At 59.8% G+C, this 56,355-nt stretch carries 56 protein-coding genes (2 of these 56 running past the window's edge); 18 read left to right on the top strand and 38 right to left on the bottom strand.

Translation table 11 applies throughout. The annotated features are described in order from the left end of the window. The 11 genes from ACQZ5N_RS01960 to ACQZ5N_RS01910 all read right to left on the bottom strand — a co-directional run. Window positions 1-1,235, bottom strand: the 5' portion of a protein-coding gene (locus tag ACQZ5N_RS01960) for a pyruvate dehydrogenase complex E1 component subunit beta (RefSeq protein WP_269830876.1). It extends 178 nt beyond the left edge of the window; 1,235 of the gene's 1,413 nt are visible here — the first part of the coding sequence; its start codon is at window positions 1,233-1,235; its stop codon lies off the left edge, out of view. 17 nt (window positions 1,236-1,252) lie between these two features. Beyond that, entirely contained in the window at window positions 1,253-2,296 is a 1,044-nt protein-coding gene (gene pdhA / locus ACQZ5N_RS01955; protein WP_003521366.1) for a pyruvate dehydrogenase (acetyl-transferring) E1 component subunit alpha, read from the bottom strand. Between the two features lie 153 nt (window positions 2,297-2,449). Next, window positions 2,450-2,767: an FtsB family cell division protein gene (locus ACQZ5N_RS01950; protein ID WP_448731913.1), complete on the bottom strand. Its 318-nt coding sequence runs from the start codon at window positions 2,765-2,767 to the stop codon at window positions 2,450-2,452. A 317-nt stretch (window positions 2,768-3,084) separates the two neighbouring features. Next, on the bottom strand, window positions 3,085-4,359 hold the full coding sequence (gene eno / locus ACQZ5N_RS01945) for a phosphopyruvate hydratase (RefSeq protein ID WP_003521367.1): 1,275 nt from the start codon (window positions 4,357-4,359) through the stop codon (window positions 3,085-3,087). A gap of 151 nt (window positions 4,360-4,510) precedes the next feature. Further along, window positions 4,511-5,356, bottom strand: coding sequence for a 3-deoxy-8-phosphooctulonate synthase (kdsA, locus tag ACQZ5N_RS01940; protein ID WP_304982544.1), 846 nt, complete (start codon window positions 5,354-5,356; stop codon window positions 4,511-4,513). Beyond that, window positions 5,356-6,225 carry a VOC family protein gene (locus ACQZ5N_RS01935; protein ID WP_448731912.1) on the bottom strand — a complete coding sequence of 290 codons (870 nt, stop codon included), beginning with the start codon at window positions 6,223-6,225 and terminating at the stop codon, window positions 5,356-5,358. Before ACQZ5N_RS01935 ends, kdsA begins: the two co-directional genes overlap by 1 nt. Before the next feature lie 126 nt (window positions 6,226-6,351). Next, window positions 6,352-6,789 (bottom strand): D-erythrulose-4-phosphate isomerase, encoded by a 438-nt coding sequence (gene derI, locus ACQZ5N_RS01930; protein WP_003521371.1) that lies wholly within the window; start codon window positions 6,787-6,789, stop codon window positions 6,352-6,354. A 61-nt stretch (window positions 6,790-6,850) separates the two neighbouring features. Beyond that, window positions 6,851-7,495, bottom strand: a complete 645-nt coding sequence (gene dhaL / locus ACQZ5N_RS01925; protein WP_448731911.1) for a dihydroxyacetone kinase subunit DhaL — start codon at window positions 7,493-7,495, stop codon at window positions 6,851-6,853. An 11-nt stretch (window positions 7,496-7,506) separates the two neighbouring features. Beyond that, window positions 7,507-8,499: a dihydroxyacetone kinase subunit DhaK gene (locus ACQZ5N_RS01920; RefSeq protein ID WP_448731910.1), complete on the bottom strand. Its 993-nt coding sequence runs from the start codon at window positions 8,497-8,499 to the stop codon at window positions 7,507-7,509. 55 nt (window positions 8,500-8,554) lie between these two features. Further along, a complete protein-coding gene (locus ACQZ5N_RS01915; RefSeq protein ID WP_448731909.1) occupies window positions 8,555-9,430 on the bottom strand; it encodes a sugar phosphate isomerase/epimerase family protein in 876 nt (291 codons plus the stop codon). Between the two features lie 151 nt (window positions 9,431-9,581). Next, window positions 9,582-10,469 (bottom strand): LysR substrate-binding domain-containing protein, encoded by an 888-nt coding sequence (locus tag ACQZ5N_RS01910; protein ID WP_196377773.1) that lies wholly within the window; start codon window positions 10,467-10,469, stop codon window positions 9,582-9,584. Between the two features lie 167 nt (window positions 10,470-10,636). Between ACQZ5N_RS01910 and ACQZ5N_RS01905 the strand changes: the two genes are divergently transcribed. From ACQZ5N_RS01905 to ACQZ5N_RS01870, 8 genes are all read left to right on the top strand, one after another. After that, the gene (locus tag ACQZ5N_RS01905; RefSeq protein WP_035262426.1) at window positions 10,637-11,398 is read left to right on the top strand and encodes an SDR family NAD(P)-dependent oxidoreductase; all 762 of its coding nucleotides are present in this window, start codon (window positions 10,637-10,639) and stop codon (window positions 11,396-11,398) included. 59 nt (window positions 11,399-11,457) lie between these two features. Next, a complete protein-coding gene (locus tag ACQZ5N_RS01900) occupies window positions 11,458-12,330 on the top strand; it encodes a transketolase (RefSeq protein ID WP_448731908.1) in 873 nt (290 codons plus the stop codon). Beyond that, window positions 12,327-13,358, top strand: a complete 1,032-nt coding sequence (locus ACQZ5N_RS01895) for a transketolase family protein (RefSeq protein ID WP_448731907.1) — start codon at window positions 12,327-12,329, stop codon at window positions 13,356-13,358. Before ACQZ5N_RS01900 ends, ACQZ5N_RS01895 begins: the two co-directional genes overlap by 4 nt. Before the next feature lie 121 nt (window positions 13,359-13,479). Next, window positions 13,480-14,487, top strand: a complete 1,008-nt coding sequence (locus tag ACQZ5N_RS01890) for a TRAP transporter substrate-binding protein (protein ID WP_448731906.1) — start codon at window positions 13,480-13,482, stop codon at window positions 14,485-14,487. Window positions 14,488-14,607: 120 nt separating this feature from the next. Beyond that, window positions 14,608-15,141: a TRAP transporter small permease gene (locus tag ACQZ5N_RS01885; RefSeq protein WP_035261735.1), complete on the top strand. Its 534-nt coding sequence runs from the start codon at window positions 14,608-14,610 to the stop codon at window positions 15,139-15,141. Further along, entirely contained in the window at window positions 15,138-16,397 is a 1,260-nt protein-coding gene (locus tag ACQZ5N_RS01880; RefSeq protein WP_448731905.1) for a TRAP transporter large permease subunit, read from the top strand. Before ACQZ5N_RS01885 ends, ACQZ5N_RS01880 begins: the two co-directional genes overlap by 4 nt. A gap of 247 nt (window positions 16,398-16,644) precedes the next feature. Next, complete coding sequence (gene lexA, locus ACQZ5N_RS01875; protein ID WP_035261730.1) at window positions 16,645-17,367, top strand: transcriptional repressor LexA; 723 nt, start codon at window positions 16,645-16,647, stop codon at window positions 17,365-17,367. A gap of 278 nt (window positions 17,368-17,645) precedes the next feature. After that, a complete protein-coding gene (locus ACQZ5N_RS01870; protein WP_448731904.1) occupies window positions 17,646-18,323 on the top strand; it encodes a glutathione S-transferase family protein in 678 nt (225 codons plus the stop codon). Between the two features lie 20 nt (window positions 18,324-18,343). Here ACQZ5N_RS01870 and ACQZ5N_RS01865 read toward each other — a convergent pair whose 3' ends face one another. Beyond that, a complete protein-coding gene (locus tag ACQZ5N_RS01865; protein WP_448732099.1) occupies window positions 18,344-20,773 on the bottom strand; it encodes a ComEC/Rec2 family competence protein in 2,430 nt (809 codons plus the stop codon). Between the two features lie 307 nt (window positions 20,774-21,080). On the opposite strand from ACQZ5N_RS01865, the gene gltA reads away from it, so the two are divergent. Further along, window positions 21,081-22,370 carry a citrate synthase gene (gltA, locus tag ACQZ5N_RS01860; RefSeq protein ID WP_003502585.1) on the top strand — a complete coding sequence of 430 codons (1,290 nt, stop codon included), beginning with the start codon at window positions 21,081-21,083 and terminating at the stop codon, window positions 22,368-22,370. Window positions 22,371-22,443: 73 nt separating this feature from the next. Here the strand turns inward: gltA and ACQZ5N_RS01855 are convergent, their stop codons facing one another. The 19 genes from ACQZ5N_RS01855 to ACQZ5N_RS01765 all read right to left on the bottom strand — a co-directional run bounded on the left by ACQZ5N_RS01855 (window position 22,444) and on the right by ACQZ5N_RS01765 (window position 40,538). After that, a complete protein-coding gene (locus ACQZ5N_RS01855) occupies window positions 22,444-23,178 on the bottom strand; it encodes an amino acid ABC transporter ATP-binding protein (protein ID WP_035217484.1) in 735 nt (244 codons plus the stop codon). Then, complete coding sequence (locus tag ACQZ5N_RS01850; protein ID WP_269830867.1) at window positions 23,156-23,815, bottom strand: amino acid ABC transporter permease; 660 nt, start codon at window positions 23,813-23,815, stop codon at window positions 23,156-23,158. The genes ACQZ5N_RS01855 and ACQZ5N_RS01850 overlap by 23 nt, the downstream gene beginning before the upstream one ends. After that, complete coding sequence (locus ACQZ5N_RS01845; RefSeq protein ID WP_448731903.1) at window positions 23,812-24,483, bottom strand: amino acid ABC transporter permease; 672 nt, start codon at window positions 24,481-24,483, stop codon at window positions 23,812-23,814. The genes ACQZ5N_RS01850 and ACQZ5N_RS01845 overlap by 4 nt, the downstream gene beginning before the upstream one ends. An 82-nt stretch (window positions 24,484-24,565) precedes the next feature. Further along, window positions 24,566-25,351: a transporter substrate-binding domain-containing protein gene (locus ACQZ5N_RS01840; protein WP_448731902.1), complete on the bottom strand. Its 786-nt coding sequence runs from the start codon at window positions 25,349-25,351 to the stop codon at window positions 24,566-24,568. A 6-nt stretch (window positions 25,352-25,357) separates the two neighbouring features. After that, complete coding sequence (locus ACQZ5N_RS01835) at window positions 25,358-26,068, bottom strand: GntR family transcriptional regulator (RefSeq protein ID WP_448731901.1); 711 nt, start codon at window positions 26,066-26,068, stop codon at window positions 25,358-25,360. 164 nt (window positions 26,069-26,232) lie between these two features. Then, window positions 26,233-27,417, bottom strand: coding sequence for a lipid-A-disaccharide synthase (gene lpxB, locus ACQZ5N_RS01830; protein ID WP_448731900.1), 1,185 nt, complete (start codon window positions 27,415-27,417; stop codon window positions 26,233-26,235). Then, window positions 27,414-28,280 carry an LpxI family protein gene (locus ACQZ5N_RS01825; RefSeq protein ID WP_448731899.1) on the bottom strand — a complete coding sequence of 289 codons (867 nt, stop codon included), beginning with the start codon at window positions 28,278-28,280 and terminating at the stop codon, window positions 27,414-27,416. Before ACQZ5N_RS01825 ends, lpxB begins: the two co-directional genes overlap by 4 nt. Before the next feature lie 3 nt (window positions 28,281-28,283). Next, on the bottom strand, window positions 28,284-29,099 hold the full coding sequence (lpxA, locus tag ACQZ5N_RS01820; RefSeq protein WP_059752796.1) for an acyl-ACP--UDP-N-acetylglucosamine O-acyltransferase: 816 nt from the start codon (window positions 29,097-29,099) through the stop codon (window positions 28,284-28,286). Beyond that, window positions 29,096-29,563: a 3-hydroxyacyl-ACP dehydratase FabZ gene (gene fabZ, locus ACQZ5N_RS01815; protein WP_003521400.1), complete on the bottom strand. Its 468-nt coding sequence runs from the start codon at window positions 29,561-29,563 to the stop codon at window positions 29,096-29,098. The genes lpxA and fabZ overlap by 4 nt, the downstream gene beginning before the upstream one ends. Next, window positions 29,556-30,623 carry a UDP-3-O-(3-hydroxymyristoyl)glucosamine N-acyltransferase gene (gene lpxD / locus ACQZ5N_RS01810; RefSeq protein WP_003521402.1) on the bottom strand — a complete coding sequence of 356 codons (1,068 nt, stop codon included), beginning with the start codon at window positions 30,621-30,623 and terminating at the stop codon, window positions 29,556-29,558. The genes fabZ and lpxD overlap by 8 nt, the downstream gene beginning before the upstream one ends. Before the next feature lie 49 nt (window positions 30,624-30,672). Next, complete coding sequence (gene bamA / locus ACQZ5N_RS01805; RefSeq protein ID WP_448731898.1) at window positions 30,673-32,997, bottom strand: outer membrane protein assembly factor BamA; 2,325 nt, start codon at window positions 32,995-32,997, stop codon at window positions 30,673-30,675. Between the two features lie 199 nt (window positions 32,998-33,196). After that, window positions 33,197-34,318, bottom strand: a complete 1,122-nt coding sequence (rseP, locus tag ACQZ5N_RS01800; RefSeq protein ID WP_003521404.1) for an RIP metalloprotease RseP — start codon at window positions 34,316-34,318, stop codon at window positions 33,197-33,199. A 49-nt stretch (window positions 34,319-34,367) separates the two neighbouring features. Beyond that, on the bottom strand, window positions 34,368-35,201 hold the full coding sequence (locus tag ACQZ5N_RS01795) for a phosphatidate cytidylyltransferase (RefSeq protein WP_003521405.1): 834 nt from the start codon (window positions 35,199-35,201) through the stop codon (window positions 34,368-34,370). After that, a complete protein-coding gene (locus ACQZ5N_RS01790) occupies window positions 35,201-35,944 on the bottom strand; it encodes an isoprenyl transferase (RefSeq protein WP_448731897.1) in 744 nt (247 codons plus the stop codon). The genes ACQZ5N_RS01795 and ACQZ5N_RS01790 overlap by 1 nt, the downstream gene beginning before the upstream one ends. A gap of 65 nt (window positions 35,945-36,009) precedes the next feature. Then, complete coding sequence (gene frr / locus ACQZ5N_RS01785) at window positions 36,010-36,567, bottom strand: ribosome recycling factor (RefSeq protein ID WP_003521407.1); 558 nt, start codon at window positions 36,565-36,567, stop codon at window positions 36,010-36,012. Window positions 36,568-36,630: 63 nt separating this feature from the next. Beyond that, window positions 36,631-37,353 carry a UMP kinase gene (gene pyrH, locus ACQZ5N_RS01780; RefSeq protein ID WP_003502561.1) on the bottom strand — a complete coding sequence of 241 codons (723 nt, stop codon included), beginning with the start codon at window positions 37,351-37,353 and terminating at the stop codon, window positions 36,631-36,633. 97 nt (window positions 37,354-37,450) lie between these two features. Then, window positions 37,451-38,377, bottom strand: a complete 927-nt coding sequence (gene tsf, locus ACQZ5N_RS01775) for a translation elongation factor Ts (protein ID WP_003521408.1) — start codon at window positions 38,375-38,377, stop codon at window positions 37,451-37,453. Window positions 38,378-38,735: 358 nt separating this feature from the next. Beyond that, a complete protein-coding gene (gene rpsB, locus ACQZ5N_RS01770) occupies window positions 38,736-39,503 on the bottom strand; it encodes a 30S ribosomal protein S2 (protein ID WP_003496241.1) in 768 nt (255 codons plus the stop codon). A gap of 192 nt (window positions 39,504-39,695) precedes the next feature. Continuing rightward, window positions 39,696-40,538 carry a cell envelope integrity EipB family protein gene (locus tag ACQZ5N_RS01765; RefSeq protein ID WP_125146970.1) on the bottom strand — a complete coding sequence of 281 codons (843 nt, stop codon included), beginning with the start codon at window positions 40,536-40,538 and terminating at the stop codon, window positions 39,696-39,698. A gap of 116 nt (window positions 40,539-40,654) precedes the next feature. On the opposite strand from ACQZ5N_RS01765, the gene ACQZ5N_RS01760 reads away from it, so the two are divergent. From ACQZ5N_RS01760 to ACQZ5N_RS01745, 4 genes are read left to right on the top strand one after another with little or no spacing between them, the layout of a single operon-like run. Beyond that, window positions 40,655-41,125 carry a RidA family protein gene (locus ACQZ5N_RS01760; RefSeq protein WP_080817123.1) on the top strand — a complete coding sequence of 157 codons (471 nt, stop codon included), beginning with the start codon at window positions 40,655-40,657 and terminating at the stop codon, window positions 41,123-41,125. After that, the gene (locus tag ACQZ5N_RS01755) at window positions 41,122-41,862 is read left to right on the top strand and encodes a glycerophosphodiester phosphodiesterase (protein ID WP_448731896.1); all 741 of its coding nucleotides are present in this window, start codon (window positions 41,122-41,124) and stop codon (window positions 41,860-41,862) included. The genes ACQZ5N_RS01760 and ACQZ5N_RS01755 overlap by 4 nt, the downstream gene beginning before the upstream one ends. Continuing rightward, window positions 41,859-43,052, top strand: a complete 1,194-nt coding sequence (locus ACQZ5N_RS01750; RefSeq protein ID WP_448731895.1) for a GNAT family N-acetyltransferase — start codon at window positions 41,859-41,861, stop codon at window positions 43,050-43,052. The genes ACQZ5N_RS01755 and ACQZ5N_RS01750 overlap by 4 nt, the downstream gene beginning before the upstream one ends. A 22-nt stretch (window positions 43,053-43,074) precedes the next feature. Next, window positions 43,075-43,506, top strand: coding sequence for an HIT family protein (locus tag ACQZ5N_RS01745; protein WP_003496252.1), 432 nt, complete (start codon window positions 43,075-43,077; stop codon window positions 43,504-43,506). Between the two features lie 125 nt (window positions 43,507-43,631). Here the strand turns inward: ACQZ5N_RS01745 and ACQZ5N_RS01740 are convergent, their stop codons facing one another. Beyond that, the gene (locus tag ACQZ5N_RS01740) at window positions 43,632-44,483 is read right to left on the bottom strand and encodes an urea carboxylase-associated family protein (protein ID WP_448731894.1); all 852 of its coding nucleotides are present in this window, start codon (window positions 44,481-44,483) and stop codon (window positions 43,632-43,634) included. 110 nt (window positions 44,484-44,593) lie between these two features. On the opposite strand from ACQZ5N_RS01740, the gene ACQZ5N_RS01735 reads away from it, so the two are divergent. Then, window positions 44,594-45,457, top strand: coding sequence for a LysR substrate-binding domain-containing protein (locus tag ACQZ5N_RS01735; protein WP_448731893.1), 864 nt, complete (start codon window positions 44,594-44,596; stop codon window positions 45,455-45,457). A gap of 12 nt (window positions 45,458-45,469) precedes the next feature. On the opposite strand, the gene ACQZ5N_RS01730 is transcribed toward ACQZ5N_RS01735, so the two are convergent. The 5 genes from ACQZ5N_RS01730 to cckA form a co-directional block, all read right to left on the bottom strand. Further along, window positions 45,470-45,814 carry an AzlD domain-containing protein gene (locus ACQZ5N_RS01730; protein WP_020810566.1) on the bottom strand — a complete coding sequence of 115 codons (345 nt, stop codon included), beginning with the start codon at window positions 45,812-45,814 and terminating at the stop codon, window positions 45,470-45,472. After that, window positions 45,811-46,563, bottom strand: coding sequence for an AzlC family ABC transporter permease (locus ACQZ5N_RS01725; RefSeq protein WP_448731892.1), 753 nt, complete (start codon window positions 46,561-46,563; stop codon window positions 45,811-45,813). The genes ACQZ5N_RS01730 and ACQZ5N_RS01725 overlap by 4 nt, the downstream gene beginning before the upstream one ends. A gap of 170 nt (window positions 46,564-46,733) precedes the next feature. Then, window positions 46,734-49,247 carry an ATP-dependent Clp protease ATP-binding subunit ClpA gene (clpA, locus tag ACQZ5N_RS01720; protein ID WP_003521419.1) on the bottom strand — a complete coding sequence of 838 codons (2,514 nt, stop codon included), beginning with the start codon at window positions 49,245-49,247 and terminating at the stop codon, window positions 46,734-46,736. Between the two features lie 10 nt (window positions 49,248-49,257). Then, complete coding sequence (gene clpS / locus ACQZ5N_RS01715) at window positions 49,258-49,614, bottom strand: ATP-dependent Clp protease adapter ClpS (RefSeq protein ID WP_003521420.1); 357 nt, start codon at window positions 49,612-49,614, stop codon at window positions 49,258-49,260. A 283-nt stretch (window positions 49,615-49,897) separates the two neighbouring features. After that, window positions 49,898-52,483, bottom strand: a complete 2,586-nt coding sequence (gene cckA / locus ACQZ5N_RS01710) for a cell cycle histidine kinase CckA (protein ID WP_448731891.1) — start codon at window positions 52,481-52,483, stop codon at window positions 49,898-49,900. 214 nt (window positions 52,484-52,697) lie between these two features. Between cckA and ACQZ5N_RS01705 the strand changes: the two genes are divergently transcribed. Further along, window positions 52,698-52,991 (top strand): hypothetical protein, encoded by a 294-nt coding sequence (locus ACQZ5N_RS01705; RefSeq protein WP_448731890.1) that lies wholly within the window; start codon window positions 52,698-52,700, stop codon window positions 52,989-52,991. Window positions 52,992-53,171: 180 nt separating this feature from the next. Continuing rightward, window positions 53,172-54,419 carry a flagellar biosynthetic protein FliO gene (locus ACQZ5N_RS01700; RefSeq protein ID WP_448731889.1) on the top strand — a complete coding sequence of 416 codons (1,248 nt, stop codon included), beginning with the start codon at window positions 53,172-53,174 and terminating at the stop codon, window positions 54,417-54,419. A gap of 109 nt (window positions 54,420-54,528) precedes the next feature. On the opposite strand, the gene dksA is transcribed toward ACQZ5N_RS01700, so the two are convergent. Next, complete coding sequence (gene dksA, locus ACQZ5N_RS01695; RefSeq protein WP_003496274.1) at window positions 54,529-54,948, bottom strand: RNA polymerase-binding protein DksA; 420 nt, start codon at window positions 54,946-54,948, stop codon at window positions 54,529-54,531. Between the two features lie 302 nt (window positions 54,949-55,250). Between dksA and ACQZ5N_RS01690 the strand changes: the two genes are divergently transcribed. Together ACQZ5N_RS01690 and ACQZ5N_RS01685 are read left to right on the top strand one after the other, a co-directional pair. Further along, complete coding sequence (locus tag ACQZ5N_RS01690) at window positions 55,251-55,727, top strand: SixA phosphatase family protein (RefSeq protein ID WP_059753198.1); 477 nt, start codon at window positions 55,251-55,253, stop codon at window positions 55,725-55,727. Between the two features lie 129 nt (window positions 55,728-55,856). After that, on the top strand, window positions 55,857-56,355 hold the 5' portion of the coding sequence (locus ACQZ5N_RS01685) for a YcjX family protein (protein WP_448731888.1). 980 nt of this gene lie beyond the right edge of the window; the window shows 499 of its 1,479 coding nt (coding positions 1-499); it begins with the start codon at window positions 55,857-55,859; its stop codon lies beyond the right edge, outside the window.

Below are 56,355 nucleotides of genomic sequence, written 5' to 3'. Positions count from 1 at the left end.
GATGACTGCGGGAAACCTTCCTCGACCGTAACCAGACGACCGGTCTTCTTGACCGATTCGATGACGGTGGGCAGATCCATCGGGCGGATGGTGCGCAGATCGATCAGTTCGACGTCGATGCCGAGCTTTTCGAGTTCCGCAACGGCCTTGATCGCGTAGGTCATGCCGATGCCGAAGGAAACGATGGTCGCATCCTTGCCCTTGCGGTGAATGCGTGCCTTGCCGATCGGCAGCACGAAATCATCGAGCTTCGGCACTTCGAAGCTCTGGCCGTAGAGAATTTCATTCTCGAGGAAGATGACCGGGTTCGGATCGCGGATGGCGGCCTTGAGCAGACCCTTGGCGTCAGCTGCCGTGTAAGGCATGACGACCTTGAGGCCTGGAATATGGCTGTACCATGCGGCGTAACATTGCGAATGCTGTGCACCGACGCGGGCAGCCGCACCGGACGGACCACGGAACACCATCGGAGCGCCCATCTGGCCACCCGACATGTAAAGCGTCTTCGCCGCCGAGTTGACGATCTGGTCGATCGCCTGCATGGCGAAGTTGAAGGTCATGAACTCGACGATAGGCCGCAGGCCCGTCATCGCTGCACCGACGCCGATACCGGCAAAGCCGTGCTCGGTGATCGGGGTATCGATGACGCGACGCTCACCGAATTCCTGCAACAGGCCCTGGGTGATCTTGTAAGCGCCCTGATATTCGGCGACTTCCTCACCCATGACGAAGACTTTTTCGTCGGCGCGCATTTCTTCGGCCATGGCGTCGCGCAGCGCTTCACGCACCGTCGTCATCACCATTTCCGTGCCTGCCGGAATATCCGGATCGGCAGCAACTTCGATCTTGGGTGCTGCCGGAACCTTGGCGGCTTCCTTGGCAGCGCTCGGCTCCTCGGTCGCTTCGCGGGTCTTGCCGCCAGCCGCATCCGAATCGGAATTTGCGGCTTCAGCCTTCGGCGCGGGAGCGGACGCGACGTCGTCGGCGCTTTCACCTTCCTGGAGGAGGACTGCGATCGGCGTGTTGACCTTGACGCCTTCGGTGCCGGCATCGATCAGCAGCTTGCCGATGATGCCCTCGTCCACGGCTTCCACTTCCATGGTCGCCTTGTCGGTCTCGATCTCGGCGATCACGTCGCCGGAGGTGACCTTGTCGCCTTCCTTTTTAAGCCATTTGGAAAGCGTGCCTTCCTCCATGGTCGGGGAAAGGGCGGGCATAAGAATTTCTACTGGCATGGGTTTCCCTTTCCCGATCAGAGCAGAATGTCGGTGTAGAGCTCGGATACATCCGGCTCTGGGTCGTTCTGGGCGAAGTCGGCGCTGTCGGCGACGATATCACGGACATCCTTGTCGATGGCCTTGAGTTCGTCTTCGCTTGCCCAGCCCTGCTCCAGAAGCCGTGCCTTGACCTGCTCGATCGGGTCATGTTCGGAGCGCATCTTCTGCACTTCGTCTTTCGAACGGTATTTCGCCGGGTCGGACATGGAGTGACCACGATAACGGTAGGTCAGCATTTCCAAAATGATCGGACCCTTGCCGGAACGGCAATGTTCCAGCGCCTGATCGGCGGCGGCCTTGACGGCGCGCACGTCCATGCCATCCACCTGGATGCCGGGAATGCCGAAGGACTGGCCGCGCAGCGAGTAGTTCGACTGAGCGGTGGCGCGGGCGGTGGAGGTGCCCATGGCGTAACGGTTGTTCTCGACGATATAGATGATCGGCAGCTTCCAGAGAGCGGCCATGTTGAAGCTCTCGTAGACCTGGCCCTGGTTGGCGGCGCCGTCACCGAAATAGGTCACGGAGACATTGTCGTTGCCGCGATAGCGGTTGGCGAAAGCGAGACCGGTTCCGAGCGAAACCTGCGCACCGACGATGCCGTGGCCGCCGTAGAAATGTTTCTCCTTGGAGAACATGTGCATCGAGCCGCCCTTGCCCTTCGACAGGCCGCCCCTGCGGCCGGTCAACTCGGCCATGACGCCACGCGCGCTCATGCCGAGCGCCAGCATGTGGCCGTGGTCACGGTAAGCGGTGATAACCTGATCGCCTTCCTTCTGCGACATCTGCATGCCGACGACGACAGCTTCCTGACCGATGTAGAGGTGACAGAAACCACCGATGAAGCCCATGCCGTAGAGCTGGCCGGCCTTTTCCTCGAAACGGCGGATGAGCAACATTTCACGATAAGCGTGAAGCTCTTCTTCCTTCGAGAAGTCCGGGCTGTTCTTGCCGGTGAATTCGGTTGCGGCCTTTGCCGTGGTCTTGCGGCCGGATACGGTCGCTGGTTTTCGCGGCGCCATTCATCCCTCCCTGAGTTGCCGTTTGAATGGATAGAGTGGCGCGTACCATATGCAAGAAAATGCCATGCAGCAATGCTTTAAACGCATGGCACATATTCACGCTAAGATGCTGTGAATAAATCAGAAATGTTAAATTAACTCGATTTCGGTTAATTAGAAATATGTGTTCATGATGACGATTTCGTCCGTGCGGGACATATTCAACTGGTAACGGGAAATCTCGTCGATCATGTCCCGCTCCAGCGAGCCATCGCTCATCAATTCCACCTGCCGTTCCAGCGCCACACGCGCCTGCGTCAGCTTGGCAAGCTCCGCAGTGCGGGTGATACGCTGCCGCTCCAGCCGCTCCGTCGCCTGCAGGCCGAAGTCGCCATGAATGCAATGATAGCCGAAATAGGAAAGAAAAGCGATCGTGATGGCCGGAACGATCAAACGGCCGAATCGTCTCTTTTTATGATGTCTGGTCCACATGCCGGAGAGAAGCCTTAAAACGCATAACGTGAGTCTCGAGACTAAGGCTGATTGTTTAACTATCCGTTGACCTTAAATTCCAATCGGCAGATGGACGCAAAAAAGCCCGCCGGAGTGCGGGCTCAAACTGCTGACGAAGTCCGTCAATCTCTCCTCCGTCATGCTCGGGCCTGTCCCGAGCATCTGCAACGTCTCAAGTTGGTGGGACATTGGCAGATCCTCGGCACAAGGCCGAGGATGACGTCGAATGTGTTGCCAGACCTGTTGTCAACCTCGGTCAGCCGGTCAGCGGGGCTCTACCGCCCCGCGAACACACGTTACCCGCGCAGGATCGAGCGGCCGGCGTAAGCAGCCTGCGGACCCAGCATTTCCTCGATGCGGATCAGCTGGTTGTACTTTGCGAGCCGGTCGGAACGGGCGAGCGAGCCGGTCTTGATCTGACCGCAGTTCGTAGCGACCGCGAGATCGGCGATGGTGGAATCTTCGGTTTCGCCTGAACGGTGCGACATGACGGCGGTGTAACCGGCCTTGTGCGCTGTCTCGACCGCATCCAGCGTCTCGGAGAGCGAACCGATCTGGTTGACCTTGACGAGGATGGAGTTTGCAACGCCCATCTTGATGCCGTCGCGAAGACGCGCGGAGTTGGTGACGAAGAGATCGTCGCCGACGAGCTGGCACTTGTTGCCGATGAGATCGGTCAGCGTCTTCCAGCCTTCCCAGTCGTCTTCGGCCATGCCGTCTTCGATGGAAATGATCGGGTATTTGGCGACGAGTTCCGCCAGATATTCCGCCATTGCGCCCGATTCCAGCGTGCGGCCTTCGCCTTCGAGAACGTATTTTCCGTCCTTGAAGAATTCGGTCGAGGCACAGTCGAGACCGACGAACATGTCGTCGCCCGGACGATAACCGGCCTTTTCAATCGACTTCATGATGAAATCGAGCGCGGCCGGTGCGCTTTCGAGACCCGGTGCGAAACCGCCCTCGTCGCCGACATTGGTGTTGTGGCCCTGTGCCGCCAGTTCTTTCTTCAGCGTATGGAACACTTCAGAACCCATGCGCACGGCTTCGCGGATGTTTTCCGCGCCGACCGGCAGGATCATGAATTCCTGGAAGTCGATGGGGTTATCGGCATGCGCACCGCCATTGATGATGTTCATCATCGGAACCGGCAGAAGATGCGCGTTCGGGCCGCCGACATAACGGTAAAGCGGCAGGCCGGAAGCTTCGGCGGCAGCCTTGGCGACGGCAAGCGATACGCCGAGGATAGCGTTGGCGCCGATGCGCGACTTGTTCGGCGTGCCGTCGAGCACGATCATCGTCTGGTCGATCTGAATCTGGTTCTCGGCGTCGAAACCGCCGATGGCGTCGAAGATTTCCGTATTGACGGCTTCAACCGCCTTTTCCACGCCCTTGCCGAGATAACGCTTGCCGCCATCGCGCAGCTCAACCGCCTCATGCGCGCCGGTGGAGGCGCCCGAAGGAACGGCGGCGCGGCCCATGGAGCCGTCTTCGAGGTAAACATCGACTTCAACGGTCGGGTTGCCGCGGCTGTCGAGGATTTCGCGCGCGATGATATCGGTAATGGCAGTCATGGTCTCTCCCTTGGGAATGGAACAGATATTTTCCGTCGCCTGTCTTAGACGATGGCGAAGAAATTACAATGACGACGGGCGGCAGAAACGGCCCGCCCGCCATTAAAATCGATTGGCACAGACAGTGCCCGCCGTAACGCCCCGCCGCCCCTTAGGCTTTGGTGATGGCGTCGAAAGCGAGCAGCTTTTCCAGCAGTTTCGGCATGTCCTTCAGATGAACCATGTTGGGACCGTCGGACGGTGCATTGTCCGGATCCTCATGCGTCTCGATGAAGAGGCCTGCGACACCGACCGCAACCGCCGCCCGCGCCAGAGTCTCGACGAATTCGCGCTGGCCGCCCGTGGAACCGCCCTGCCCGCCCGGCTGCTGCACCGAATGGGTGGCGTCAAAGACAACAGGCGCGCCGAGCGAAGCCATGATCGGCAGCGAGCGCATGTCGGAAACAAGCGTGTTGTAACCGAAGGAGGCGCCGCGCTCACACAGAAGCACATTCGGATTGCCGCTCTCATTCAGCTTGGCCAGCACGTTCTTCATGTCCCAGGGGGCGAGGAACTGGCCCTTCTTGACATTGATGACGCGGCCGGTTTTCGCGGCGGCGACGAGAAGATCGGTCTGGCGGCTGAGAAAGGCCGGAATCTGCAGCACATCCACCACTTCGGACACGATGGCGCATTGTTCTTCGGTGTGAATGTCGGTCAAAACAGGAAAGCCGAATTCCTTCTTGAGATCGGCGAAAACCTGCATGGCGCTCTCAAGGCCGATGCCGCGCTTGCCGGAAAGCGAAGTACGGTTCGCCTTGTCGAAGGATGACTTATAAACGAGGCCGATCCCCAGCTTGTCGCAAAGCTCCTTCAGGACGCCCGCCACCATGAAGGCGTGCTCCCGGCTTTCCATCTGGCACGGGCCGGCGATCAGGGAAAATCGCTCTGTATTGGAAAAAGAAACCGAATTGGCGCCGTCGCCGGCGGTGACTTTGAGATTGTTCGTAACGCTCATCATTTTTCCTCGAAGGCGAATGCAACGCCCTGACCGGGCGCGGCGGACACCACCAGACGGCCGCCCGCTTCTGCGCTGGAGACGCCATTAGCAGCAAGCACCGCTTCTGTCACGGCAAGATCGTCAACGGAAAAGACGATGCCTGCGCCGTGCAGTCCATTGGGAGGATTGGGCAGGCTTTCGCTGAAGGCCGGTTTTTGGTTCAGCCTGATGTGCGCATTGCCGGTTGCAAAAATAATATCTCCATCTGGAGACATCTCCTCCTCACAGGCAAATACCGTTTCGATCAGACGGACCGCGTTCGGATCGCCGCCGGAAAACAGAACGATCTCGCTGAGACCGGAAGCACCATTGGCGTGGCGCTCCAGCGCCGCCCGGTCGTTCGGCAAAGCCAGCAATCGCTGGCAACTGAACAGAAAGAAATCCGAAGCCGCGCCGCTCGCTGCGAAAGCCAGCCGGAATGCCGCCTCACTCTGTGAGCCGTCCGGCATCCGCACGGGCCGTGAAAATTCAAAGATATCGCCTGCCGAGAAGCCGGACGCGGAAAACCTGTCATGATCGGCAATGGCGCTTTCGCTTCTTGCCACCAGGGCCGAAAAACCGTCCTCGCCATGACGCTGCCGAAAGGCTCGATCCCTACCGGTGAACACGTCGCCCCTGTTCACCGAGTCATTATATTTAGCCGGATCAGCAATGGCGAGCGGTTCCAGATAGGTGCCGTCCGTGAAGAAAACGCAGGCATTCTGCGTGCCGAAGGGATGGAGGGCCTCCGGAGCGACGGTGAAGCCGAGAAGCTCAAGGCGGTCTTTCGCCACGGCAAGAGACTGTACCGGCAAAACGAGATGATCGACACTATTTCGGTTCGCCATTTTCGAGCCCCTGTGCTGCGCGGCAGGGCGTCAAGCCGAGCCGGTTTGTGCGTGACCAAAGCACAGATGACGCCAGCAATGCAAACGATCAGCTTCGCCGGGCCGGCCTAGCCACGCACCTATGGCTTACCGGCAGGCGTCGAGACGGTTGATGGCCTCCACGTTTTTCGCCGAAGACCCTTTCGGATCGAAATCCGATGCCAGCCAGGTGTCGACGATGGCTTTCGCCAGTTCCGGGCCGATCACGCGAGCGCCCATGGTGATGATCTGGGCGTTGTTGGATTTCGCCGCGCGTTCGGCGGAATAGGTGTCATGGGTCAAGGCGGCGCGGATGCCGGGCACCTTGTTGGCGGAAATGCAGACGCCGATGCCGGTTCCGCAAAACAAGAGGCCGCGATCGAATTCGCCGGCGATGATGCTGCCGGCCACGGCTTCGGCCAGATCGGCATAAAATCCGTCCTGGCTTCGATCCACGACCGTCAGCCCTTGCCTGCCTGAGAGATGGGCGAGCACCGCATCCAGCAGGGGTTTTCCGGCGCTGTCGGCGCCCGCGACAATTCTCATTTCCAAATCTCCCGTTAGTCGCGCGTAAGCCCCGACGGGCTGTAGCCGCTATCTTCTGTTTTCACGATCGCAATCTGGCCTGTGCGCCTTCGGCAAGGCTGCGCAGGATGAGCGCGCAGGAGGTGGCGCCCGCATCGAGAACACCGAGCGAGCGCTCGCCGAGACGGCTGGCTCGGCCGATCTTCGCCACGAGATTGATGGTCGAATCCCTGCCGGTTTCGGCGGCAGCGACAAGGGCTGCGGCGGCATCGTGGAATGATGCGCCCGAGGAGGTGGCGGTGTCGAATGCCGTAACGGCCGGCACCAGCGTATCCAGCAGCGTCTTGTCGCCCACCTTGGCCGAGCCGATGGAACTGACGCCTTCGAGGCCGGCATGCAGCATTCTGCTGAAGGACAGTGCATCAATAACGTCGGCATTTTCGATTTTCTCGGCGAATTCCGTAAACATCACCCCATAAAGAGGCCCCATGGAGCCGCCGATTTCCGTCATCAGGATCGTGCCGAGCGTATCGAGCGCCTTGGCAAGCGAGGCGTCCTGCCCTCTCAGCCGGTCTGCGGCCATGCCGAATCCCTTGGCCATGTTCACGCCATGGTCGCCATCGCCGATCTTGCCGTCGATCTCGCTGAGATAGCCGCGGTTTTCGATGATCCTTTCGGCCATGGAGAGAACGATATCGCCGGCCTTGGCGTTCTGAAAAGACTGCATGAATTTTCTCCTCACAGCATAACGGTGCAAAGCGCCTCGGCATCGAGCAGCGGTTTCAGCTCGTCATCCAGCGCCATCACGGTCAAAGTCGCGCCCACCATCTCAAGCGACGTGAAATAGTTGCCGATATAGGTTTTGTGGATTTTCAGGCCACGCGCCGAAATCTCGGATTCTATCGTGTCGTTGAGGATGTAGAGTTCGTTGACGGGCGTCGCACCAAGCCCGGAGACCAGCACCGCCACCTCGCTGCCAGCCGGCAGGTTGTGATCGTCGAGCACGATCTTGCACATGTCCTTCGCCACCTCAGCAGCGGATTTCAGCTTCTCGACGCGAACGCCGGGTTCGCCATGGTGGCCTATGCCCACTTCCATCGTGCCCGGTTCGATCTGAAAGTTGGGATGGCCGACCGCCGGCAGGGTGCAGGGGCCGAGACCGACGCCGATGGAGCGGCAATTGTCGATGGCCTTCTGGGCGGTTGCCCGCACCTCCTCCAGCGAAGCGCCGCTTGCCGCCTTGGCGCCGCCGATCTTCCACATGAAGATTTCGCCGGCGACACCGCGGCGTTTCTCACGCTCGTCCGGGGCCGCGGAACACACATCGTCATTGGCGACGACGGTTGCGATCTCGATGCCGTCTTTGGCGGCGAGCTTTGTCGCCATCTTCACATTCATATTGTCGCCGGCATAATTGCCGTAGAGCAAGATCACGCCCCTGCCGCCATTAGCCTCGCGGATGGCGTCGTGAAAGCTCTTGGCCGTGGGTGATGAAAACAATTCGCCGACGGCGACGGCATCCAGCATGTTGCGGCCAGTGTAACCGATAAAGGCCGGCTCGTGGCCCGAGCCGCCGCCCGTGACCACGCCGACCTTGCCGGCGACCGGCGCGCCCCTGGCAACGACGACACGCGGATTTTCCGCAAGGCGCACGATGTCGCGATGGGCCTTGACGAAGCCTTTCACCGTATCCTCGACCACCTCGTCGGGGTTATTCACAAATCTCTGCATTCTTCTCCTCCTTTATGCCGTCTACGCCAGCCCCTACCGCTTCTCGGGCCGCCTCTCAGGCGACAGCGGCCGAGCTTTCGGCTCCGCTCCCGGCCAATCCTCTTTTGACCGCGTCAAGCGAAACCGTCAGAGCCTGCTCTATTTCCCGAAGCGATGCGGGGCTGATACGCCTTACCGGCTGGGCATCCGCGCGACGGTGAAGGCGCGCTGGAAACTCGATGCTGATCGGCATCTCCGGCTTTTTGGCAATCTCACCGAGCAGCTTGTCGCAATCGATATCGCCCTCGCCCACCGGCACGAAAAACCAGCCTTCCGGCGTGTGCTTCACATCCTTGATATGTGCGTGAACCGAGGCGGGCAGCGCCGCCACCGCGTCATCGGCAAAATTTTTGAGTTGCGGACGATGGGACGCGGTATTGGCCGCGTCATAATTCAGCCCCAGCCATGGGGAGCCGAAACGCCGCGTGAGCGCGATGCCCTCCTGCGCGATGTTGAAAAGATTGTCGCTGCCATCGCCGGGATTTTCCAGTCCGATCACGATGCCGAAGGCCTCGGCACGGCGCAGAAGCACCTCGATATTGCGCAGGAACCGGTCTTCGCGCTGCCGGGCCGAGGCATTGGTGGCGACTACCTTCGCGCCGATTCCCGCCGCAAAAGCCATTCTGCCGGTGAAAATTTCTACGGAATCGTCCAGTCCAAGATCGATATGCGACGACATGGCATGGCAGCCGAGCCCGGCATCGCTCAGCGAGCGGCGCCATGAGGCCATTTCAGCCGGCAGGAACGCGCTTTCGTCGAATGGTTCGGTGTAACCGACGATAAAGGCAGGCTCCACATGGCGAAAACCGATCCTGGCGATGCTCTCCAGCATCTCCTCGCGCCCATAGCCGTCATATGGCGCGCCGGACGCCGATATGATGCGATCTTTCATGCAATCCTCCCCTTGAGCCGCAGCCGAAGGGACGATGCCGATCACGCTGCAACCTCATTATTCCGACCGGAAAATGACGGAGAGGTCCGCTCGTGAGCAAGCGGAAAAAATTAACGCGCCAGTGAATTCAATTCACGTAACAGCCGCATTCCTATTCAAATGCAGGGTCCTGCAGGTCTTCGATCAGCCAGTCGGCAAACCGTCTTGCCAGCCTGCGCTGGCTGCCGGATTTGGGATAGGCGAGATAATGGCCGACATAGTGAAGGTCCTGCGTCGCGCCGCTCAAGGGCGCAACCAGCCGCCCGGATTTTATCTCGCGATGGGCAAGCCGTGTCGATTCCAGCGCCACACCGACGCCATTGGCTGCGGCATCGATCGCGAGGAAACTGCGGTCGAAACTCATGGCCTGAATGGGCGGCTTGCCCAGCCCATTGGCCTCGAACCAGTCCGGCCATTGCAGACGTTTGTTGTCGCTTCGAATAAGCAATTGCCGGTTCAAATCGCGGGGTGTCCTGATCTCGTCCGCGAGCGCCGGCGAGCACAGCGGCGTGACACGCTCTCTGCCCAGCGGAATGATGATGAGATCGTCTCCCTGCGGTTCGCCATAGATGATATCGGCATCGAATTCACCATCGACGAAACGCACATAGGCCGTGCTGGCCGCCAGCCGCACCTCAATGCCCGGATTGGCGTTCAAGAATTGCGGCAGGCGCGGAGACAATACCTGCGCCGCATAGCTGGGCGCACAATGCAGGCGCAGAAGATGGGAGCGGTTGGAGGACACCACCTCAATGCCCTGCCGCAACTCCTCAAAGGCGTTCGATGCATGTGTCAGAAGCGTCTGCCCCGCCGCAGTCAGGCGCACGGTTCGCGTGGTGCGCTCGAAAAGCGGCGTACCGAGCACCCTTTCGAGCTTGACGATAGCATGGCTGACGGCGCTCGCCGACAGGTTGAGCTCATCGGCTGCGGCGCGGAATGAGCCGAGCCGGGCGGCGGATTCGAAGGCGCGGATGGAGGTGAGTGAAATGCCGTTCAACATTCGATTACTGAAGCAGATTCATGAGATGATGTAAACTTCGCGTTTGAAGCGCCCTCTGCCCATCTGCAATATCGAGGCTGTATTCGTCGCAGGACTGGATGCGGCGGCAGGTCGGGAGCACCGCCGTCAAGCGTATGAAGCCGGCGCCCGGCTTGGGAGGATTGCTTATGTTGTTGAATGGAAAGACCGCGGTTATTTCAGGCGCCGCCAGCAAGCGTGGCATCGGCCGCGCCACGGCGGAACTTTTCGCCCGCCACGGCGCCCGCGTCGCCATCGTGGATCTCGATGAAGCCGGTAGCATCGAAGCCGCGGCCTCGCTTGAAAAAGTGGATGGCGGCGAGCATCTCGGCGTCGGCGGCAATGTGGCGGATCGTGCCTCCTGCGAGGCGGCGGCGCAAAAAGTCATCGCCGCTTTCGGCAAAATCGATATCCTCATCAATAATGCCGGCATTACCCAGCCGGTGAAGACGCTCGACATTACCGGCGCGGACTGGCAGCGCATCGTCGATGTCAACATGACCGGTGTGCTGAATTTCAGCCAGGCCTTCATTCCCAATATGCGCGACAATGGCGGCGGCTCGATTGCCTGCATGTCGTCGGTCTCCGCACAGCGTGGCGGCGGCATTTTCGGCGGCCCGCATTATTCGGCGGCCAAGGCGGGCGTTCTCGGTCTCGCAAAGGCCATGGCGCGTGAATTCGGACCCGACGGCATTCGCGTCAACTCCGTTACTCCCGGCCTGATCCAGACCGACATTACCGGCGGCAAGCTGACCGACGACATGCGCCGCGACATTCTCAAGGGAATTCCGCTCAACCGTCTCGGCGATGCCATCGATGTCGCCAATATCTATCTTTTCCTCGCCTCGGACCTCTCCTCCTACGTCACCGGCGCGGTTGTCGATGTGAATGGCGGAATGCTCATTCACTGAAAACCACCTGTCGAAGCCGGGAAGCCGGCTTCGATTTTTCTGACCGGGAGGAGGAAACCATGGCTCAGGGATATCGGCACGCAGATGCAACGAAGGAAGCGGCGTTGGCGAATGTATCGCTGGCGGAACGTGCCTGGCGCATCCGGCGCAACGCCCTTTTGATGGGTGAGGTGCAGGGACAGGGTTATGTCGGCCAAGCGCTCGGCATTGCCGATGTTCTGGCGGTGGCCTGGTTTCACACCATGCGCTACCGGGCGGACGATCCGCACTGGGAAGGCCGCGACCGGTTTCTGCTCTCCATCGGCCATTATGCGATTGCACTTTACGCAGCGCTCATCGAGGCGGGCGTCATTCCGGAAGACGAGCTGGAGACCTATGGCTGCGACGGCTCGCGCCTGCCCATGTCCGGCATGGCCTCCTATACGCCTGGCATGGAGATCACTGGCGGATCGCTCGGCCATGGGCTTGGCATTGCCGTGGGCATGGCTCTCGGCCTCAAGCGCAAGAATTCAGAACGGTTCATCATCAACCTGATGTCGGATGGCGAGTTGGGCGAAGGTTCCACCTGGGAAGCCGCCATGGGCGCATCTCATCACAGGCTCGGCAATCTCATCAATCTCGTGGATTTCAACAATCAGCAGGCGGACGGCCCTTCCCGCGAGATGCTGTCCTCCGAACCTGTGGACGCCAAATTCGCGGCCTTCGGCTGGCATGTGCAGCGGGTGGACGGCAACGATATCGACAAGGTTCGCGAGGCCTTCGATATCGCCATGTCACTTGCCGATGACAGGCCGCGCGCCATCATTTTCGATACCCGGATGGGCCGCGGCGTGCCCTTTCTCGAAAACCGCGAAATCACCCATTTCATTCGCGTGGAAGCGCATGAATGGAAGCTGGCGCTCGACGCCCTTGAAGAAGGACGGCCGCAATGAGTGCAGCAGCCCCGCAGAAGCGCCTCACCACATCGGCGATGATCGCCTCCATCGCCGCCGAAGGCCAGCCGACACGCCCTGCTCCCTTCGGTCACGCCCTTGTTCAGCTGGCGAAGGAACGCGAGGATATTGTCGGCCTCACCGCCGATCTCGGCAAATATACCGACCTGCATATTTTCGCCAAAGCCTTTCCCGAGCGCTTTTATCAGATGGGCATGGCCGAGCAGCTTTTGATGAGCACCGCCGCCGGTCTGGCGCGCGAAGGCTTCGTGCCCTTCGCGACCACCTATGCGGTCTTTGCCGCCCGCCGCGCCTATGATTTCATCGCCATGGCGATTGCCGAGGAAAACCTGCCGGTGAAGATCGTCTGCGCCCTGCCCGGCCTGACGACGGGTTACGGCCCCAGCCATCAGGCAACCGACGATCTGGCGATCTTTCGCGCGCTGCCGAACATGACCATCGTAGATCCCTGCGACGCGACCGACATAGAAGGCGCGGTGCCGGCCATTACGGATTACAACGGCCCCGTCTATATGCGCCTGCTGCGCGGCCAGGTGCCGGTGGTGCTCGAAGAATATGGCTATCGGTTCGAACTCGGCAAGGCGAAGCTTATCCGCGATGGTGCGCAGGTCCTTTTCATATCGTCCGGCATATTGACGATGCGGGTTCTCGAAGCGGCTGCCCTGCTTGAAAAGGAGGGCGTCGGCTGTGCCGTGCTGCATTCCCCCACCATCAAGCCGCTCGATACCGCCTCGATCTTCACGGAAGTGGACCGGGCTGATCGTCTGGTCATCGTGGCGGAAAACCATAGCGAAATCGGCGGCCTTGGAGAGGCCGTGGCAATGGCGCTGATGAAAAGCGGCCGGGCGCCGCGCTTGCGGCAGATCGCCCTGCCCGATGCCTTTCTGGATGCAGGCGCGCTGCCCACCCTGCATGACCGCTACGGTATCTCGACGGCGATGATCGTGGCGCGCGCAAGGGCGTGGCTGGAGAATGAAAGTTTTGAAGTACCGCGCGGTTCGGTCTAAAGGCTGAAACTCAAACATGGTGCGGAATCAGCCGGAGGGAGCCGGCGGTTTCAAGGGAGTGGAGCGCGTTATCCGCGTGATCGGACAACGCCGAGGGTGTTTAAATCCAGGGAGGAGAAAAATGAGTATTTCCATCAACAGGCGTATGTTCCTGACCGGTACCGGTCTGGCACTGGCGGCGCCGGCCATTCTGACGACAGCCCGCAACGCCCGGGCCGCCACGACGCTGACGCTCGGCCATGGCGCGGCGCCCGGCAATCCGCGCACGATCGCGGCCGCGAAATTCGCGGAACTCGTTGCCCAGAAAACCGAAGGCCGCGTGGCGATCAATGTCGCCGGTTCGGAAACGCTTGGCAGCGACGCCGCCATGCTGACCAGCCTGCGCACCGGGGCGCTTGATTTCACCGCCAACAGCCAGGGTCCGGTTTCGAGCGTTGTTCCAGAACTCGCGGCGCTCGGCCTGCCCTTCCTGTTCAGCAACGCTGATCAGGCGATCAAGGTACTCGAAGGCGATGTCGGCGCATCGCTCGATGCGCGTTTCCAGAAGGTCGGCATCGTGCCGCTCGACTGGTGGGACAACGGCATCCGCCATGTCTCCAATTCCAAACACGCCATCACCAAGCCGCAGGACGTCGCGGGCCTGAAAATCCGTACCCCCGCCGACCCGATGACCATGGATATTTTCAAGGCGCTCGATGCGGCGACGGTTCAGATTGCCTTCGGCGAACTCTACATCGCGCTTCAGCAGGGCGTCGTCGACGGGCAGGAAAATCCGCTGGTGAATATCGAAAGCTCCAAGCTTTACGAGGTCAACAAGCATATCAGCCTCACCGCCCATAAATGGGAATCCACCCCGTTCCTGATGTCCAAATTCGCCGAGGGGCGGCTGGGCAAGGATTTCGAGGCGGTCAAGGCGGCTGCGAAGGAGGCAGGCGCGCTTCAGCGCAAACTCTCGGCGGAAAAGGCAAGCGCGTCTCTGGCCGCCTTCAAGGCCAATGCCGCCATCGAGGTGGTGGAAGACATCGACCACGCCGCTTTCGCGAAAGCGACCGCGCAGGTGCTGGAGACATGGAAGCAGAAGCCCTTCGGCGATTTCGTCGCCGAGCTGGAAAAGGCCGCCAAAGGCTAATGATCAGGATGCCGGGCCGGTTCAAGCCGCCCGGCCTCACCTTCATGTCCACCGACAGGATCGGCGGGAGCCTCGCTCACGCCGACATTCATACGGTTTCAGTTTTCAGGAGATGCGCCAATGCTCGAAGGAGCCTTGTCCGCCGCCAATCGCGTTGACAGTTTCATCGCCATCCTCTGCCGCATCATCATCGTGGCAACCGGCATTCTGCTCACGGTCATCATGACCGCAAACGTCATCGTCCGCTATCTATCGACATCCGGCGGGCTGGATTTTGCGGAAGAACTGCCGACCATGCTGTTTCCATGGTTCATCGTCGCCGGCATTACCCTTGCCGCGCAGAGCGGCGCGCATATGGCGGTTGAATGGATCTATGACAAGTTCGACGAACGCGGCAAGGTGGCGGTTCTGCTGTTCGCCAATCTCGTGACGGTCGCAAGCTTCGTCATTCTCGCGCAGCAGGCGCTTGTCGTCGCCGAGATCGCCGGCGCGGAAATCAGCCCTGTGCTGCAACTGCCCAACAGCATCGGATATTATTCCATCGCCTTCGGCGCAGCACTGGTCTCGGTCACCACCGCAACCGCGAGCCTGCGCATTCTCTCCGGCGGCTGGCATGCCCGTCCGCACGGTGCAACCGAGGAGATGCCGCTATGACCATCGTGATGATCATTGCATTTTGTATTCTCATGATGATTGCGGTTCCGGTCGGTTATGCGCTGATCATCTCTGCGGGCGTCGCCGTACTGTGGAACGGTTATGTGCCGCTCTCGATCGTGGCGCAGCAGGTTTACGACCAGACGCAGTCTTTCCCGATGCTAGCGCTGCCGTTCTTCATGCTCGCGGGCACGCTGATGCTCGGCGGCAAACTCGGAACCCAGCTTCTGGAACTCGCCTCCAAGGCCATGCAGCGCTGGCGCGGCGGCCCGCTTTCCACCACCGTCATTTCCTCGGTCGTGTTCGGCGGCGTTTCCGGCTCGGCGGTCGCCAATGCGAGCGCGCTCGGTTCGGTGCTCATTCCGTGGCAGAAGCGCCAGGGCTACCCCGCTCCCCTCTGTGCGGCCAACAATGCCACCTCGGCGGTCATCGATGTGCTCATCCCGCCGTCGATCCCGATGATCCTCTATTCATTGGTCAGCGGCGTCAGCATCGCCAATCTGTTCATCGCCGGCATTCTGCCGGGCCTGCTCATGGCCGTCGGTTTCATCTTCGTCTGCTGGGCCATTGCCGTGCGGCGGGGCTATGCGGTGCGAGACGAAAGCTTTCGCAAGCGCGATCTGGCACTACTTGCATTCCGCAGCCTGCCGGCGATCCTTCTGCCGATCCTGATCATCCTCGGCCTGCGCTTCGGCTTTGCAACGCCGACCGAAGTGGCCGTTCTTTCTGTCGTCTATTCGCTCGTGCTCAGCATCTTCTTCTACCGCGATCTGACGTGGAAGCGTTTCTGCGACAATTTCGTCGAGGCAGGCTCTGCAACCGGCGTCGTCATGCTCGTCATCATGGGCAGTGCGGCGGTGGGCTGGGTGCTTACCTTCGATCAGGCGCCCCAGCATTTCGCCACCTGGGTGGCCGAGAATATCTCCAACCCGATCCTGATCATTCTCATGATGAACATCCTGATGCTGATCATCGGCATGCCGCTCGATCTGCCGCCGTCGATCCTGCTGCTCGGACCGATCTTCGTGCCGCTTGCGGATATGATCGGGCTCGACCGGGTGCAGCTCGGCATGATGATGGTCATCAATCTCGGTATCGGGCTCTATACGCCACCGATCGGCACCACGCTCTTCATCTCGTCCTCCATAGCCAGAGCGCCGCTCGGCGCAACGACGAGGGAATTGTGGCCGTTCTTCACCATGGCGATGCTGCTTCTCATCGCGGTCAGCTTCATTCCTGCCCTCACGATCTACTAACATAAGAGCCGTAGCAAACGGCTGCCAGAAACCACCGGCCGGGTCTCCCCGGTCGGTGGTTTTAGTATTCAAGATGTGCCGCTTACATCGTTCAATCTGCTTTGTTCATGGTTTCGACGATCAAATCACGATCTGCGATGCACCCTTCACGAAATTTTAGGGGATTGCGGAACACATATGGAACATATAGTGTTCGTTCTGTATTTGTTTCGCGACTTCAACGACGATTCTCAAGGGTGTTTTCCTCATGCTCACGCGCAAACAGCAGGAATTGCTTCTCTTCATTCATGAAAGAATGAAAGAGTCCGGCGTGCCGCCCTCCTTCGATGAAATGAAGGACGCACTCGATCTTGCCTCCAAATCCGGCATCCACCGGCTGATCACCGCACTCGAGGAGCGCGGCTTCATTCGCCGGCTACCTAACAGGGCGCGGGCGCTGGAAGTGATCAAATTGCCTGAGGCCTATGCGCCGGGTGCAAGGCCGCAGCGCGGCTTCTCGCCGAGCGTCATTGAAGGCAGCCTCGGCAAGCCGAAGACGCCGGAGCCGGCCCCTGCCCCCAAGGCGCCGGCCAATGATCTCGGTGGCGCCGTCACCGTGCCGGTCATGGGCCGCATCGCCGCCGGTGTGCCGATTTCCGCCATCCAGAACAACACCCATGATGTGGCCGTGCCGGTCGACATGCTCGGCTCGGGCGAACATTACGCTCTGGAAGTCAAGGGCGACTCGATGATCGAGGCCGGCATTTTTGATGGCGATACCGTCATCATCCGCAACGGCAATACGGCCAATCCGGGCGATATCGTCGTAGCACTGGTGGATGATGAAGAAGCTACCCTGAAGCGTTTCCGCCGCAAGGGAGCCTCCATCGCTCTGGAAGCGGCCAATCCCGCCTATGAGACCCGTATTTTCGGACCGGATCGGGTGAAAATCCAGGGTAAGCTGGTTGGTCTGATCCGCCGCTACCATTAATTGGCACCCCGCCTTTTTTCGCTAGGGGCGTCATCGAGAGGATGACGCTCCCTTTGAGGCATCTTGGATTGTTCCCAGGAACAATGCGGCTCTGCGGAAGTAAAGAGAGGGTGCGTTTCGTTCTCGTCTCCGGGCGGTGACGCGAGTTTGCCTCTTTCTTTCTCCCTGCCCTCACATTCCCATTCATCAATGCGGCTTATGGGAGCCATGGATTATTTGCAATATTCCAAGGGCCATCCGTCGGTATAGAAATGCGCGTCATATCGGGGAAACACGTCATGTACGATCTTTATATCGCCAACAAGAACTATTCCTCATGGTCGCTGCGGCCCTGGGTATTGATGCGTACGCTCGGCATCGCCTTCGATGAAAAACTCGTTCCCTTCGGCGAAGGCGTTTCCTTCTCCACCTTCTCGCCGACCGGCAAGGTGCCCTGCCTTGTCGATGAGGGCGTGACGGTTTGGGAATCGCTGTCGATCGCCGAATATCTGGCGGAAAGACATCAGGGCGTCTGGGCGAGCGACAAGCAGGCAAGGGCCTGGTCACGGTCGGCAGCGAGCGAAATGCACGCGGGCTTTTCCTCGCTGCGCAATCTCTACCCGATGTCGGTCGGCATTCGCGTAAAACCGAAGGGTGGCGATACCGGGCTTGCGGCCGATATAAAGCGCATCGATACGCTGTGGAGCGAAGGCCTCGCGAAATTCGGCGGGCCTTTTCTTGCCGGCCAGAAATTCACGGCGGTCGATGCCTTCTTCTGCCCGGTGGCATTTCGTTTCCAGACTTATGGCGCGGAACTTTCGCCCGTAGCGAGAGCCTATTGCGACCGGCTGCTCGCCCTTCCCGCCATGCGCGAATGGTACGAGGCCGGGCTGAAGGAAGTCTGGCGCGATGCGGCGCATGAAGAGGAAATTAGCGGGATCGGCGAATTGACCGCGGATCTGCGCATCAAGGCCTGACGGTCCATGCTGGCGGCGCTCTATTGCGATGCCGCCAGCAACCGCATGACGGCATCGGGCACGTCGTGATCGAAACGGCCGCTTTTCCAGTCGTAATAGCGATGTTCGCTCCAGGGCCTGTCCATGCCGGCGATTGCGGCGCGCAGCCTGCCGACCACCCCTGCCTGATCGTTGCCGGCGAAGTCCATTTCCAGCGAACCGATCCGCCGCAGGATATCGCGGTTCAGCAGAAGTGCGCCCGAGCGGCATTGGGAAAAGGACGTTCTGCGGGAGACGATAACGATATCGGCAATATCGCAAGCCTTTCCGGCAAAGCGGCCGTCTTCCAGAACGATGATCCATTCGCCGCTTCCCGCGCGCGTAACGCACCATATGCCTTTGCTGCAAGTGAAAACGCTGGGCTCGGCGTCTCTCAGGGCCGCTGTCATCTGCCGTGCAACTGCACTCATCTCTTGCGGATCAAGCTTCGCCTTCGAGGCCAAAGCCACGGTTTTTGCCGTGGCCTCGGTCTTGAGAAAGACCGGCGGCACAGGCTGTTCCGGCAAAAGCAGCGCCCTTTGCCACTGGCCATAAACGAAACCCTGCGGCTGAGCCTTCGTCGTGTAGGCTTTGCCGTCCTCCAGCAGCGCCACTAGCTCGCCATCCTCGTGAACAAGCAAATCGGGCGGATCGCGATAGGCCGTGGCGGACGACAGGCCGAAGGCGAGGAATAGAAGCGGCATGCCCAGAAGCGCAAGCCGGCTGCGCAGCAAAGTCAGCAGCAGAAAACCAGCCGAGGCGAGCCCCAGAAACCACCCGTGAGGCCGCCCCGTCGCAGCGCTTCCGCCCCAGGACGCCACCTCCTGCGCAACCTCGATGACGAGGGCCATGCCGTATCCCATGACCTTCAGAAACGGAGCGTCGAGCCCGAAAGGCATCAGCAGCATGGCGACAAGGCCGAAAGGCATGACAATCAGCGACATCAGCGGCATGGCGGCCAGATTGGCGAAAAGTCCATAGGTGGTGACACGCTGAAAATGCTCGACCGAATAGATCGCCGTCGAAAGACCGCCTATCAGCGACGTCGTGATGACACCGCCGATGATGGCGCCCGCCGTTTGCGCCACCGTCATCCATGCCGGTTTGCGCCCGATGAACAGACGCTCGCGATCGATACGCCAGCGGCTCCAGGCGGCATAGGAGGCGACGAGCGCGATGGTCGCGGCAAAAGACATCTGAAAGCTCGGGCCCATGATTTCCGAGGGCGAAAAAGCGAGAATGACCAAAGCGGAAAGCGCGACATTCCTGAGGCTGAGCGAGGGTTGATCGAACAGCACCGCGATCAGCATCACCGACATCATCAGCCAGGCGCGTTCGGCGGAAACGGCAAAACCTGAAATCAGGTAATAAGCAAGCGTCATCAAGAGCGCGGCGAAAGCCGAAATCTTCTTCACGGGCCAGCGCTGTGCAAATGCCGGAAAAAGGCTGAAGGCAAGCCTCAGCCCCACAAAGAATATGCCCGACGCCAGCGCCATGTTAAGCCCGGATATGGCGACGATATGGGCAAGGCCGGAGAGCCGCAACGCTTCCATTGTTTCGGCGGATATGGCCTGTCTCTCATCGGTGACGATGGAGGCGGCAAAAGCGCCGGCATCGCCGCCGATGGTGTTGCGGATGCGTTCGGCAATGGCGGTGCGAAGGCCATAGAGCCGCATGTCGGCCCATTCCAGCCAGTCCGTCTTCGCGCCAATGCCGGGTGAAACGACCGTCTGTGGCGGCTTATAGAAGAATCCGGTCGCGCCTATGCCCCTGAAATAGGAGGCGAAGGCGAAATCATTGAGCCCCGGCAAGGCCGGGCCGGATGGCGGCGAAAGCCGCGCCTTGCCGCGAATGGTCGCGCCGAGTGCAGCGGGCTCGCCTCCCCCGCGTGACAGGAGTGAGACCTTGCCCGGCGGGCGTGACAATGCAGGCGCTTCCGTTGCGGTGAGTTGCACCACATATCGCCAGTCCCCGCGCGCATCCACCTCCCGACGGGTCACCGTGCCGGTAATGGTGGTGGTGACGGGCGTATCCAGCACCACCGTTCCCGCACGCCATGTTTCGACCCCGGCGAAAAGCATGCCCAGCAAAAGCAGCGCGCAAAGGCCGCAGGCCGTCGCTGCGAAGCCCGAGCGATATTTCGCGAAGAACGCCAGACCGACGGCGATGAGACATGTGATCGCCAGAACGGAGAATGAAGGCGAGGTATTGAGGGAAAACCAGAGGATCGCACCGCAGCCGATGAAAACCGGAACGAAAAGAAAATCGTGGCCGAATGCGCGCTCCTCGGCGAAGCATGCGGCGATTTTTTGAGAGGCGACAGCTCGCAGGTTCGGCTTGCCGACAAGGGCGGGCGTGTCATATGTCGCAACATCGCCGGTTCTGCGAAGCGGATAAAGGATTTCCGCCGTGCCGGGCAAATCGCCCTGCATCGTTTCGGCATGTCTGAAATGCTGTTTTTCCCCTTGACCGAGCAATCCGCGCCGCGCCCCTGCCGCACCGGGAACAGGTTTGCAGGCGGATGCGAGGGATTGCAATCCTTTCCTTTAACCCTGCGTTGACTGAGATTGAATTGCCATCACCGGGAAAGACGGAAGCAAGGCAATTGCGTTTGCCGCAATGCACAATTTGACCTTTGGATAGCTTGGCATCTGCGCAAGGATCATATAGCTAATCGGTAGACGCTTAACCGCGGGGCGTGTCTCAACGCCCCCACCCGCATGTTTTCGGAGGATCAGTATGACGGAAAAAAGCGCTACAGTGACACTTGGCGAAAAGCAGGTCGAACTCCCGGTCAGGGAAGGCACGATCGGACCAAGCGTCGTCGATATCGCCACGCTGTACAAGCACACGGGCTCTTTCACTTACGACCCGGGTTTCACGTCGACGGCCTCCTGCGAATCCAAGATCACCTATATCGACGGTGACGAAGGCGTTCTCCTGCATCGTGGTTTCCCCATCGAGCAGCTCGCCGAACAGGGCGACTTCCTGGAAACCTGCTATCTGCTGCTTTACGGCGAACTGCCGACCGCGGCTCAGAAGAAGGACTTCGACACCCGCGTCACGCGCCACACCATGGTGCATGAGCAGATGAGCCGGTTCTTCACCGGCTATCGCCGCGATGCGCATCCGATGGCCGTCATGTGCGGCACGGTCGGCGCCCTCTCTGCCTTCTATCACGACTCGACCGACATCACCGATCCGCACCAGCGCATGGTCGCTTCGCTGCGCATGATCGCCAAGATGCCAACGATCGCCGCCATGGCCTACAAGTACCATATCGGCCAGCCCTTCGTTTACCCGAAGAACGATCTCGATTACGCCTCCAACTTCCTGCACATGTGCTTTGCCGTGCCCTGCGAGGATTACAAGGTCGATCCGGTTCTGGCCCGCGCCATGGACCGCATCTTCATCCTGCATGCCGATCACGAGCAGAACGCTTCCACCTCCACGGTGCGTCTTGCAGGTTCGTCGGGTGCGAACCCCTTCGCCTGTATCGCGGCTGGCATTGCCTGCCTCTGGGGCCCGGCTCACGGCGGCGCCAACGAAGCGGCGCTCAACATGCTGAACGAAATCGGCACGGTTGACCGCATTCCGGAATACATCGCCCGCGCCAAGGACAAGAACGACCCGTTCCGCCTGATGGGCTTTGGCCACCGCGTCTACAAGAACTACGACCCGCGCGCCAAGATCATGCAGAAGACGATGTACGAAGTGCTGGAAGCCACCGGCAATTCCGACGATCCGATCATGCAGGTCGCGCTGGAACTGGAAAAGATCGCCCTTTCCGACCCCTACTTCGTCGAAAAGAAGCTTTACCCGAACGTCGACTTCTATTCCGGCATTACGCTGAAGGCGCTCGGCTTCCCCACGACCATGTTCACCGTTCTCTTCGCTCTTGCCCGCACCGTCGGCTGGATCGCACAGTGGAACGAAATGATCGAAGATCCGCAGCAGCGCATCGGCCGTCCGCGCCAGCTCTATACGGGCGCCGGCAAGCGCGACTACGTTCCAGTTTCCAAGCGCTAAGCCGCGAAACCCCATAAATCAAAGGCCGGCAGGTTTTTCCGCCGGCCTTTTTTGTTGAGCATCCGAATAGTTCTCAGTGGCGTGCAGCGACGCCCAGGAACTGCTTCAGTTCCGGTGTTGCGGGATTGGAGAAGACCTCTTCCGGTGGGCCTATTTCATGCACCCTGCCCTCATGCATAAAGACGACGCGGGAGCAGACGTCGCGCGCAAATTTCATTTCATGCGTCACCATCAGGAGCGTCATACCTTCAGCGGCGAGTTCCCGCACCACGGCCAACACTTCCGCGACAAGTTCGGGATCGAGAGCCGAGGTGATCTCATCGCAGAGCAGCGCGATGGGCTGCATGGCGAGTGCACGGGCAATGGCGACGCGCTGCTGCTGGCCGCCGGACAATTCATCGGGATAGGCATCGAACTTGTGCGCCAGCCCGACCCGTTCCAGCATCTTGCGGGCAACAGCTTCGGCTTCCGGCTTCGGCGTCTTTTTCACCACGGTCTGCGACAGCATGACGTTGCCGCCAACAGTCTGGTGCGGGAAGAGATTGAACTGCTGGAAGATCATGCCGACCTTCAGCCGCAGGGCTTTCAGATGCAGATCGTCTTCGAGAAGCTGCGCGCCGGCGACCGATATGGAACCGGCCGAAATCGTCTCCAGCCCGTTGATGCAGCGAAGCAGGGTCGATTTGCCCGATCCGCTCTTGCCGATGATGGCGATGACCTCGCCCGGCTCCACATCGAGGTTGATGCCCTTCAGTACCTCGTTGCTGCCATAGCTTTTGCGGACTTCAGTGATTTCGATGAGCGACATTGAGCTTCCTTTCGAGGATCTGGCTGCTCTTAGACAGAGGCCAGCACAGCGCGAAATAGATGAGGGCGACGAGGCCATAAACGGTGAAGGGCTGGAAGGTGGCATTGGTGACGACCGTGCCGGCCTTGGACAGTTCTACGAAACCGATGATCGAGGTCACGGCCGTTCCCTTGATGACCTGCACGAAGAAACCGACGGTCGGCGGAATGGCGACCCGCATGGCCTGCGGCAGGATGACATAACGCATCTGCTGCAGGCGTCCCATGGCAAGGCTCGCCGATGCCTCCCACTGGCCCTTGGCGACGGATTCAACGCAGCCGCGCCAGATTTCGGTGAGGAAGGCAGCTGCCCACAGGATCAGCGTCAAGCCCGCCGCCAGCCAGGCCGGCACATCGATGCCGAACAGGCCGAGGCCGAAAAAGGCGATGAAGAGCTGCATCAAAAGCGGCGTACCCTGAAAAAGCTCGACATAATAGCGTGCGAAAGCCCGCATCGATTTTTTCCGGGAAATGCGCATGAACAGCAGAAGCAGCGCCACCATGCCGCCGCCGACGAAGGAGACGAGCGACAGCAGTACGGTCCAGCGCGTGGCGAGCAGCAGGTTTCTGAGAATATCCCAGGTGGAGAATTCGATCATCGGACACTCCTGCGCGGAAAGATGAGGTTGCCGCCCATGACAAGCACCTGCCGGAGAAGGATGGCGAGCACGAGATAAATGACGGTGGAGACCATATAGGCTTCGAAGGCGCGGAAGGTGCGCGACTGGATGAAATTGGCTGCGAAGGTCAAATCCTCGGCGGCGATCTGCGAGACGACCGACGAGCCGAGCATGACGATCACCACCTGCGATGAAAGCGCCGGCCAGATGCGTTGCAGCGAGGGCACCAGAACCACATGCCGGAAGGTTTCGAAACGGGTCATGGCAAGGCTTGCCCCCGCCTCGAACTGTCCCTTCGGCGTCGCCTGGATGCCGGCGCGGATAATCTCGCAGCTATAGGCCCCGAGATTGACCACCATGGCGATATTGGCGGCGGTCAGTTCCGACAATTGCACGCCAAGCGACGGCAGGCCGAAAAAGATAAAAAACAATTGTATGAGGAATGGCGTGTTGCGAATTAGCTCCACATAGGTCGCGACCGGCGGCCGCAGCCATTTGGGCCCGAGCGCACGCACCCAGGCGCAGACGATGCCGAGGGCGATACCGAGAACGCCGCCGATGGCAATCAATTCCAGCGTAACGGCGATGCCTTTGGCGATCTGCGGATAATAGTCGAGAAGCCATGCAAAATCGAATGTGTATTTCACCCGATGCTTCCTTTCGGCGAGGACAAACCATGCGCCGGTCCTGCTTCAAGGCAAGGCCGGCGCATGCATTTTTCCGGGTTGCTCAGAGATCCTTGGGCAGGTCGGTTTTCAGCCATTTCTGCGCGATCGTGTTCAAGGAACCATCGGTCTTTGCGGTGGCGATGATGGCGTTGACCTTTTCAAGCAGCGCCGGCTGTTCCTTGTTCAGGCCGATATAGCAGGGCGAATTCTTGATCAGGAACTTCAGCTCGGGGCGCTTTGGCGGGTTCTTGGCGAGAATGGCGGCGGCCACGACATTGCCCGTGGCCACGGCCTCAACCTGGCCGGCGAGGAAGGCCGAGATCGTGCCGTTATTGTCCTCATAACGCTTGATGGTCGTATCGGCAGGCGCCACCTTCGTCAGCTCCAGATCCTCGACGGCGCCACGGGTGACGCCGACGGTCTTGCCGGACAAATCCTCCGCCTTGGTGACGGCAACCGCGTCCGGAGCGAACACGCCGTTGAAGAAGGGCGCATAGGCGGTGGAGAAGTCGATGACCTTTTCACGGTCCGGGTTTTTACCGAGGCTCGAAATGACGAGATCGACCTTGTTGGTCTGCAGATAGGGAACGCGGTTGGCGCTGGTCACCGGCACGAGTTCGACCTTCACGCCCAGCTTCTCGCCGATCAGATTGGCGACGTCGATATCATAACCCTGCGGGGCCATATCCGTGCCGACGCTGCCGAAGGGCGGGAAATCCTGCGGAACGGCAACGCGGATCGTGCCGCGGGAGGTGATATCACCGAGCGCATCGGCAAAGGCTGCGGGCGAAAAGCCGAGCGTTGCGGAAATTGCGGCAATGGCAAGCAATGAACGTCTGGAAATCATTGGGAATTACTCCTTGGGGCTTGAGGAAAGAGGCTGCAATGAAAGGGAATTACGAAGCTCGTAGAGCGGATCTGGCCTGCGGGTGAGATCGAGACCGGTTTCGACTTCGTCGAGATGGCGGATGGCGAGTTCGGCGGCGCCATGAAAATCGGCAGCCTTGATCGCTTCGAAGATACGGCAATGTCCGTCATGCGATTGCTGCGCATGGAAATCGGACTGATAGAGCATGGAAATGAGGATGGTTCTGGCCGTCAGGTCGCGCAGCGTTTCGACGATGATGTCGTTGCCGGCGATTTCAGCGATGCGAATGTGGAAGTCGCCCATCAGGCAGGTCAGGCGCTGGCGGTCGCCTTTGGCAATCGCCGCCTTCTCCTCATCGAGATGATCGGCGAGGATGGCGATGCCTTCCGGGCTGACGCCGGAAAGATTGCGCAAGAGCCCATATTCGATGATGCGCCGTGCTTCATAGACCTTGATGGATTCTTCGGCGGAAGGCTCCACCACGAACCAACCCCGGCGCGGGATGACGGTGACGATGCCGCGCGTCTCCAGCCGCATCATCGCTTCGCGAATGCGCGTGCGCGACACGCTGAAAAGGCTGGCGAGCTGGTTCTCGCTGAGGCGGGTGCCCGGACGGATACGCGCGGAAAGAATGCCTGAGATGATGGCGTCTTCTACCGCGCTCTGGGCGCTTTCTGATGTATGGCTATCTTGCATACAAGATTGAAAGCAAGAGGTGTGCCAGACGGAAATTTATGGGCCGGGAGCCATCCGATGGTCAGCCGTTTGCCACACTAACGATCAAATGCAGTAAAATCGCGCCCTCGCCTGCCTGCATCGGCAGCAGTGACGGCAGCCCGTGGGATAGAGTGCTTATATAATTATTGTGAGGGACGAGCCTTGCTCTTCAGGACATCCAGAAGAATGCGCGCGCCGGTTTCGCCCGGAGGCACATCCGTATGCAAACGCTGCTGCACGAGTGCATATCCTTCGAGCATCGCCTGCCGCTCAGTGGTGTCGGAAGACAGACGCTCTGCCCAGCGCAGCATCGAGCCTGCCCTTACCACCTCGTTGAAATATTCCGGCACGACGGCGTAGTCGGCAATCAGGTTCGGCAGAGCCCCTGTCCAGGTCTTTACCCGCTTGCTCAGCATGGTGAAAATCCAGTCGGTCTTGTAGACCGAGATCGTCGGCACGCCCGCGAGTGCAAGTTCCAGAATGACCGTGCCGGAAGCGGCAATCGCCGCATCGGCTTCAACAAATGCATTCCATTTGAAAGCGGAATCGATACCGATTTCGGGTCTGATATCCTCCGGCCATGACGCCGCCAGTTCGCGGATGCGTTTTTCCTGACGCGGCACGGTGGGCAACACGAACCGCGTCGGACCGTTGCGCTCGACAAAAGCTTTCGCCGCCGCCTGAAAAGGCTCCATCAGCCGCATCGTCTCAGTGGAACGCGACCCCGGCAGGAGGAGAATGGTCTTCGGTTCGCCATCCGCCGGCAGAGAACGTTCCGCCCGCTTGTGACGCACAGCCAGCACCTCGGGGTCGACGCTGAGGCGATGACCGACAAAGGTCGTTGGCGGACCGCCGAGACGGCGCATGGCTTCCGGCTCGAAGGGCAACAGAGCCAGCACGTGATCGACATAGGAGAGCATCGCGGTGGCGCGGTATTCCTTCCACGCCCAGACGCTGGGGCAGACGTAATTGACGACCGGCAGATGCGGCAATTGCTGCCGGACTTTTTTCGCAACGCGATGGGTGAAATCCGGGCTGTCGATAATCAGCAGAATATCGGGCTTTGCGGCGGCGATTGCCTGAGCGGTCTGGTTGATCCGCGCAATGAGCTTCGGCAGTTTTTTCAGAACCTGCGTAAAGCCCATGATTGAGAGTTCGGAATAGTCGAACAGGGAAACCAGTCCCTGCGCTTCCAGCGCCTCGCCGCCGACACCGACCAGTTCTACAGGTCCCGTATATTGGGCCTTGAGCGAGCGGATCAGATCCGCACCCAGAAGATCGCCGGATACTTCCCCGGCTATGACCGCCACTTTTAATGCCGCCGTCATCCGATCATGTCTCCGCCAAGTGACGTATCGATGCCGCAGACGAATATGCCCGCCTCATCGGCCGCTTTCAACATCGCCTCGCGATCGAGTACCAGCGCCCGCCCGGCTTCGACGGCGATACCCGCCAGCCCGGCCTTTCGCGCATTCTCCACCGTTTCCACACCGATTGTCGGCAGGTCGGCGCGCACATCCTGCTGCGGCTTGCAGAGCTTTACGAGCACACCCCTGCGGCGCGGGGATATCCGTCCTTCGGCTCGCAATGCCGCAACGCGCGCCAGCATGGCATCCGTGCCCTCGACGCCTTCCAGCGCGACGATGCGGCCGCCGACGGCGACCGCGCCCTGCCCCACATCGAGCTTGCCGAGTGCAAGCGCGGCCTCAGCCGCCTTGCGTATATCGCGCAGATCATCCTCGGCAGGTTTTTGCGTACCGAAAGGGCCTATCGCGGCCAGCAGGCCGGGGGCGATCTCGTGAGCGCCGATGACTTTTGCGCCGAGCGTGCCGATGATCTTGATAACCATCTGCAGAACGGCGTCGTCGCCGCTCGACAGCAGCGTCCTGACAATGGATGGCAGTTTGAGCAGGATGCCGACTGTGGGGCGGATTTCGCGCCATTCCGGCCGCCGCGCCACGGCGCCGGATAGCACGACACGGTCTACCCGGTTTTCGCGCAGCAGACGGCCAAGCCCGGCGACATCGCCGACACTGATGACGGCATTGTCGAAACCGCTCCAGTCGAAACGGGAATCATCGCGCAGGCGCACGATGAAAGGGTTCTCGCCCATCTCACGGGCGGCGGCCGCCACATAAAACGGCAGCTGGCCGCTGCCGGCCACAATGGCGAGACGCCCGCCGCCTGTCACGGCTCACTTGCCCCGGTTGGGCGAAGAGATCGCGCGGTCGCTATCCGCACCGATGAAATCGATGACTTCAAGCGCCTGCGGGCAATCCAGATAGTCGTTACGGTCGATGGCCGCCGCATTGCCGCGGATCGTGCCCTCAGCCTCGAAAATCGCCTTGTAGACGCGTCTGACCTTATGGATATCGGCGCGCTCGATGCCGGCACGGGTCATGCCGACGACGTTCAGGCCGCCGAGGATACCGGGATTGCCATTCAGCATGCCATAGGGAATGACATCGTAATTGACCGCCGAAAGTCCGCCGATGAAGGCCTGGCGGCCGATGCGGGTGAACTGGTGCACGGCGCAGCCACCGCCGAGAATAGCGCGGTCCTCAATGGTGACATGGCCCGCCAGCATCACATTGTTGGACAGGACGATGTGGCTGCCGAGGCGGCAATCATGCGCCACATGCGAATTGGCGAGGAAAAGATTATCGTCACCGATAATGGTCTTGCTGCTGCCATCGGAACTGCCGGCGTTCATCGTCACGCCTTCACGCATGATGCAGCGCTCACCGATCTCGAGGGTCGTTTCCGAACCGTCGTGGCGAATTGCCTGCGGCGTCCCGCCGATGACCGCCATGGGATGGACAACCGAACCACGGCCGATGACGGTCAGGCCGGAAACAACGGCGTGATTGTGCAGCTGGACACCGTCATGCAGCGTGACTTTCGCGCCGACATAGCTCAGCGCACCGATGACGACGTTTTCACCGATCACCGCGCCGTCTTCGATCACGGCGCTCGGGTGAATTCTGGCCGAGGCGGCAATCGTGCTCATTGCTGATCCTCGGGGATCATCATGGCACCGACATCGGCCTCCGCCACCAGCGCGCCGTCCACCTTCGCCTCGCAATGGAATTTAAAGACATTGCCGCGCTGACGCTGCTTCACGACATGGATTTCCAGACGATCGCCGGGGATCACGGGCTTGCGGAACCGCGCATTGTCGATTGTCATGAAATAAACTAGGTGACCGCCCTCACCCTGGCTGCGAGCGCAGATCGCACCCGCCGTCTGGGCCATGGCTTCGACGATCAGAACGCCCGGCATGATCGGCCGGTCCGGGAAGTGACCGGTGAAATGCGGTTCATTGACAGTCACGTTCTTGATGCCAATCGCCGAGTTGTTACCGTCGATCTCGATGATCTTGTCGATCAGCAGGAATGGGTAACGATGCGGCAGAAGCTTCATGACTTCCAGAATGTCAGCCGCGCCCAGCGCCGTCTTCGTTTCTTCAGTCATTGTTTTTCTCTCCTGTTTTTTTATCACGCCCTTCAGCGCGCGCCAGAATTTCGGCCATGTCGCGCAGGAAATATTTCATCGGACGCGCGGGCGTGCCGCCATAACGGGCGCCTGCCGGAACGTCCGCCACAACGCCGCTCATCGCCGCGATCTGTACGCCGTCGCCAATGTTGATATGGCCATTGATGCCGGCCGCGCCGCCAATCATCACACCGTCGCCGATGCGGGTGCTGCCCGCAATGCCGACCTTGCTGACGATGCCGCAATGGCGGCCGATGCGGACGTTGTGGCCGATCTGGACCTGATTGTCGATCTTGGTGCCTTCGCCGATGACCGTGTCATCCATGGTGCCACGATCGATCGTGGTGTTGGCGCCAATCTCGACATTGTCCTGAATGATGACCCGGCCGATCTGCACGATCTTCAACATGCCGCGCGGACCGGGCGCATAACCGAAACCGTCCTGACCGATGCGCGCGCCGTTATGGATAATCACATTATTACCGATGAGGGCCGCAAGAACGCTTGCGCCGCCGGCAATGGTGCAATCGCGCCCGATCTGTACATCCTGCCCGATGATGACGCCGGGACCGATGCGCGTGCCCGCGCCGATATGGGCGCCAGCTCCAATCACGGCGAGCGACTCGACGATGACACCCGCCTCCAGCTTTGCGGATGGATCGACATGTGCAGCATGGGAAATTTCAGCTTCCATCCGCGCAATAGGACCCGGACGCATGGCGGAGGGATGCAGCAAGGCACCCACCTGCGCAAAAAGCGTGTGCGGGTTTTTCGATATCAGCGCAGGGGTGTGAGACGGAAGCATGTCTACAAGTGCGGCGTCACAAATGACGGCGCCAGCGTCGCAGGTCTGCAGCTCATCGCGGTTCTTGCGCGAAAGAATATAGCAGAGCTGATCGGGTTTTGCCCGGTAGACCGGCGCAACGGACCGAATGATCCGCTCTCCCGCCGCGTCATCAGACAGTTCCGCCCCAAAACGGTCTGCGATATCTTTCAATCGCAGTCCCTCGTGGGGCGGAAAAAAGGCGTTGTATTCCATCAGCCGGAAACTCCAGAACGTTCAAAGTTGCAGTTCTGGACTGCCGATATCAGAAAGTGTTGGACATGCCAAACCGGAAACGCTGTTCCTCGTCGTAGTCTTCCTTGGCGAAAGGCACGGCGTAGTCGACGCGGATCGGACCGAAGGGCGACGCCCACATCACGCCGATACCGGCGGATGCGCGGATGGAGTTGTCGTCCTTCACACCGGCGCTGTTGGCAACCTTGTTGCCATAGAGCGTGCCGGCATCCACGAAGCCAGCGAGGCGAAGGCCGAAATCTTCCGGAACGCCAGGCATCGGAGCCGTGACTTCAGCAGAAGCGGCGAAATAGGTCGTGCCGCCGATGGAGTCGGAACCGATGCGCGGACCGATACCATCGTTCTTGAAGCCGCGAACCTGACGACCGCCAAACTTGAACTGATCGAATACTAGCAGGTTGTCACCCGTCGGCATGACGTGGCCCGCCTGACCGGTGATCGAACCAATGACATCGTACTCGTCAGACAGCGTGTAGAAGAAGCGAGCCTTGGCGTAAATCTTGTAATATTCGGAATCGCCGCCGAGACCTGCAAATTCGTTCGTCAGAGCAGCCTGCCAGCCTTCGCGTGGCATGTTGCGGTCGTCGAGCGTATTGTAGTTCAGCGTGTTCGAAATGATGGACTGTGTCCAGTCACCGCCACGGATCAGATCCTTGTAGGGCTCAGCAAGGTTGCTGCCGGTTTCCCAGTCGCCCTCACCGTCATAATTGATCTGCTTGTAGGTGTACTTGAACGTCGTCGAGAGGTCTTCGGTGATCGGCGCGGTCACGCGCAGCGAGAAGCCCTGCTCGTCGTAGTCATAATAGTCTTCGCTGCGGCTCTGGCTCTTGAACAGGTCGAAACCTGCAGCAAGACGGTAGCCGAGGAAATAGGGTTCCGTGAAGGAGAGCGTGTAGGTACGCGCATCATCTTCACCCGCACCGGCGGCGAGACGGATGTACTGGCCGCGGCCGAGGAAGTTCTTTTCTTCGATGGAGGCTTCGAGCAGCACACCGTCGTTCTGCGAATAGCCGGCACCGATACCGAACGAACCCGTCGACTGATCTTCTACGTCGACAACGATGACGACGCGGTCAGGCGCGCTGCCGCCGGCGGTCGAAATATTGACCTTCGAGAAATAGCCGAGCGCTTCGAGACGGCGCTTTGCAGCCGTGATGACCGTCTGGTTGAACGCATCGCCTTCGGAAATATCGAACTCGCGACGAATGACATAGTCACGCGTACGGGTGTTGCCGCGGATTTCGATACGCTCGACATAGGCGCGCTCGCCCTGGTCGACGATATAGGTCACACCGATGGTGTTGCCAGCCATGTCGCGGTCGCCGCGCGGCGTTACGCGGGCAAAAGGATAACCTTCGCCGGCCACGCGCTTGGAAATCGCTTCCATACTCTGCTGAACTTCCTTGGCGCTGTAGCTTCCGCCCTGATGGGTTTCCACGAGGCCCTGAAGCTCCGAACCGTCGACGCCCGGAACGGTCGATTCGACCGCGACGTTGCCGAAGTTGTAACGCTGACCTTCATCGACCGTGATGGAGATGGTGTATTCGTTCTTGGACTCGTCCAGCACAGCCTCGGAGGACACGACACGGAAGTCGGCATAACCGCGGTTGTAGTAGAACTGGCGCAGCGCCTCTTCGTCGGCGCGCAGCTTGTCCTCGTTATAGACGTCCTTACGCGTCAGGAACGACAGCATGTTGGACTTCTTGGTATTTATGACGGCGGCCAGACGGCCATCGCTATAGGCATTGTTGCCGACGAAATCGATACGGCCGATCTTCGTGCGCTCGCCTTCATTGATGACGAAAGCAATGTTCACACGGCCCTGACCGACGGAAACGGTCTGCGTGGTGACTTCAACATCGCTACGGCCGATGGCGGCGTAGGCTTCCTTGATGCGGGCAATATCCGCCGTCACGATGGCCTGATTGAACGGGCCGAGGGACTGGGTCTGCACGACGCCGGCGAGCTTGTCGTCCTTGATCTTGCGGTTACCGTTGAAGACCACCTGGTTGACGAGCTGGTTCTCATTGACGGTCACGACCAGCGTGCTGCCGGAAACGCGCATGGAAACATTCGAGAAGTAACCGGTGGCGTAAAGACGCTTCACCGATTCATCGATGTCCGAATTGGAAAAGTTCTTACCCGGCGCAATGGTGATGTTGGAACGCACGGAGTCCGCACCGGACCTGTCGGCCCCGCGAACATCGATCCTGCTGATGACGGCCGCATTTGCAGCGCCAGCAGAGGCAAGCACGCCAAGGCCCGCAACCGAAGCAACACCGGCAGACAGAGCAACCGCCGACACAGCGTTCAAAAATCTTGAACCAGCCTTCATTTCAATTCTTACCTTTTTACGTTGTCCCTCAGCGGGCGGAACCCGACTCCGGCCATGTGCGTCGTTTTACCTGCTTTTCCCCTACAAGCAAGCGCGAACGTTAAATTCTGTTTACTTCGTGCTCCAGAGTGGCTCATTCGCCACTTCGGCATAAAAACAAGGTAAACAAATAACTAACAAAACCGTTAAAACACAATCCTCAGCCGATCAAGCTGCTGATATCATTCCATGTTGCAAAAACCATAAGACCCAAAATCATCATCATCCCGATACGGAACGCGACTTCCTGCGCGCCCGCGCCGAGCGGCCTGCCGCGAATGGCCTCGATGGCGTAGAACACCAGATGCCCGCCGTCCAGAACCGGCACAGGCATCAGGTTCAAAAGACCGATGGATACGGAAAGAACGGCGGCAAGCTGGATAACGGCGGAAATGCCGAGCGTCGCCATCTGGCCGGAGGCCTGCGCCACACGCACCGGACCGCCAAGCTGATCGGCATTCATGCGCCCTGTCACGAGATTGCCGATATAGTTGAATGTGCCGGTGATGACGTGACCTGTTTCGCGCACGCCTTCGACCAGCGCCTCGGACGGCGAATATTCGATATGGCGGAAATTGCCGCTGGTCTGGTCGGTGACGATGCCGATAATGCCCATTTCCAGCTTGTTGCCGAACTGGTCGGTGGTTTCGGTGCGGGTCGGGACCATCGGCAGCTTAAGCTCCTCGCCTGCCCTTTCAACAGTCACCGTGATCGGTGTGCCCGGCCGGATGCCGACGTAACGGCGGACATCCTCGAAGGTCATCACTTTTTCGCCATCGATCGCGATGAGCCGGTCGCCGGGCTGCACGCCCGCGGCGGCAGCCGCGCTGTTTTCACGGACTTCCGCCACGACCGGATCGGCGATCATCCGGCCGTAGATGCCGAAGAGCACCGCGAAGATGAGAATGGCGAGAATGAAATTGGCGATCGGGCCCGCGGCAACCGTGGCCGCTCTTTTCCACAGCTTTGCACCGGAAAGCGTCTGCGCCCTCTCCTCCAGCGACATATGCGACAGGCCGGAACTATCCGGCTTGCTCGCCGCATCCTCATCGCCGAAGAACTTGACGTAACCGCCGAGCGGGATCGCGGAAATCTTCCACCGCGTGCCGCGTTTGTCGGTGAAACCGATCAGCTCCGGGCCGAAGCCGATGGAGAATGCGGTGGAGCGGATGCCGCACCAGCGACCGACCAGATAATGGCCCATTTCATGGACAAAAACGAGCAGCGACAGCACCAGGATGAAGGGCACGATATAGCCGGTCAGAAAGCCGGTCGCCGCCATTACTGTGTTCATGACAATCTGCCCTTTGTGTCGTGACCTTTCGCGCCGCTCAGAAACCCGGCAACAGACCGCCGCCCGATCCGGGCACGTCGCCGGTTGCCGCCGCATGCACGAAAGCAATGAGGAATACCGTAAAGCAGGCGAAAACAAGACCGTCGACACGGTCCATGAAGCCACCATGGCCCGGAATGAGATGACTGGAATCCTTGACCTGGAAACGCCGTTTCACGAAGGATTCGAAGAGATCGCCGATCTGGCTGAACACCGAGAGGATAAGGGCGAGCCCCAGCACCAGCACGCTGATCCTGCCGTGATAGGCCATGGACACCGCGCCGCCGCCGATCACGGCCGCCACCGCCCCGCCGATGGCGCCGGACCAAGTCTTGCCGGGCGAGATCGAAGGCGCAAGCTTCGGCCCGCCAATGGCGCGTCCGACGAAATAGGCGAGAATATCCGTCGACCAGACGACGGCGAAGATAAACAGGATGGACACGAAGCCCGTCAGCTCGTCACCACGAATGGCTGCCAGCGATATGCCGCTCAGGCCCGCATAAAAAATGCCGCCCACCAGCCACCAGTTCCTGCCGCGCAAAATTGGAAACAGCGCCGCCGTCAGCGTGAAACCGGATAAGAGCGGCAGATCGAGCGAGGATTCTCCGAATATCGTATTGCCGGCGATGACGGCGACCGCGAACCAGCCCCAGGCATTGCCCGTCGAATTGGTCTCCGACAGCCGGGTAATCGTCGACCATTCATAATAGATGAGGATCGCCAGAAGGCCCGCGACGATGCGGAACAGAATGCCGCCATACCAGGTCGCGGCCAGAATGACCGCCGCCATGACGATTGCGGACACGATCCGCAGTCTGAGTTCACGGCTCATCAGGCGCCTGCCACGGCAACCTGCTCGGTGAGTGCACCGAAGCGGCGGTCACGCGTTGCATATTGCTCGATTGCGGAGAAGAATCGCTGGCGGTCGAAGTCCGGCCAATATTCGGGAACGAACAGGAATTCGGAATAAGCGGCCTGCCAGAGCAGGAAGTTCGACAGGCGCTCTTCGCCGCTGGTGCGGATGATGAGATCCGGATCGGGCATACCCGACGTGTCGAGTCTGGCCGAAATCATCTCCGGCGTAATGGATTCTGCATTCATCCTGCCTTCGGCGACATCGCGCGCAATCGCCGCTGTCGCACGCGCAATCTCGTCGCGGCTTCCGTAGTTGAAGGCGATCACCAGCGTCAGCTTGGTATTGTCCGCCGTCATCTGTTCCGCCTCTTCGAGGAGAGAACGGATGTCGTGCTTCAGCCCCTGCCGGTCGCCGATGATCCGCACACGGACATTTTCGCGGTGCAGTTCCGCAAGATCACGCCGGATGAAGGCTTTCAAAAGCCCCATCAGATCGCTCACCTCGGATTCGGGTCTGCGCCAGTTTTCCGACGAGAAGGCAAAGAGCGTGAGATAGCGTATTCCGCAATCGCCAGCCGCGCGCACGGTCTCGCGCACGGCCTCCACACCGCGGCGATGCCCCATCACGCGCGGAAGACCGCGCTGCTTTGCCCAGCGTCCATTGCCATCCATGATGATGGCGACGTGCTCGGGTATGGAGGAACGTGTCGTCGTCGGCATATCGATCCAGTAACAGGGCAGCGCGGAATTAAAACGAATAAAATACAGGTCTATCGCGAACGATATCAGACCTGCATGATTTCCTTTTCCTTCTCGGCAAGCAAGCGGTCAATTTCCGAAATCGTGTCATCGGTCATTTTCTGAACCTTTTCCGACTGTCCACGGCTTTCGTCCTGACCGATGTCACCGTCCTTTTCGGCTTTTTTCAGACCATCCATGCCATCGCGACGCACATGGCGAATCGCCACCTTGGACTTTTCGGCATAATCATGGGCGACCTTGACGAGCGATTTGCGGCGCTCCTCGTTCAGTTCCGGAAGCGGGATACGCAGGTTCTGGCCGTCGACGATGGGGTTGAGGCCGAGATTGGATTCGCGGATCGCACGGTCGACGGCGTTGACCATCGACTTGTCCCAGATGTTGACGCCGAGCATGCGCGGCTCCGGAACGGTGATATTCGCAACCTGGTTCAGCGGTACGCGCGAGCCATAAGCCTCGATGGTCACCGGATCGAGAATGTTGGCCGAAGCGCGGCCGGTGCGAAGCGATGCGATATCGCTCTTGAATGCATTGATGGCGCCGTCCATACGGCGCTTGATATCGTTGAGGTCAACACCACTCATCTTGATACTCCATCTTGTCGGCCAAGCCGGCCGTAATCGCCCCTTGAGGCGGCATCGTTTTGATTATTTGTCGTGCACGATGGTCTTGCGGCCGCCGCCGGTCAATATCTGCGCAAAACCGCCCTTCTCGTGGATCGAGAAAACAATGATCGGAATGTGGTTTTCGCGGGCAAGCGCAACGGCGGCGATATCCATGACCGCCAATCCCTTGCCGAGCACTTCGCTGTGGGTCAATTCATCGAAACGGGTCGCCGTCGGATCCTTCTTCGGGTCGGCGGAATAGATGCCGTCCACCTGCGTGCCCTTGAAGATGGCTTCGGCGCCCATTTCCGCAGCGCGCAAGGCCGCGGCAGAATCAGTGGTGAAGAATGGGTTGCCCGTACCGCCGGCGAAAATCACCACACGCCCCTGCGCGAGATGATGGAGCGCCGCACGCTGCGAGAAGCTCTCACAGATTTCAGGCATGGCGATTGCGGACAGAACGACGGTGTCGATGCTGAGCTTGCGCAGCGAGGTTGCGAGCGCCAGCGCGTTGATGACGGTCGCCAGCATGCCCATATGGTCGCCGGTAACCCGGTCGCCGCCCTTGGAGGCCACGGCAACGCCGCGGAAAATATTGCCGCCGCCGACGACAACGCCGACTTCGACGCCCATCGCCCTCGCCTCGGCGATATCGGAAGCGATGCGGTCAGCCACCGCCACATCGATACCGAAACCCTGATCGCCCATGAGGGCTTCGCCGGAAGCCTTGAGAAGAACGCGTTTGTAGATCGGCTTGGAAGACATCATGACTCCTCGGAAATGTAACCGAAACGCGGATACACGAAGGGCACCGCGTTGTCACGCGATGCCCTCCCGTTTTCCCAAGATTGGGTAAATATAATCAGCCCTTGGCGACGGCTGCGACTTCGGCTGCGAAATCGCTTTCTTCCTTCTCGACGCCATCGCCGAGCAGCAGGCGAACCATGCCCGTCACTTCGATCGAAGCGCCGGCTTCCTTTTCGGCTTCCTTGACGGCAGCGCCGACGGTCAGGTCCGGGTTGATGACGAAAGCCTGCGACAGAAGGGCGACTTCTTCGAAGAACTTGCGCATACGGCCATCGACCATCTTTTCGATGATGGCTTCCGGCTTGCCGGATTCGCGGGCCTGTTCGATGAAGACGTTGCGCTCGCGCTCGGCAACGGCGGCGTCGACTTCTTCAGCGCGGATGGCGAGCGGGTTGGTCGCAGCGATGTGCATGGCAACCTGACGGCCGATGGAGTTCAGAACGGCCTTGTCGCCTTCCGACTTCAGGGCAACGAGAACGCCGAGCTTGCCGATGCCGTCGCCGGCAGCATTGTGGATGTAGGTCGCAACAACGCCGTGCGGAACTTCGAGCGCTGCCGAGCGGCGGAGCGTCATGTTTTCGCCGATGGTGGCAATCGCGTCCTTGATGCTGTCGGCAACGGACTTGCCGGTCGCCGGATAGGTGGCAGCGGAAACAGCGTCAACGGTGCCGTTGGTGGTGAGGGCAACCTGGGCGATACCGCGGATGAGGTCCTGGAACGCATCGTTACGGGCAACGAAGTCGGTTTCGGAGTTCAGCTCAACGACGACAGCCTTGTGACCCATGGTGGCAACGCCGACCAGACCTTCGGCAGCCGTACGGCCGGACTTCTTGTCGGCCTTTGCGATGCCCTTGGCGCGCAGCCAGTCGATCGCCGCTTCCATGTCGCCATTGGTCTCAGCAAGAGCCTTCTTGCAGTCCATCATGCCTGCGCCAGACTTTTCGCGCAGTTCCTTCACCATTGCGGCTGTGATTTCGGTCATTGTTTGCCTCTTATCGGTTCGATCGGTCAGCCGGCGGAATTTGCCGTGCCGAAGTTCTGGGTGATGACTGTACCCGGCCGCACACCCTTTGAAACCGGAGAGGATTTCAGGAAAGGGGCATGCGCATTCCCAAGTGCTGCGGCGTCTCCATGCATCGAGATGATGGGTGCCGCTGAAGTATGACAGCGTTATGAAGACTGCCTTCCGTTTCAACCGCATCGGACGCCAGCGATTTCATAAAAACGTGGCGGAGCGCTTGAAACGAACAAGGCCGTCAACCCATTGAAGGTCTTTGACGGCCTTGTCATATCCTGGTCGAGGAGACGGCGACCGAGATCGCCGCCAGACAGGGCCTATATCAGGCGCCAGCCTCGTCTTCGAGAGCGGGCTCGATCGGAGCTTCTTCCGAAGCGCCGATGTCGCGGCCGGAAGCGCCCTGCTGACGGGCAATACCGTCGATGGCAGCGCGGGCGATCAGGTCGCAGTAAAGCGAGATGGCGCGCGAAGCATCGTCGTTACCCGGGATCGGGTAGTCGATGTGGTCCGGATCGCAATTGCTGTCGATGATCGCAACGACCGGAATGCCAAGACGCTTGGCTTCTTCGATCGCGATCTTTTCCTTGTTGGTGTCGATGATGAACATCAGGTCCGGAACGCCGCCCATATCGCGGATACCGCCGAGAGCCTTTTCAAGCTTTTCGCGCTCGCGCTCGAGGTTCAGGCGTTCCTTCTTGGAGTAGCCGGAAGCTTCCGAGTTCAGGATCTCGTCGACCTTGCGCAGGCGCTGGATCGAGTTGGAGATGGTCTTCCAGTTGGTCATCATGCCGCCGAGCCAGCGGGAGTTGACGTAGTACTGGGCCGAACGCTTTGCGCTGTCGGCGATGATTTCGGACGCCTGGCGCTTGGTGCCGACGAACAGAACGCGACCGCCGCGAGCGACGGTGTCGGACACGACCTGAAGGGCGCGCGACAGCATCGGAACGGTCTGGGCCAGGTCGATGATGTGGATGTTGTTACGGTCGCCGAAGATGTACGGCTTCATCTTCGGGTTCCAGCGGTGCGTCTGGTGGCCGAAGTGAACACCAGCTTCCAGAAGCTGGCGCATAGAAAAATCGGGCAATGCCATGCCTTGTTACTCCTTTTCCGGTTTAACCCCCGCGAAGCGAACAGCACCGATTTTCATCGATACCACCGGGCGGAACGGACCGGATTTCTCCCGGAACATCCCAAGCTTCGCGTGTGGAATGGTGAGCCGCATACAGTCGCCCGCATGAAAATGCAAGCATTTATGCGAAAAAACCGCAGAAACAGCCGCCTTTCAGCGGACAGGCTTGTTTTCGCAGGTTTCGGGCTTGAGAATATCCAGCTTCGCAAGCTTTCCCGTCAGAACGAAATCGCCGTAATCCATCGTCAGATCGCGGGTGATTCCGTTTTCGTAAAGCTTGAACGACATGCGGTAGATCGGCAAAGCGTCCGTGCCGGTCTTGTCGTTGTAATAGGCGATCGTTACCGGCCAGAATGCCGCCTTGGCGAATTCCCCCGCCTTGCCGGCGTCGGCATCGCCATCCTTCGGCATCTGCGACTTGCCGACCAGGGTGGAGGTGATCAGGCTTTCATCGCCATCGTCCGAACCGTCGAATATCCGGGATTCGAAGATGCGCTTTCCCTGTTTCGCATGTTCGATGACCTGAAACATGTGCTGCGTCGGGAATTCGCTGGCGACGAGACTGACCTGGCGGGCATCCGGGCGGGTCAGATCGACCTTCACGCCATCGGTGCCGTCGGTCGCGGCGCCCTGCACTTCCTTGTCCAGCTTGTCGTCGGTGTAGGACTTGGTTTCGAAGGTGAATTTCTTGGCCGTGAGATCCTCGAAGGTCGTGGTCTGCTGGTCGGTCATGCGCACGGCATCGCCGGTGTTGATCTGCGTCACGAAACGGAAATCCGTCTTGTAGCCCTGACAGGCCGAGCCGGTGAACTCATAGACCATGCGGCCCGTCATGCCCTCGATTCCGGATCGATCGGACGCATCCTTGAGTTCGAGATCGTAGACGGCGCGGTGGGCGACGAGATCGGGAACCGTGACCGGCAAGGCATTGGCAGCGTTTGACAGGCCGGTCATAAGCCCTGTTGCGGCAGCGAAACCAAGCGTCCTGACAAACATGCAATATCTCCTGTTGGACTCGCCGCTCATATTGTACAAGCAACCGCCCGGCTTTTGGATCAACATCTTCTGAATGCCGGATTCTTGAAGGATTTACAACAAAACCGGAGACGAAAATGTCGGACGTCATCGAAGGCCGCCTCAAGGAACTTGGCTTTACGCTCCCCGTAGCCGCAGCACCAGCCGCAAACTACGTTCCATTCACCATCAGCGGCAATCTGCTTTATGTATCGGGTCAACTGCCGATGGAATCGGGCAAGATTGCGGTGACGGGCCTCGTTGGCCGCGATGTCGACGTGCCAAGCGCCCAGCGCGCGGCCGAACTTTGCGCCGTCAACATTCTTGCACAGGTCAAGGCCGCTTTGAATGGCGATCTCTCGAAAATCCGCCGTGTCATCAAGCTGAATGGCTTTGTTGCGTCGGTTCCGGAGTTCGTCGAACAGCACCTCGTCATCAACGGTGCTTCCAATCTCATTGCCAATGTTCTCGGTGAGCCGGGCAAACATGCCCGCGCCGCCGTCGGCATGGCCTGCCTGCCCTTCAATGCCGCCGTCGAAATCGACGCCATCGTGGAAATCGACGTATGACGCTGAAACTCTCCTGGCTGACGGCTCAGCCCGTCGCCCATCGCGGTTATCACGATCTCAATAAAGCGATCTGGGAAAACACGCTTTCCGCCTTTTCCCGCGCCATCGAAGCCGGTTTCGCCATCGAATGCGACGTGCAGCTGGCCGCCGACAGTGTGCCGGTGATTTTTCACGACGACGACATGGCCCGTCTGACCGGCATCAAGGGCGATGTGCGCGAACGCACATCAGCCGAGCTGTCGCTTCTTGCCGTCGGCCAGACCGGGGACCGGGTCCCTACCCTCAAACAGCTTCTCACGCTCTGCGCCGGCAAGGTGCCGCTGGTGATCGAGCTGAAAGGCCGCGCCGGTGAAGGCGTCGACGACGGTTTTGCCGAGGCGGTGCTGGAAGACCTCGAGGGCTATAAGGGCCATGTGGCGCTGATGAGCTTCGACCACCATCTGCTGAAAGATCTGAAGGCGGCCGGCTCGCCCTGGCCGCTGGGTCTGACGGCCGAAGGCGACAAGCCGGAAGACTTCTTCAAACATGACGAAGCGATGCAGATGGGTCTCGATTTTATCTCCTATCATTGGGGTCATCTGCCCAACAGCTTCATCGAGGCGCAAAGAAAACTTGGCCTTCCGGTGATTACCTGGACGGTCAGGGATGAAAATGCGCGCGAGACTACCTATAAATATGCGGATCAGATGACATTCGAAGGTTTCGACCCGAGAGAGAACCCGTCCGCCACGGCATGACAGAAGACTATTCCATCAGCATTGCGCAATCCTTCAGGGATATCGATCCGGAAAGCTGGAAGCGGCTTTCCGGAACCTCGCGCAATACGTCAGGAAAAATCTACAACCCATTTATTTCCCATGAATTTTTATCATCCATGGAAGAATCTGGGTCGGCGACAGCCAAAACCGGCTGGCTCGGGCACCATCTGCTTCTCGAAAACGCCTCCGGTGCTCTCGTCGGAGCGGTGCCGGCCTATCTGAAGAACCACAGCAAGGGCGAATATGTTTTCGACCATGGCTGGGCGGATGCTTTCGAACGGGCGGGCGGTCATTATTATCCGAAACTGCAATGCTCGGTCCCTTTCACGCCGGCAACCGGACCACGGTTGCTCGTCTGCGAAAACGAGGACGAGACACGTTTCAAGGCGCTACTGGCCTCCGGTCTCGCACAGGTGACGGAAAAGATCGGCGTCTCCTCGGCACATGTCACATTTCTGGAAGAGAACGATCTTTCCGCCCTTCTGCCCCGCGATTTCCTGCACAGGACCGACCAGCAGTTCCACTTCATCAATGACGGTTATCGCGACCATGGTGATTTTCTCGACGCCCTTTCCTCGCGCAAGCGCAAGGGGCTGAAGAAAGAACGCCGTGCGGTGCTGGAAAACGGCATCGAGATTGACTGGCTGACCGGAAGCGACCTGACCGAGGATATCTGGGACCAGTTCTTTGCCTTCTACATGGATACCGGCAGCCGCAAATGGGGCCGACCCTATCTGACGCGGGAATTTTATTCGCTGATCGGCGAGCGTATGGCCGATGATGTGCTGCTGGTGATGGCGAAACGCGAGGGACGCTATATTGCCGGTGCGATCAATTTCATCGGCTCGGACGCGCTTTATGGCCGCCACTGGGGCTGCATCGAGGATCACCCCTTTCTGCATTTCGAGGTCTGTTATCATCAGGCGATCGATTTCGCGCTTTCCAGGGGACTGAAACGGGTGGAAGCCGGCGCCCAGGGCGAACACAAGCTGGCGCGCGGTTACATGCCCGTCACCACCCATTCGGCGCATTTCATCGTCCACCCAGGCCTGCGCCGCGCCATTGCCGATTATCTTCAGCGCGAGCGCGAGGAAGTCGAGCATATCGGCGATTATCTTGATGAACACACGCCCTTCCGCAAGGGCGAGAGACAGGAACCGGACGTATAGTCCGCCATGAGGACAGATCACGATGACGGCCAGCGCCTATGACGACAACAATATCTTCGCAAAAATCCTGCGCGGCGAAATTCCGAGCCACAAGCTTTACGAAGACGAGCATACGCTTGCTTTCATGGATGTGATGCCGCAGGCCCCCGGCCATCTGCTCGTGGTTCCCAAGACCGGCTCCCGCAACCTGCTCGATGCCGACCCGGAAGTGCTGGCGAGGACCATTCCCGTGGTGCAGAAACTGGCCGTGGCGGCCAAGGAAGCCTTCGATGCCGATGGCGTCTTCATCGCGCAGTTCAACGAGCCGGCGGCTGGCCAGACCGTTTTCCACCTGCATTTCCACGTCATTCCGCGCAAGGAAGGTGAGCCGCTGAAGCCGCATTCCGGCGTGATGGCCGATGGCGAGGTGTTGAAGGCCCATGCGGAGAAGATAAAGGCCGCGCTTGCTTCGTGATGGCTGCCTCGCATGCGACGTCATCCTCGGCCTTGTGCCGAGGATCCAACCACGTATCTGAAATCAATCGGTTGCAGATGCCCGGGACAGGCCCGAGCATGACGGAGGAGAGGTTTTCGGACTGATCATTCCGGAGAACGGTAAGCATTCCGTTCCGGCCATGGCCAGCCTTCAAGCACCGTCATATCGGGCCGGAATATTTCCACCTTCAGCGGATAACAGGCTGCCGTGTCGCTCGAATGCGTGGCGCTGCAATCACCGCCCGGGCAGGCGGAAAGCGCGCCGACAAGATCGATCTCGGCAAAAAGCTCCAGATAATCACCCGGCCGCACCGGGCTCGCCTTCATGAAATATTGGTGTGTGTCGCGGGTGAAACCCGTGCACATGAAGACGTTGAGGACGTCATGCACATGCGGCTCCGCCTGCCGGAACGACAGGCCCTTGGCGGAGGCCAGCGCATTGGTGAGATTGGAATGGCAGCAATGGTGGTAGTCGCCGCCGCTCAGCAGCTTGTTGGTATAGGGATCGCAGCGTGTACCGATCACGTCATGCACACCGCCGCCGTCTTCGTCGAAGCCATACCATGACAGCGTATCATGCGTGATCGTCGCCATCGGCCGCAGGGACGGCAAGTTGCTCCACAGCCGGTTGCCGACCGAAACATGGGTGGCGTGCAGGGCGCGGGTCTTGCCGCTGAAAAACCGCTCGCTCAGATCATTGGCGTTCCAGAGGTTCAAGTCTCCGACCTGCGGACCTTCAACGCTTACGATGCGAAAGAAATGCCCCTTCGGCACATGAAAGGTGCGGCCGTCACGCGGCGGCACGATGACCTCATCGATCTTTTCCATGCCCCGTTTGGCTTCTTCCAAACGCGCGAGGTCTGGCATTTCAAGCGTCCCGTTCGGATAAACGACAACAGGACGGATGGCGCGGCGTTCAGCGGCGTCGACGGGTTCGGCGGCGGGCATGGGGGTCATGAAATCCTCGGGCAATCAAAATCTCGAGGCGAAATTGCGCCATGCTTGCTCGCCTGACAAGACGGGTTTTTCTTGCGCTCAGGCCAAGTCTTACTTACCCTTGAGACACCATGAAATTACCGCCGCTCACCACCCTCCGCGCATTCGAAGCCGCAGCCAGAAGAACGAGTTTTTCTCTGGCTGCGCAGGAACTCGGCATGACGGCAACTGCAGTCAGCCAGCATGTGCGCAATCTGGAGGCCTGGCTCGGTGTGGCGCTGTTCGAGCGGCATGCGAGGGGTGTGAGGCTTACCCAGGCCGGAAAGGAATTCGGCACGACGGTTTCGACCGCCCTACGGCAGATTGCCTCAGGTGCCGCCCGGATCCGTCAGGGCCATGACCGCATGACCGTCCGCCTTGCCAGCCTGCCCTCTGTCGTGGCGCATTTTCTGACGCCTCGCCTGCCTCGCTTTCGGGCGCTTTACCCCGATATACAGGTATCCATCAGCTATTCCGGCGCGCATCATGCAATACCGGCCGATCTCACCATAGGACATGGCATCGCCTCCGGGGAAAATGCGGTTGCGCTTTTCAGCGCGGAGACGCGGCCGACATGCGCGCCGGGCTATGTCGCTAAATTCGGTCCTTTCGACAATATTGACAGCCTGTTACGAGCGGAATTGCTGCATGACGACACCGAGGCGGCCTGGCAGAACTGGTTCGCAGCCGGGGGAATATCCCTGCCCGATAACGCCGGTCCGGTTTTCGCGGATTTCAATCTGCTCGTGACCGCTCTCAAAGCCGGTCAAGGCATCGGCCTCTGCCCGACGGCGCTTCTTCACGACGAGATTGCCGAAGGTCGACTGACCGTGCTCTTCGACCGGGCGGCCGATACGGAGAAATATTACTGGCTGACGGAAGCCGAAGAGATGACCGCACCGGCTAGACTTCTTGCGGATTGGCTTGTTGCGGAGGCCCGAGAGAGCGGTCTCTGATATAAACCAATCTCAGAAACCGAGCGCGAACAAACCACCCGCCAGAAGCAGGATCGGCACCGCCACGCCGACGATGACCCGCTGACCTGCCATCAGAAAAGCGATGAAACCGAGCGCGGCAGCGCCGATGCGCAGCCACAGGGGGGATGCTTCCAGCGTTCCGGTTGGAAAGACGATGAGCTTGGCGGTGACGGCCATGACGAGTGCGGTGGCGACAGCCCTTACCCAGTGCAGCGCTTCGGAATCCTCCTTCAGGCGGTTACCGGCGAGAACGCCGAGCCAGCGCCAGAGATCGGTCGCCAGCCAGCCGGCAATCGCGATGAAGAGATAGGGCGCCCACCAATGTTCGGTCATCATGGTTCGCTCTCCGGTGAGACGGGTTTTATCCGGCGGCGGAACACGAGGCGGTCGATCAGATAGGCAGCCGTGCCCCCGCCGATCCCGGCATAGAGAATATCGAATTCCGGTGCGATGACCGCAAAGGCAGGCCCGGCGATGACGCCGATGACGAAGGCGACCTTGACGACGGAATGACGGGCCGAAGCCCAGATCGATGCCACGAAATAGACCGGTGTGAGAAAAAACAGCACGCCGGCGACGAGTGGCGGAAAGGCGGCGACAACACCGTAACACAGGCCGACGATGATGGCATTGACCACGGTGAGCGTCATGCCGAAACCGGCGAACCAGGCGGCGCGGGCTTCACGCGGTACCCTGGAAAGATTCTGCGTGGCAAAGACCCAGGCGGTGATTGCGACGAAATGCGAGAGAAACAGCAAAATCCATGTCGGCGTCTTCGCGCCGCGCATTTCCGGAACGATGGAGGCGACCATCGGCATCATCCGGACCGAGGACAGCGTCACCGCCAGAAAGCAGGCGGCAAGATTGGCGCCGCCGACCATCGAGCCGATCAGGATCATCTTGGCCGGCAGGGCCCAGATCATCAGCGTCATGAACACGGCTTCGCCGCGCGCGACACCCGATTCCAGCGCGAAAGCGCTGAAACCGACGAAAGATGTCATCAGAATGAGCGAGGGCAGCGAAAATATGCCCCGCATTCCCCGGAGAAACCAGCCGCTCAGGGGGATGGTATCGCTAGTCTGCATTGCTGACCCACTTGTGCATGTCACCCGAAACTGTGCCGCAGCTTCGGGGTAACGTCATGCATAAAACAAAAAATGAACCGCGCCGGAGGTATCAGGGAAAACGCGACGCACTTCATACATGAAAATGCCGGGCTTTCGCCCGGCATCGGTTTATCGGTCGAAGACCTTGATCATTTCTTCTTCGGCACTTTCGGCACCGCATTGGTCTTGCGCCGCGGCTTGCTGTCCTCGTCCGACTTGTCGGCCTCGGCAACAAGGACATCCGCCTCTTCATTGGCCTTCGCCGCCTTGGAAGCAGGTTTCGTCTTGGCCTTTGCCTTGCCGGGCGATTTGGCCGCCTTCAGTTCGGCCTCCGGCTGCGGCTTGACGGGTGCCGTCTCCGGCAGGACCTCGAGTATGAGACCTTCGGAGCCGTCATCCTTCTTGCCGACGGTGACGCTGACGACGCCGCCCTTCTTGAGCTTGCCAAAGAGGATTTCGTTGGCGAGCGGCTTCTTGATGTTTTCCTGGATCACGCGCGAGAGCGGGCGGGCACCCATCTTCTCGTCGTAACCCTTCTCCGCCAGCCAGGAGATCGCATCTTCATGCAGATCGAAGGTGACGTTGCGTTCGGAGAGCTGGGTTTCCAGCTGCATGACGAACTTCTGCACGACCTTGTGGATGACAGCGGTCGGCAGCGGCGAGAACGGAATGATCGCATCCAGACGGTTGCGGAATTCCGGGGTGAACAGACGGTTGATTGCCTCTTCATCTTCACCCGTACGGCGCGAAGAACCAAAACCGATGGCGGATTTCGCCATTTCGGATGCACCCGCATTGGTCGTCATGATGAGGATGACGTTGCGGAAGTCGATCTTCTTGCCGTTATGGTCGGTCAGCGAGCCATGGTCCATCACCTGCAACAGAATGTTGTAGATATCCGGATGCGCCTTTTCGATTTCGTCCAGCAGCACCACGGAATGCGGGTGCTGGTCGACGCCGTCGGTCAACAGACCGCCCTGATCGAAGCCGACATAACCGGGAGGTGCGCCGAGCAGACGCGACACGGTATGGCGCTCCATGTATTCCGACATGTCGAAGCGCAGCATCTCAACGCCGAGCGAGGCGGCAAGCTGCTTGGCCACTTCTGTCTTGCCCACGCCCGTCGGGCCGGAGAAAACATAGGAGCCAATCGGCTTGTTCGGTTCGCGCAGGCCCGCACGTGCCAGCTTGATGGCCGTGGCAAGCGCTTCGATGGCGATATCCTGACCGTAGACGACGGAACGCAGTTCCTTTTCAAGATTGGCGAGAACCATCTCGTCATCCTTGGAGACCGTCTTCGGCGGAATGCGCGCCATGGTCGCGATGGTGGCCTCGATTTCCCGCTCGGTGATCAGCTTGCGGCGCTTGGAGGCCGGCAGCAGCATCTGCGCCGCACCGGTCTCGTCGATCACATCAATCGCCTTGTCCGGCAGCTTGCGGTCGGAAATGTAGCGGGCCGACAGTTCCACGGCAGCCTTGATCGCCTCATTGGAATATCTCAGGTGATGATAATCCTCGAAATAGGGCTTCAGCCCCTTCATGATCGCGATGGCGTCATCGATGGACGGCTCATTGACGTCGATCTTCTGGAAACGGCGGACGAGCGCGCGATCCTTTTCGAAGAATTGCCGATATTCCTTATAGGTGGTCGAGCCGATGCAGCGGATCGCACCTGAAGACAAAGCAGGCTTCAAGAGGTTCGATGCATCCATCGCGCCGCCGGAGGTCGCGCCCGCACCGATGACGGTGTGGATTTCATCGATGAACAGAACCGCGCCCGGATATTCTTCGAGCTCCTTGACGACCTGCTTCAGCCGCTCTTCGAAATCGCCGCGATAACGGGTTCCGGCGAGCAGCGTGCCCATGTCGAGCGAGAAGATGGTGTCATTGGCGAGCGCTTCCGGCACTTTGCCTTCGACGATACGCTTGGCGAGACCTTCGGCAATCGCCGTCTTGCCCACGCCCGGATCCCCCACATAAAGCGGGTTGTTCTTGGAGCGGCGGCAGAGGATCTGGATCGTGCGGTTGACCTCGTCGTGACGGCCGATCAGCGGATCGATCTTGCCGTTTTTCGCCTTTTCATTGAGGTTGATGCAATAGGCCTTCAGCGCATCCTGCTGCTTCTTGGCGGAGGATCCGTCTTCCTCGGGATTGCTGCGGCTCGCCTTGTTTTCGCTTTCCGGTTCATCGGCACCGCGCGGCGTGCGCGTCTGCGACGTGCCGGGGCGCTTACCGATGCCGTGGGAGATGTAGTTGACCGCGTCGTAACGGGTCATTTCCTGCTCCTGCAGGAAATAGGCGGCATGGCTTTCGCGCTCGGCGAAAATGGCCACAAGCACGTTCGCGCCGGTCACTTCCTCGCGGCCGGACGATTGAACATGGATGACGGCCCGCTGGATGACCCGCTGGAAGCCGGATGTGGGTTTGGAATCCTCGTCGTAACCCGTGACGAGGTTCGTCAGTTCATTGTCGACGTAATCGCTGACAGTCTTGCGAAGCGCATCGAGATCGACATTGCAGGCGCCCATCACGGCTGCGGCATCCGCGTCGTCGATCAGCGCCAGAAGGAGATGTTCCAGCGTCGCATATTCGTGGTGACGCTCATTTGCAAAGGTCAGTGCCTGGTGCAGCGCCTTCTCGAGACTTGGGGAAAAAGTTGGCACGTTGCGATCCTCATTTCTTTTCCATGACGCATTGCAGCGGATGCTGGTGCTGTCGGGCGAAATCCATGACCTGGCTTACTTTCGTCTCTGCGACCTCATATGTAAACACCCCGCATTCGCCCACGCCGTGCTGGTGCACGTGCAGCATGATGCGGGTTGCCGCTTCGCGATCCTTCTGGAAAAAACGCTCCAGAATGTGGATGACGAATTCCATGGGAGTGTAGTCGTCATTCAGTAAAAGAACACGGTACAAATTCGGTCTTTTTGTTTTTGGCTTGACGCGGGTGATAACAGACGTTCCGCGGTTGGTGCCGCCGCCGTCTTCCCCTTCGCCCTCGCCCTGCATGTAGATCGGCCTAGCGATCATCTTTCATCATTCTCCAAACCGTTCTCAAACCGACAGTTCTTTGCCAGGAGGGAGAACTTCGCCTCTTCATATCTAGGTCGTTAAGACGCGATTTTAAGCCCCTTGCGAAACGGTGCAATCACTATTGCGTTTGCCAAGAGGCAAACCTCGGGAAAAGTGCGGATATGGGGGCAATCAGGGCGCAGGAAGACACGGACCCGCAGTAGCGGCGCATTTTTCAGGCCGGATGCAAATGGATGCGACTGGTCGCTGCGCAGCCGAATCCGGTTTGCCGCCGCAGGCCTTATTCCTTGTCGTCGAGCATTTCGCGAACGGCGATGGCGAGCTGCTTGAGCGAGAAGGGTTTCGGCAGGAAACCGAACTTGGCGTCCGCCGGCAGGTTCTTTGCGAAGGCATCCTCGGCATAACCCGAAACGAAGATGAATTTCAGGTCCGGATAGGATTTACGCAGTTCTCTCAGCAGCGACGGACCGTCCATTTCCGGCATCACGACGTCGGAAACGACGATGTCGACCTTGCCTTCCAGTTCCTCCATCACCTCCAGCGCCTCGGTGCCGGAGCCCGCCTCGTGCACGGTGTAGCCGCGGGTTTCCAGCATGCGCTTGCCGCCGCGCCGCACCGCTTCCTCGTCCTCCACCAGAAGCACGACGGCGGATTTGCCGGTGAGATCCAGCGGCTCTTCCTTCACCGGCTCGGCTGCGATGACCGGAGCAAGCACCGCCTCGCCGGGCTGCCCGTTGCTCTGAACGGCCTCCACCACATGGCGCGGCAGATAGATGCGGAAAGCCGTTCCCTTGCCCACTTCCGATTCGGGATAGATATAACCGCCCGACTGCTTGACGATGCCATAGACCATCGACAGGCCAAGGCCGGTGCCCTTGCCGACTTCCTTGGTGGTGAAGAAGGGCTCGAAAATCTTGTCCATGATCTCCGGCGGAATGCCCGTGCCGTTATCGGCAACTTCCACCATCACCATGTCCTCGGCCGGGAACTCGGGACGGCCAAGCGCTGCGATTTCCTTCGCGTCGACGTTGCGCGTCCTGATGGTGATCTTGCCGCCGTCGGGCATGGCGTCGCGTGCATTGACGCAGAGATTGATGAGCACCTGCTCGAATTGCGACAGATCCGTCTTCACCGGCCACAGATCGCGGCCATAATCGACCTCCAGCTTGACATTGGTGCCGGAAATCAGCCTGTCCACCAGCATGCGCAGATCGCCGATCACATCCGTCAGGTTGAGGATGGCCGGACGCATGGTCTGCTTGCGCGAGAACGCCAGAAGCTGGCGCACCAGAACGGCCGCGCGGTTGGCGTTGCGCTTGATCTCCATGAGATCGGCGAAGCTCGGATCGGCAGGCCGCGCCTGTAGCAGAAGATGGTCCGACGACAGCAGGATGGCGGTGAGAACGTTATTGAAATCGTGGGCGATACCGCCTGCGAGCGTGCCAACGGCATTCATCTTCTGCGTCTGTGCCATCTGGGTCTCGAGCGCCTTCTGCTCGGTCACCTCTATGGCATAGACGATAGCCACCTCTTCCGGCGCTTCATCGTCCTGATCGATGACGGCGTTGACATAGAAGCGGAAATGCCGGCCCTCGTCGCTCGGGTGGCGGGAATCGAAGGGTGCAATGTCACCCTGACGGTCCTTGGCCTCGGCCAGCGCCTGCTCGAGCCGCGGCTTCTCATTGTCGTGAATAACCGTCTCAAGCGCCACGCCGCGATCGATATCGTCGCGTCCGACGACGCCGGAGAACAATTTCAGGAAGGGCGCGTTGATCCGCAGGATGCGGCCTTCGCCGTCGAGCGAAGCAATCGCCATCGGCGTGTTGTTGAAAAAGCGGGTGAAACGCATGGCGGAGGAGGATTCCGTATCCTCCTGCCCCTTTGGGCGCATCAGGACGATGGTGCGGCTCTCGCCGGGCGCGCCATCTTTCGAGGTGACCTGATGCACGAGGCGGGCCGGCATGCTCTGGCCGTTCACCCGTCGCATGTCGAGATCGAGGATTTCAGTGCGCTTCGCCGTGCCCTGCGGATGCACCGATTCGATCAGCGCCATGCCCTCGCCGGCGACGATATCGGAAACGGTCATAGAACCGGGCGAAAACTGCGCCAGATCGATGCCGAGCCATTCCGACAGGGTGGCGTTCAGATAAACGATCTCGCCCTTGCGCCCGGCGGAAAAGAAACCGGCCGGGGCGTGATCGAGGTAATCGATGGCATTCTGCAATTCGCGGAAGAAGCGCTCCTGATCCTCGCGCTCCGGTGTGATATCGGCGATCTGGAAGACGTGCAGCCCCTCGCCGCCCGCATCCTTCAGCACGCGGCCCTTCAGCCTGTACCAGTGCGGCCCGGTGTTAGAGTCCTCACCCAGCGGTTTGAGCAAGCGGAATTCTTCGTAACCGTCGCGGCCTTCGCGCAGCACGTTGATGAGCCGGTAAAGCGCTTCGGTCGATTCCCGGCTGCGCGACAGGAGCGTTTCGAGACTCTGGATATCGCTCGCCTTGGTGGTGCCGCTCATCCGGCAATAGGTGGCGTTGGCATAGACCATATGCCCCTTGGCGTCGGTGATCAGCGTGCCTTCGGGATGGGCCGAGAGAAAGCGGCGGGCAAGCCCGTCCGATTGCGACTGCGGCATGACCTCGATGAAGCCGATGATCGACGAGACGAGAAAGAAGATGCCCATCATGGCCAGCACGCCGAGAATGCCGAGCACGATTTCGTTTTCGAGCGAATCCTTGAAATAGACGAAGGCGGCAGCGGCGGCGATCAGAACCAGCGCCAGAAGCAGAATGCGCAAGACCGTGCCGGAACGGGCGCGCCTGTCCACCAGCGGAAGGTCGTTGTCGCTTGTCTCGCGCACCCGTGTCATCTTGGCCTCGCAGTCGTGCAGGTCGTCATTCGGTCAGCCCCGTTTCCCTGACGGAATCGGGCATTAAAATTTCTTGTAGCAACTCGCTTGACCGGCAAAAAGCTCCGCCAGGACACAAAGGCTTAAAAACGCACAGCGAAAACGGCCTGAAAAGTGTATAAAAGCCTTAAAAGACTACGGCCTGGTACAGGTCAGCCCCTTCACCTGACATTGAATGCGTGGCGCGGAACAGACGATCTTGCCGTCAGCGACGGTGCAAACCGAGCATCCGTCCGTGAAGTCGACGCAGGAAGGATTGTCGCGCACGAATTCCGCCATGGTCGCGGCGTTGTCCGGCACCTTGTCTTCGGCCCACGCCATCGAATGTGGAAACGCGAAAAACGGTGGCAACAGCAAAACAACATGCATCAAATGCCGTGCGGGGGAGCCGTTAATGCGCAATGACTGGAACATTCCGGAACGCTCCTTCGGCAAAAGAATTGCAACTTTCACTGTCTTTCAGCATTGAAGGACGAGATATGGCGCTTTGGTGGCGTCGTTACGGTTGAGGCGGCAATCCTGTGGGGCGAAATGAATAAACCTTGTATCGCGCCCAAAAAAATCGTCTTTTCCTGCTTGACGTTCACTTTATAAGAACCACGGCAATATTAATTGCCCAAGAAACGAAAAAGCCAAAAAATCTGAAGGGATGATCTCCATGATGGAAGATTTTATCGGCGCTTATGGAAACCGTCTCATCGTCGCCGTCGTCGGTGTGGGTGTGGCCCTGCTTGTTCTGGCGATTGCGCTGTGGCTTCTGCGCAGGCGCAGCGGTTCTGCCCCTTTCATCCGGGGCGGGCGTAACCGGCAGCCGCGCCTGCAGGTCCTCGATGCGACAGCCGTGGACGCACGCCGCCGTCTGGTGCTGGTGCGCCGTGACAATGTCGAGCATCTCGTCATGATCGGCGGTCCGACGGATATCGTCATCGAAAGCGGTATAGGCGCGATCCCCATTGTCAGGGATGTGCAGGAGCCGGAATTGAAGGCGCTGCCGCGCCAGGAAAGCGAGCAGAAGAGAGCCGAGTCGGCGATCCAGCAGGAACGTCGCCCCGCCCTGCCGCAACAGCAGCCCGTTGCGGCTGCGGCTCCCGTTTCCGCGCCTGAAGAACCCGTGAAGCAAGCACAGCGGCCGGAGCCGCCGGCATCTGTGCCGTCCCCGCGTCCAGCACCCGTTGCGGCAGCCGCCACTCAGGTTCCGCCACGCCCATCGACCCCGCCGCAACCCGTACCCACGCCTTTAACGGCGCGCGAAACCGCTCCGCCGGCAAGACAGGCTGCACCCGAGCGGGAGACAGCACGCCCCACGCCGCCGCCAATACCGGTTGCAACGGCTCCGGTCGCTGCCGTCTTGCCAATGGCGGCTGCGTCGCTCGACATGGCGGCGGCCCGAACGGAACCCAGGCGTGCCGAGCCTGTCGTGCCGGCTCCGGCTCCGGTCGCGCCGATCCCTGCACAGGCGCCCGTAGAGGCAAAGGCGGAAGAACGGCCTGCGGAATTCGCCCCGCCGGTCTTTGCCGCGCGCGAACCGGTGATCGACCAGTCCATCGCCGCCGATTTTCTCGACGCTGCACGGGAGCGCGTTCTTCCCGACCTGAAGCCGGGACAGACAACGCCGCCCGCACCTTTCCCGCCCAAGCCTGAAAATCCGGCTGTGGCTTCGAACGACGCCGAGCCGAAATTTTCCGATGAGCTCGCCAGCGATTTCGAAAGCTTCCTTGAGGCTGAGATCGCCAAGAGCAAGGAGGCGGATAACGAACCGTCCGTCGTCCCTGTCGCGGAAAAGCAGATCAAGCCGCAGCCAGCTTCCCCGCCTGTCACCGGCGCTTCACCGGATGGAGACATGCAGAAGGAAATGGCGCGTATCTTCGGAGAGCTTTCCGTGACCCGCGACCGCTGACCCACGCGGGTCTTCCGATCAGAAATTCGAAATAGAAAAAGGGCACGGAAGCGATTTCCGTGCCCTTATTATTTGTCATGCGATTTGCCGACCTCTTGGCCGCAGCGCCTTATTCGTCGCGATAGACTTTTTCGCGACGCTCGTGACGCTCCTGCGCCTCGATGGAAAGCGTTGCAATCGGGCGGGCGTCCAGGCGCTTGAGGCCGATAGGCTCGCCCGTTTCCTCACAGTAACCGTAAGTGCCGTCTTCGATCCGCTGAAGAGCCGCATCGATCTTTGAAATCAGCTTGCGCTGACGGTCGCGAGCGCGAAGTTCGATCGCCCGGTCCGTTTCGGAAGAAGCCCGATCGGCGAGATCGGGGTGGTTGGCGCTTTCTTCGGCGAGATGTCCGAGGGTCTCGCGCGCTTCTCTCAGGATGTCATTTTTCCAGGCGACCAGCTTCGCGCGGAAGTAAGCCCGCTGGCTGGCATTCATGAACTCATCGTCTTCCGAGAGCACATATTTGCTAAGATCGATCTTCTCACTCAACGCGATTCTCCTCGAAGAACATCTCAATGCGGCGGTGTATACTCCAATGATAGTGGCCGATTCAAGTCTGCAGATCAGTTTTCAGGCATTTTTAAAACTGACACAAAAATCATCTAAATGACTAATTTTTATCCTTTATTCGTATTGAAGCGAACTCTTCTTCAATCACTTCAACGCGACTTACCAACAGGAAAGAGGACTTGCGGTCCTGCAACCCTATCCTGTAGCATTCAACCCGTGCCCTGACATTCGAACGCCGGTCCCCGCCCTTGACAGCATCTTCCCCGAGCCGAGTTTATCTTCTGCGCCACGCCAAGGCCGCCTGGGCGGCGCCGGGAGAACGGGATTTCGACCGGGGATTGAACGAAGCCGGTTTTGCCGAGGCGGAGGTCATCGCCGACCTTGCCGCCGACCGGCATTACCGCCCCGATCTGCTTCTGTCATCCACCGCCGCGCGTTGCCGGCAGACCACGCAGGCCTGGCAGCGTGCCTTCAACGAAGGCATAGACATCTTCTACGTCGATGAGATGTATAATGCGCGCAGCGAAACCTATCTTTCCCTCATCGCCGCACAGGCACAGGCGCAATCGGTGATGCTGGTGGGCCACAACCCCACCATGGAGGCGACGCTGGAAGCGATGATCGGCGAAGATTTGCTGCATGCCGCCCTGCCCTCGGGCTTTCCCACATCGGGCCTTGCGGTTCTCGACCATGATGACAGCGCCGCAAACGGTAAAAATAGCTGGCGGCTGGTCGATTTTCTCGCGCCGGGCAAATAATCGCTACGGCGTTTCGTAAGAATTATGCAAAGCCGCCCTGCTGAAAATCCGCTGGAGCGCTTCTTTTTTGGGCAGCCATACCTTCCTATATTGCAGCCGTGACCGTTAAACACAGCCAGGAAACTGCCATTGCCGCCTTCTCTTACGTCCCTGACAGACAGCGCGCTTATCGCATTCGATAATCTGGCCGACCGTGCGAGCAACCTCACCCACCCGACATTGCGGCTTGGCGTCACCGGCCTTTCGCGGGCGGGAAAGACGGTTTTCATCTCTTCCCTCGTCCACAATCTTCTCAATGGCGGCCGGCTGCCACTGTTCGAGGCCATGCGGTCCGGACGCGTCTCGAATGTGCGGCTGGAGCCGCAGCCGGACGACGCCATTCCGCGTTTTCAATATGAGGATCATATTCAGGCGTTGGTGCGCGACCGGCTGTGGCCGGATTCGACACGGGCGATCTCGGAACTCAGGATAACGCTGGATTATCAGAGCGCCAGCGGCTGGGGCCGATGGTTTTCGGCCGGCAAGCTTTCCATCGATATTGTCGATTATCCCGGCGAATGGCTGCTCGACCTGCCGCTTCTGTCGCAGGACTATAAACAGTTCAGCGACGCGACCGTCGCCCTTGCCG

It is taken from the genome of Agrobacterium sp. 22-221-1 (assembly GCF_053522445.1).
The sequence above is the reverse complement of the archived record's forward strand: the minus strand, read 5'-3'. Positions and strand labels throughout refer to the sequence as shown.

Excerpts from the sequence above, each read along its gene's own strand:
- ACQZ5N_RS01865 (WP_448732099.1), bottom strand. The coding sequence starts at position 20,773 with ATGCAGGGCGATTTGCCCGGCACGGCGGAAATCCTTTATCCGCTTCGC.
- ACQZ5N_RS01880 (WP_448731905.1), top strand. The coding sequence starts at position 15,138 with ATGACCATCGTGATGATCATTGCATTTTGTATTCTCATGATGATTGCG.
- ACQZ5N_RS01745 (WP_003496252.1), top strand. The coding sequence starts at position 43,075 with ATGACGGCCAGCGCCTATGACGACAACAATATCTTCGCAAAAATCCTG.
- ACQZ5N_RS01740 (WP_448731894.1), bottom strand. The coding sequence starts at position 44,483 with ATGACCCCCATGCCCGCCGCCGAACCCGTCGACGCCGCTGAACGCCGC.
- ACQZ5N_RS01735 (WP_448731893.1), top strand. The coding sequence starts at position 44,594 with ATGAAATTACCGCCGCTCACCACCCTCCGCGCATTCGAAGCCGCAGCC.
- ACQZ5N_RS01705 (WP_448731890.1), top strand. The coding sequence starts at position 52,698 with ATGCGTGGCGCGGAACAGACGATCTTGCCGTCAGCGACGGTGCAAACC.
- eno (WP_003521367.1), bottom strand. The coding sequence starts at position 4,359 with ATGACTGCCATTACCGATATCATCGCGCGCGAAATCCTCGACAGCCGC.
- ACQZ5N_RS01855 (WP_035217484.1), bottom strand. The coding sequence starts at position 23,178 with ATGTCGCTCATCGAAATCACTGAAGTCCGCAAAAGCTATGGCAGCAAC.
- lpxD (WP_003521402.1), bottom strand. The coding sequence starts at position 30,623 with ATGGAATACAACGCCTTTTTTCCGCCCCACGAGGGACTGCGATTGAAA.
- ACQZ5N_RS01765 (WP_125146970.1), bottom strand. The coding sequence starts at position 40,538 with ATGTTTGTCAGGACGCTTGGTTTCGCTGCCGCAACAGGGCTTATGACC.
- ACQZ5N_RS01920 (WP_448731910.1), bottom strand. The coding sequence starts at position 8,499 with ATGCAGAGATTTGTGAATAACCCCGACGAGGTGGTCGAGGATACGGTG.
- ACQZ5N_RS01915 (WP_448731909.1), bottom strand. The coding sequence starts at position 9,430 with ATGAAAGATCGCATCATATCGGCGTCCGGCGCGCCATATGACGGCTAT.
- lpxA (WP_059752796.1), bottom strand. The coding sequence starts at position 29,099 with ATGAGCACGATTGCCGCCTCGGCCAGAATTCACCCGAGCGCCGTGATC.
- tsf (WP_003521408.1), bottom strand. The coding sequence starts at position 38,377 with ATGACCGAAATCACAGCCGCAATGGTGAAGGAACTGCGCGAAAAGTCT.
- pdhA (WP_003521366.1), bottom strand. The coding sequence starts at position 2,296 with ATGGCGCCGCGAAAACCAGCGACCGTATCCGGCCGCAAGACCACGGCA.
- ACQZ5N_RS01900 (WP_448731908.1), top strand. The coding sequence starts at position 11,458 with ATGGCTCAGGGATATCGGCACGCAGATGCAACGAAGGAAGCGGCGTTG.
- clpS (WP_003521420.1), bottom strand. The coding sequence starts at position 49,614 with ATGATCGCTAGGCCGATCTACATGCAGGGCGAGGGCGAAGGGGAAGAC.
- ACQZ5N_RS01950 (WP_448731913.1), bottom strand. The coding sequence starts at position 2,767 with ATGTGGACCAGACATCATAAAAAGAGACGATTCGGCCGTTTGATCGTT.
- ACQZ5N_RS01935 (WP_448731912.1), bottom strand. The coding sequence starts at position 6,225 with ATGGCGAACCGAAATAGTGTCGATCATCTCGTTTTGCCGGTACAGTCT.
- ACQZ5N_RS01725 (WP_448731892.1), bottom strand. The coding sequence starts at position 46,563 with ATGCAGACTAGCGATACCATCCCCCTGAGCGGCTGGTTTCTCCGGGGA.
- ACQZ5N_RS01840 (WP_448731902.1), bottom strand. The coding sequence starts at position 25,351 with ATGATTTCCAGACGTTCATTGCTTGCCATTGCCGCAATTTCCGCAACG.
- derI (WP_003521371.1), bottom strand. The coding sequence starts at position 6,789 with ATGAGAATTGTCGCGGGCGCCGACAGCGCCGGAAAACCCCTGCTGGAT.
- ACQZ5N_RS01795 (WP_003521405.1), bottom strand. The coding sequence starts at position 35,201 with ATGAGCCGTGAACTCAGACTGCGGATCGTGTCCGCAATCGTCATGGCG.
- fabZ (WP_003521400.1), bottom strand. The coding sequence starts at position 29,563 with ATGACTGAAGAAACGAAGACGGCGCTGGGCGCGGCTGACATTCTGGAA.
- dhaL (WP_448731911.1), bottom strand. The coding sequence starts at position 7,495 with ATGCAGTCTTTTCAGAACGCCAAGGCCGGCGATATCGTTCTCTCCATG.
- ACQZ5N_RS01700 (WP_448731889.1), top strand. The coding sequence starts at position 53,172 with ATGATCTCCATGATGGAAGATTTTATCGGCGCTTATGGAAACCGTCTC.
- ACQZ5N_RS01850 (WP_269830867.1), bottom strand. The coding sequence starts at position 23,815 with ATGATCGAATTCTCCACCTGGGATATTCTCAGAAACCTGCTGCTCGCC.
- ACQZ5N_RS01890 (WP_448731906.1), top strand. The coding sequence starts at position 13,480 with ATGAGTATTTCCATCAACAGGCGTATGTTCCTGACCGGTACCGGTCTG.
- pyrH (WP_003502561.1), bottom strand. The coding sequence starts at position 37,353 with ATGTCTTCCAAGCCGATCTACAAACGCGTTCTTCTCAAGGCTTCCGGC.
- lpxB (WP_448731900.1), bottom strand. The coding sequence starts at position 27,417 with ATGACGGCGGCATTAAAAGTGGCGGTCATAGCCGGGGAAGTATCCGGC.
- ACQZ5N_RS01755 (WP_448731896.1), top strand. The coding sequence starts at position 41,122 with ATGACGCTGAAACTCTCCTGGCTGACGGCTCAGCCCGTCGCCCATCGC.
- frr (WP_003521407.1), bottom strand. The coding sequence starts at position 36,567 with ATGAGTGGTGTTGACCTCAACGATATCAAGCGCCGTATGGACGGCGCC.
- gltA (WP_003502585.1), top strand. The coding sequence starts at position 21,081 with ATGACGGAAAAAAGCGCTACAGTGACACTTGGCGAAAAGCAGGTCGAA.
- rseP (WP_003521404.1), bottom strand. The coding sequence starts at position 34,318 with ATGGCGGCGACCGGCTTTCTGACCGGCTATATCGTGCCCTTCATCCTG.
- ACQZ5N_RS01790 (WP_448731897.1), bottom strand. The coding sequence starts at position 35,944 with ATGCCGACGACGACACGTTCCTCCATACCCGAGCACGTCGCCATCATC.
- cckA (WP_448731891.1), bottom strand. The coding sequence starts at position 52,483 with ATGACACGGGTGCGCGAGACAAGCGACAACGACCTTCCGCTGGTGGAC.
- ACQZ5N_RS01905 (WP_035262426.1), top strand. The coding sequence starts at position 10,637 with ATGTTGTTGAATGGAAAGACCGCGGTTATTTCAGGCGCCGCCAGCAAG.
- kdsA (WP_304982544.1), bottom strand. The coding sequence starts at position 5,356 with ATGAGCGTTACGAACAATCTCAAAGTCACCGCCGGCGACGGCGCCAAT.
- ACQZ5N_RS01760 (WP_080817123.1), top strand. The coding sequence starts at position 40,655 with ATGTCGGACGTCATCGAAGGCCGCCTCAAGGAACTTGGCTTTACGCTC.
- rpsB (WP_003496241.1), bottom strand. The coding sequence starts at position 39,503 with ATGGCATTGCCCGATTTTTCTATGCGCCAGCTTCTGGAAGCTGGTGTT.
- ACQZ5N_RS01870 (WP_448731904.1), top strand. The coding sequence starts at position 17,646 with ATGTACGATCTTTATATCGCCAACAAGAACTATTCCTCATGGTCGCTG.
- ACQZ5N_RS01835 (WP_448731901.1), bottom strand. The coding sequence starts at position 26,068 with ATGCAAGATAGCCATACATCAGAAAGCGCCCAGAGCGCGGTAGAAGAC.
- ACQZ5N_RS01910 (WP_196377773.1), bottom strand. The coding sequence starts at position 10,469 with ATGTTGAACGGCATTTCACTCACCTCCATCCGCGCCTTCGAATCCGCC.
- ACQZ5N_RS01885 (WP_035261735.1), top strand. The coding sequence starts at position 14,608 with ATGCTCGAAGGAGCCTTGTCCGCCGCCAATCGCGTTGACAGTTTCATC.
- bamA (WP_448731898.1), bottom strand. The coding sequence starts at position 32,997 with ATGAAGGCTGGTTCAAGATTTTTGAACGCTGTGTCGGCGGTTGCTCTG.
- ACQZ5N_RS01895 (WP_448731907.1), top strand. The coding sequence starts at position 12,327 with ATGAGTGCAGCAGCCCCGCAGAAGCGCCTCACCACATCGGCGATGATC.
- ACQZ5N_RS01730 (WP_020810566.1), bottom strand. The coding sequence starts at position 45,814 with ATGATGACCGAACATTGGTGGGCGCCCTATCTCTTCATCGCGATTGCC.
- ACQZ5N_RS01750 (WP_448731895.1), top strand. The coding sequence starts at position 41,859 with ATGACAGAAGACTATTCCATCAGCATTGCGCAATCCTTCAGGGATATC.
- lexA (WP_035261730.1), top strand. The coding sequence starts at position 16,645 with ATGCTCACGCGCAAACAGCAGGAATTGCTTCTCTTCATTCATGAAAGA.